The organism is Arthrobacter sp. TJ-217, from assembly GCF_058269255.1.
Genome location: NZ_JBZCNJ010000006.1, coordinates 115,344 through 172,055 on the forward strand (window position 1 = coordinate 115,344; position 56,712 = coordinate 172,055).

Annotated in this window: 48 protein-coding genes and 1 tRNA gene (1 of these 49 cut by a window edge); 35 read left to right on the forward strand and 14 right to left on the reverse strand. The window is 69.2% G+C overall.

What is annotated here, in order from left to right:
* Positions 1-477, forward strand: the 3' end of a protein-coding gene (locus AC4D2R_RS12260) for a proteasome assembly chaperone family protein (protein WP_490940222.1). 519 nt of this gene lie to the left of the window's left edge; 477 of the gene's 996 nt are visible here — the last part of the coding sequence; the start codon falls outside the window, past its left edge; it ends in the stop codon at positions 475-477.
* A 21-nt stretch (positions 478-498) separates the two neighbouring features.
* On the opposite strand, the gene AC4D2R_RS12265 is transcribed toward AC4D2R_RS12260, so the two are convergent.
* Positions 499-1,806: a hypothetical protein gene (locus tag AC4D2R_RS12265; RefSeq protein WP_490940223.1), complete on the reverse strand. Its 1,308-nt coding sequence runs from the start codon at positions 1,804-1,806 to the stop codon at positions 499-501.
* A 131-nt stretch (positions 1,807-1,937) separates the two neighbouring features.
* On the opposite strand from AC4D2R_RS12265, the gene AC4D2R_RS12270 reads away from it, so the two are divergent.
* From AC4D2R_RS12270 to AC4D2R_RS12280, 3 genes are read left to right on the forward strand one after another with little or no spacing between them, the layout of a single operon-like run.
* On the forward strand, positions 1,938-2,441 hold the full coding sequence (locus tag AC4D2R_RS12270) for a hypothetical protein (protein WP_490940224.1): 504 nt from the start codon (positions 1,938-1,940) through the stop codon (positions 2,439-2,441).
* Positions 2,442-2,501: 60 nt separating this feature from the next.
* Positions 2,502-3,848, forward strand: a complete 1,347-nt coding sequence (locus AC4D2R_RS12275; protein ID WP_490940225.1) for an MFS transporter — start codon at positions 2,502-2,504, stop codon at positions 3,846-3,848.
* 4 nt (positions 3,849-3,852) lie between these two features.
* The gene (locus AC4D2R_RS12280) at positions 3,853-4,482 is read left to right on the forward strand and encodes a LysE family transporter (RefSeq protein ID WP_490940226.1); all 630 of its coding nucleotides are present in this window, start codon (positions 3,853-3,855) and stop codon (positions 4,480-4,482) included.
* Between the two features lie 12 nt (positions 4,483-4,494).
* Here AC4D2R_RS12280 and AC4D2R_RS12285 read toward each other — a convergent pair whose 3' ends face one another.
* Positions 4,495-5,832, reverse strand: coding sequence for an MFS transporter (locus AC4D2R_RS12285; protein ID WP_490940227.1), 1,338 nt, complete (start codon positions 5,830-5,832; stop codon positions 4,495-4,497).
* A 144-nt stretch (positions 5,833-5,976) separates the two neighbouring features.
* Here AC4D2R_RS12285 and AC4D2R_RS12290 point away from each other — a divergent pair, with 144 nt between their 5' ends.
* Entirely contained in the window at positions 5,977-7,329 is a 1,353-nt protein-coding gene (locus AC4D2R_RS12290) for a DUF4192 domain-containing protein (protein ID WP_490940228.1), read from the forward strand.
* Between the two features lie 293 nt (positions 7,330-7,622).
* A complete protein-coding gene (locus AC4D2R_RS12295; RefSeq protein ID WP_490903702.1) occupies positions 7,623-8,813 on the forward strand; it encodes an RNA polymerase sigma factor in 1,191 nt (396 codons plus the stop codon).
* A gap of 162 nt (positions 8,814-8,975) precedes the next feature.
* On the opposite strand, the gene AC4D2R_RS12300 is transcribed toward AC4D2R_RS12295, so the two are convergent.
* Both AC4D2R_RS12300 and AC4D2R_RS12305 read right to left on the reverse strand, forming a co-directional pair.
* A complete protein-coding gene (locus AC4D2R_RS12300; protein WP_490903595.1) occupies positions 8,976-9,197 on the reverse strand; it encodes a DUF7455 domain-containing protein in 222 nt (73 codons plus the stop codon).
* Between the two features lie 121 nt (positions 9,198-9,318).
* On the reverse strand, positions 9,319-9,681 hold the full coding sequence (locus AC4D2R_RS12305; protein ID WP_490903594.1) for a DUF1622 domain-containing protein: 363 nt from the start codon (positions 9,679-9,681) through the stop codon (positions 9,319-9,321).
* Positions 9,682-9,858: 177 nt separating this feature from the next.
* Here AC4D2R_RS12305 and AC4D2R_RS12310 point away from each other — a divergent pair, with 177 nt between their 5' ends.
* Positions 9,859-11,967 carry a DNA gyrase/topoisomerase IV subunit B gene (locus tag AC4D2R_RS12310; protein ID WP_490940229.1) on the forward strand — a complete coding sequence of 703 codons (2,109 nt, stop codon included), beginning with the start codon at positions 9,859-9,861 and terminating at the stop codon, positions 11,965-11,967.
* Positions 11,968-11,996: 29 nt separating this feature from the next.
* Here AC4D2R_RS12310 and AC4D2R_RS12315 read toward each other — a convergent pair whose 3' ends face one another.
* Together AC4D2R_RS12315 and AC4D2R_RS12320 are read right to left on the reverse strand one after the other, a co-directional pair.
* Positions 11,997-12,980, reverse strand: a complete 984-nt coding sequence (locus AC4D2R_RS12315) for a M56 family metallopeptidase (RefSeq protein ID WP_490940230.1) — start codon at positions 12,978-12,980, stop codon at positions 11,997-11,999.
* Positions 12,981-12,986: 6 nt separating this feature from the next.
* On the reverse strand, positions 12,987-13,355 hold the full coding sequence (locus AC4D2R_RS12320) for a BlaI/MecI/CopY family transcriptional regulator (protein WP_490940231.1): 369 nt from the start codon (positions 13,353-13,355) through the stop codon (positions 12,987-12,989).
* Between the two features lie 217 nt (positions 13,356-13,572).
* Between AC4D2R_RS12320 and AC4D2R_RS12325 the strand changes: the two genes are divergently transcribed.
* The 4 genes from AC4D2R_RS12325 to AC4D2R_RS12340 all read left to right on the forward strand — a co-directional run bounded on the left by AC4D2R_RS12325 (position 13,573) and on the right by AC4D2R_RS12340 (position 20,867).
* Positions 13,573-15,159: a cytochrome ubiquinol oxidase subunit I gene (locus AC4D2R_RS12325; protein WP_490940232.1), complete on the forward strand. Its 1,587-nt coding sequence runs from the start codon at positions 13,573-13,575 to the stop codon at positions 15,157-15,159.
* Between the two features lie 41 nt (positions 15,160-15,200).
* Positions 15,201-16,223: a cytochrome d ubiquinol oxidase subunit II gene (gene cydB, locus AC4D2R_RS12330; RefSeq protein ID WP_490940233.1), complete on the forward strand. Its 1,023-nt coding sequence runs from the start codon at positions 15,201-15,203 to the stop codon at positions 16,221-16,223.
* An 86-nt stretch (positions 16,224-16,309) separates the two neighbouring features.
* Positions 16,310-19,897, forward strand: coding sequence for a thiol reductant ABC exporter subunit CydC (cydC, locus tag AC4D2R_RS12335; protein ID WP_490940234.1), 3,588 nt, complete (start codon positions 16,310-16,312; stop codon positions 19,895-19,897).
* Positions 19,884-20,867 carry a GNAT family N-acetyltransferase gene (locus AC4D2R_RS12340; RefSeq protein WP_490940235.1) on the forward strand — a complete coding sequence of 328 codons (984 nt, stop codon included), beginning with the start codon at positions 19,884-19,886 and terminating at the stop codon, positions 20,865-20,867. Before cydC ends, AC4D2R_RS12340 begins: the two co-directional genes overlap by 14 nt.
* 138 nt (positions 20,868-21,005) lie before the next feature.
* Here AC4D2R_RS12340 and AC4D2R_RS12345 read toward each other — a convergent pair whose 3' ends face one another.
* Positions 21,006-23,510, reverse strand: a complete 2,505-nt coding sequence (locus AC4D2R_RS12345) for a DNA gyrase/topoisomerase IV subunit A (RefSeq protein ID WP_490940236.1) — start codon at positions 23,508-23,510, stop codon at positions 21,006-21,008.
* Positions 23,511-23,607: 97 nt separating this feature from the next.
* Between AC4D2R_RS12345 and AC4D2R_RS12350 the strand changes: the two genes are divergently transcribed.
* The 4 genes from AC4D2R_RS12350 to AC4D2R_RS12365 are packed head-to-tail and all read left to right on the forward strand — an operon-like array spanning position 23,608 to position 29,050.
* On the forward strand, positions 23,608-26,373 hold the full coding sequence (locus tag AC4D2R_RS12350; RefSeq protein WP_490940237.1) for a bifunctional acetate--CoA ligase family protein/GNAT family N-acetyltransferase: 2,766 nt from the start codon (positions 23,608-23,610) through the stop codon (positions 26,371-26,373).
* Positions 26,374-26,428: 55 nt separating this feature from the next.
* Positions 26,429-27,106, forward strand: a complete 678-nt coding sequence (locus AC4D2R_RS12355; RefSeq protein WP_490903584.1) for a DUF5998 family protein — start codon at positions 26,429-26,431, stop codon at positions 27,104-27,106.
* Positions 27,107-27,111: 5 nt separating this feature from the next.
* The gene (locus AC4D2R_RS12360) at positions 27,112-28,332 is read left to right on the forward strand and encodes an alkaline phosphatase family protein (protein ID WP_490940238.1); all 1,221 of its coding nucleotides are present in this window, start codon (positions 27,112-27,114) and stop codon (positions 28,330-28,332) included.
* Complete coding sequence (locus tag AC4D2R_RS12365; protein ID WP_490940239.1) at positions 28,325-29,050, forward strand: thymidine kinase; 726 nt, start codon at positions 28,325-28,327, stop codon at positions 29,048-29,050. Before AC4D2R_RS12360 ends, AC4D2R_RS12365 begins: the two co-directional genes overlap by 8 nt.
* Positions 29,051-29,251: 201 nt before the next feature.
* Here the strand turns inward: AC4D2R_RS12365 and sepH are convergent, their stop codons facing one another.
* Positions 29,252-30,514 (reverse strand): septation protein SepH, encoded by a 1,263-nt coding sequence (gene sepH / locus AC4D2R_RS12370; protein WP_490940240.1) that lies wholly within the window; start codon positions 30,512-30,514, stop codon positions 29,252-29,254.
* 237 nt (positions 30,515-30,751) lie between these two features.
* On the opposite strand from sepH, the gene AC4D2R_RS12375 reads away from it, so the two are divergent.
* Positions 30,752-31,045: a DUF4193 domain-containing protein gene (locus AC4D2R_RS12375; protein ID WP_490940241.1), complete on the forward strand. Its 294-nt coding sequence runs from the start codon at positions 30,752-30,754 to the stop codon at positions 31,043-31,045.
* Between the two features lie 38 nt (positions 31,046-31,083).
* On the opposite strand, the gene AC4D2R_RS12380 is transcribed toward AC4D2R_RS12375, so the two are convergent.
* A complete protein-coding gene (locus tag AC4D2R_RS12380) occupies positions 31,084-31,548 on the reverse strand; it encodes a DUF3093 domain-containing protein (RefSeq protein ID WP_490940242.1) in 465 nt (154 codons plus the stop codon).
* 176 nt (positions 31,549-31,724) lie between these two features.
* Here AC4D2R_RS12380 and dut point away from each other — a divergent pair, with 176 nt between their 5' ends.
* From dut to AC4D2R_RS12400, 4 genes are all read left to right on the forward strand, one after another.
* Positions 31,725-32,234, forward strand: coding sequence for a dUTP diphosphatase (gene dut / locus AC4D2R_RS12385; RefSeq protein WP_490940243.1), 510 nt, complete (start codon positions 31,725-31,727; stop codon positions 32,232-32,234).
* Between the two features lie 93 nt (positions 32,235-32,327).
* Positions 32,328-33,098 carry a DUF3710 domain-containing protein gene (locus tag AC4D2R_RS12390; RefSeq protein ID WP_490940244.1) on the forward strand — a complete coding sequence of 257 codons (771 nt, stop codon included), beginning with the start codon at positions 32,328-32,330 and terminating at the stop codon, positions 33,096-33,098.
* Complete coding sequence (locus AC4D2R_RS12395) at positions 33,091-33,432, forward strand: single stranded DNA-binding domain-containing protein (RefSeq protein ID WP_490903576.1); 342 nt, start codon at positions 33,091-33,093, stop codon at positions 33,430-33,432. The genes AC4D2R_RS12390 and AC4D2R_RS12395 overlap by 8 nt, the downstream gene beginning before the upstream one ends.
* A 16-nt stretch (positions 33,433-33,448) precedes the next feature.
* A complete protein-coding gene (locus tag AC4D2R_RS12400; RefSeq protein ID WP_490940245.1) occupies positions 33,449-34,171 on the forward strand; it encodes a DUF3159 domain-containing protein in 723 nt (240 codons plus the stop codon).
* A gap of 24 nt (positions 34,172-34,195) precedes the next feature.
* Here the strand turns inward: AC4D2R_RS12400 and AC4D2R_RS12405 are convergent, their stop codons facing one another.
* Together AC4D2R_RS12405 and AC4D2R_RS12410 are read right to left on the reverse strand one after the other, a co-directional pair.
* A complete protein-coding gene (locus AC4D2R_RS12405) occupies positions 34,196-34,876 on the reverse strand; it encodes a potassium channel family protein (protein ID WP_490903574.1) in 681 nt (226 codons plus the stop codon).
* Entirely contained in the window at positions 34,873-35,547 is a 675-nt protein-coding gene (locus tag AC4D2R_RS12410; RefSeq protein WP_490903573.1) for a potassium channel family protein, read from the reverse strand. The genes AC4D2R_RS12405 and AC4D2R_RS12410 overlap by 4 nt, the downstream gene beginning before the upstream one ends.
* A gap of 204 nt (positions 35,548-35,751) precedes the next feature.
* On the opposite strand from AC4D2R_RS12410, the gene AC4D2R_RS12415 reads away from it, so the two are divergent.
* The 3 genes from AC4D2R_RS12415 to dxs all read left to right on the forward strand — a co-directional run bounded on the left by AC4D2R_RS12415 (position 35,752) and on the right by dxs (position 41,216).
* A complete protein-coding gene (locus AC4D2R_RS12415; RefSeq protein ID WP_490903572.1) occupies positions 35,752-37,728 on the forward strand; it encodes an APC family permease in 1,977 nt (658 codons plus the stop codon).
* Positions 37,725-39,047: a class I SAM-dependent RNA methyltransferase gene (locus AC4D2R_RS12420; protein ID WP_490940246.1), complete on the forward strand. Its 1,323-nt coding sequence runs from the start codon at positions 37,725-37,727 to the stop codon at positions 39,045-39,047. The genes AC4D2R_RS12415 and AC4D2R_RS12420 overlap by 4 nt, the downstream gene beginning before the upstream one ends.
* 162 nt (positions 39,048-39,209) lie before the next feature.
* On the forward strand, positions 39,210-41,216 hold the full coding sequence (gene dxs / locus AC4D2R_RS12425) for a 1-deoxy-D-xylulose-5-phosphate synthase (protein ID WP_490940247.1): 2,007 nt from the start codon (positions 39,210-39,212) through the stop codon (positions 41,214-41,216).
* A 94-nt stretch (positions 41,217-41,310) separates the two neighbouring features.
* Here the strand turns inward: dxs and AC4D2R_RS12430 are convergent, their stop codons facing one another.
* Entirely contained in the window at positions 41,311-41,988 is a 678-nt protein-coding gene (locus tag AC4D2R_RS12430; protein WP_490940248.1) for a vitamin K epoxide reductase family protein, read from the reverse strand.
* Between the two features lie 433 nt (positions 41,989-42,421).
* Between AC4D2R_RS12430 and AC4D2R_RS12435 the strand changes: the two genes are divergently transcribed.
* The 12 genes from AC4D2R_RS12435 to AC4D2R_RS12490 all read left to right on the forward strand — a co-directional run bounded on the left by AC4D2R_RS12435 (position 42,422) and on the right by AC4D2R_RS12490 (position 54,679).
* Positions 42,422-45,823: an Rne/Rng family ribonuclease gene (locus AC4D2R_RS12435; RefSeq protein WP_490940249.1), complete on the forward strand. Its 3,402-nt coding sequence runs from the start codon at positions 42,422-42,424 to the stop codon at positions 45,821-45,823.
* A 286-nt stretch (positions 45,824-46,109) separates the two neighbouring features.
* Positions 46,110-46,418, forward strand: coding sequence for a 50S ribosomal protein L21 (gene rplU / locus AC4D2R_RS12440; protein WP_159619839.1), 309 nt, complete (start codon positions 46,110-46,112; stop codon positions 46,416-46,418).
* 58 nt (positions 46,419-46,476) lie between these two features.
* The gene (gene rpmA, locus AC4D2R_RS12445; protein ID WP_026545518.1) at positions 46,477-46,737 is read left to right on the forward strand and encodes a 50S ribosomal protein L27; all 261 of its coding nucleotides are present in this window, start codon (positions 46,477-46,479) and stop codon (positions 46,735-46,737) included.
* A 120-nt stretch (positions 46,738-46,857) separates the two neighbouring features.
* A complete protein-coding gene (obgE, locus tag AC4D2R_RS12450) occupies positions 46,858-48,441 on the forward strand; it encodes a GTPase ObgE (RefSeq protein ID WP_490940250.1) in 1,584 nt (527 codons plus the stop codon).
* Between the two features lie 7 nt (positions 48,442-48,448).
* Positions 48,449-49,579: a glutamate 5-kinase gene (gene proB, locus AC4D2R_RS12455; RefSeq protein WP_490940251.1), complete on the forward strand. Its 1,131-nt coding sequence runs from the start codon at positions 48,449-48,451 to the stop codon at positions 49,577-49,579.
* 97 nt (positions 49,580-49,676) lie between these two features.
* Positions 49,677-51,050, forward strand: a complete 1,374-nt coding sequence (locus AC4D2R_RS12460) for a glutamate-5-semialdehyde dehydrogenase (protein ID WP_490940252.1) — start codon at positions 49,677-49,679, stop codon at positions 51,048-51,050.
* 102 nt (positions 51,051-51,152) lie between these two features.
* Positions 51,153-51,386 (forward strand): hypothetical protein, encoded by a 234-nt coding sequence (locus tag AC4D2R_RS12465; protein WP_490940253.1) that lies wholly within the window; start codon positions 51,153-51,155, stop codon positions 51,384-51,386.
* A 92-nt stretch (positions 51,387-51,478) separates the two neighbouring features.
* Positions 51,479-52,129, forward strand: coding sequence for a nicotinate-nucleotide adenylyltransferase (gene nadD, locus AC4D2R_RS12470; protein ID WP_490940342.1), 651 nt, complete (start codon positions 51,479-51,481; stop codon positions 52,127-52,129).
* Between the two features lie 7 nt (positions 52,130-52,136).
* Complete coding sequence (locus AC4D2R_RS12475; RefSeq protein ID WP_490940254.1) at positions 52,137-53,399, forward strand: hypothetical protein; 1,263 nt, start codon at positions 52,137-52,139, stop codon at positions 53,397-53,399.
* A gap of 18 nt (positions 53,400-53,417) precedes the next feature.
* Positions 53,418-53,834: a ribosome silencing factor gene (gene rsfS / locus AC4D2R_RS12480; RefSeq protein WP_490903562.1), complete on the forward strand. Its 417-nt coding sequence runs from the start codon at positions 53,418-53,420 to the stop codon at positions 53,832-53,834.
* Positions 53,831-54,511 carry a histidine phosphatase family protein gene (locus AC4D2R_RS12485; RefSeq protein ID WP_490940255.1) on the forward strand — a complete coding sequence of 227 codons (681 nt, stop codon included), beginning with the start codon at positions 53,831-53,833 and terminating at the stop codon, positions 54,509-54,511. The genes rsfS and AC4D2R_RS12485 overlap by 4 nt, the downstream gene beginning before the upstream one ends.
* Before the next feature lie 92 nt (positions 54,512-54,603).
* Positions 54,604-54,679, forward strand: a tRNA-Ala gene (locus AC4D2R_RS12490).
* 153 nt (positions 54,680-54,832) lie between these two features.
* Here the strand turns inward: AC4D2R_RS12490 and AC4D2R_RS12495 are convergent.
* Both AC4D2R_RS12495 and AC4D2R_RS12500 read right to left on the reverse strand, forming a co-directional pair.
* Complete coding sequence (locus AC4D2R_RS12495) at positions 54,833-56,023, reverse strand: glycosyltransferase (RefSeq protein ID WP_490940256.1); 1,191 nt, start codon at positions 56,021-56,023, stop codon at positions 54,833-54,835.
* Between the two features lie 169 nt (positions 56,024-56,192).
* Positions 56,193-56,627, reverse strand: a complete 435-nt coding sequence (locus AC4D2R_RS12500; protein WP_490940257.1) for a hypothetical protein — start codon at positions 56,625-56,627, stop codon at positions 56,193-56,195.
* Positions 56,628-56,712 lie beyond the last annotated feature (85 nt).

Consider the following 56,712-nt stretch of genomic DNA (forward strand, 5'->3'; position numbering starts at 1 on the left):
TCGGTTGGGCACCTGCTCGAACTGCGGCTGATTGAGGCCGGCTTCGCCGTCGTTGGCTACGCCGTGCATGTTCCGCACTACCTCGCCGAGGCCGAATATCCGCCGGCTGCGGTCGCCGGTCTCGAGTACCTCGGCGCGGCAACCGGGCTGATGCTTCCCACCGACCGGCTGCGGGAGTCGGGCCGCGAGGTCGAGCGCCAGGTGGCCCGGCAGGTCGACGGTTCGCCCGAGGTGCAGTCAGTGGTCAGTTCCCTTGAGCAGAGCTACGACGAGCGGGCGGGAAGCGTCGAGCGGCGTTCCCTGCTCGTCAAGGACAACAGCGAGCTCGTCAGCGCCGAGGAAATCGGCGCCGAGGTTGAGGCCTACCTCGCCAGCCCGCAGGCCGAAGAGGAATCAACGTTGCTTCGCGATAATGGGTCCGAGCCCGAGCCCGAGCCCGACACCGACCGCGGCGATGGCGTGCCCCCGTCGCTGTAGCAGCTGCTCCAGCCGGGGATCCTAGCCAATCAGGGTGAGCAGGATCCCCGGGCCGGTGACTGCGCCAAGTGCCGCGGCGGCGAGGATGCAGGACGTCAGGACCTGCTTTCGCCACGCCGCCCTGGCGCTGGCCAGTTCAAGTGGTGCGCGCTGCATCACCTCGTAGGTCAGTGCCATCCGTTCCTGGTCGGTTCCGGCAAGCGGCGTGGTTCCCGAAAGCAGGCTGATACGTTTCGACGTTTCATCGGCAGGCCAGGATTCGGCCCCCGGGTCCGCATGGCCGTGTCCCGCGCCGGAGCCCAGCGGAGGCACCAGCCAGTTCATGCGCACCCCCTGCAGCGTGGTGACGGAGGCGCCAAGCGGATCCGCTTTGACAAATCCGTGCTCGCTCCACGCAACCTTGGCCCGCTCGACCTCGAGGCTGAGGCCCACGTCGGCTCCCTTGTGCCTGATCAGCAGTTCAACGCGCTGCTGGCCCGATCCTCGCCGCGAGGAGGGAAGGTCCGGCGGTGCGAGGCGGATCTCCGCCACGTGGAGCCAGTGAAATGCGGCAACGACCCGCGGTGCTGCCCCTCCGCCCAGCAGCAGGACGCCGTTCCGGTCGGTGAAGACCGTGAAAAGTTCAGGAAGGCCTGCCACGCCGGACCGGACCTGCTTCAGCGCCTCGAGGAATCGGGCATCCCGGCGGCCCTGCAGAACCGTGAACGGAGGCAGCTCGCGTGCGATCGAAAAGAAGGCGAGCGAGCCGCGCGCGTACCGGCTGCCCAGCCCAAGGGCGATGAGCCCCACCGCGAGGACTTCAATCCCAATAACTGCAAGGAGACCTCGCCACGCCCGGAGGGGTGGGCCCTCGAAGAGCGCCTCGATTGCGGTCCAATGCGCGGCAAGGCATGTCAGCACGGCCGCGGGGATCAGGAGCGCCGCGAGGATCAGCGAAAGCCGCCGGTCGCGCAGTTCCGGCTCACGCCGCCAGACGTGCTGCTCGAACGCCTCGCCGGCGGTCCGTGGAGCCGCCGGTGAGTCAACGGTGTAGACCGACGCGGGGGACGCACGGGGGCCGCCCGCCCCGGACGGTGTTCCACCGGGACGGCTTCGCCCGGCGTAGTGGAACGGGCCCGCCTGCCTGCCGCGGGCCGCCTTCCCCGCCCGCAGCAGCAGCACTTTGGTGAGATACATCAGAAAACGACGAAAGCCGGTGAGGGCCGCGAATCCGCCGGCCAGCAGCAGCGCAAAGAGGAGGTAGTCATTGCCCGCCAGCGAAGCGAGCGCGGCTACCAGCACCCCAAGCACGATACTCAGCGCGACGATGCGCGCACGACTGCTGCCCATGATCCCCCAAACATGTCAGCGGACCGGTTTTCGCCTCCGCCGCTCCGAGTGTAGCCTCCGGCTCCGCCATCGTTGCAGGTTTGCAATGCCGCGCCGGGCGGGCAGCTCGGCCGGCCGCGCTACCCTGAGGCATGAAATCGCCAGTGCCTCCCCGCGCGCTTCGTTGGTTCGCGGTTTCCGCCGCGCTCCTCCTGGCGGGATGCGGGCAGCAGGGCGGGGCGGCCCCGCTTGCGTGCACCGAGATCGGCGCCCACGACGGAGTGAGCGTGACGGTCGCCGCGGACACTGCCCACACCGTAACCGCGGTTGAGCTCGAAGCCTGCTGGAACAACCAGTGCCGGCCCGGGGACGTTGAACTTCATCCGGGAACGTACATCTCAAACGAAGGCTGTGACTCCCTCACCTGCTGGGCGGAGTCGAGCCCAGACGGCACAAGCGCCGGCTTCGCCGTCATCGAGGGACTGCCGGAAGGCGAGCTGATTGTGAAGGCAACAGTGAGCCACTCCGACGGCACGCAAAAGCACTGGGAGGCGCAGGTGCGCACGACGGCGGTGCACCCGAACGGCGAGCAGTGCGAGCCGTACGTGCGGCAGGCCGGCGTCCTGCTCGATGCTTCAGGCCTGCGCAGCGCCTGATCGCACCCGCCGCGCCGGCCGGAGTGCGCAGGAGGGGGCTCCTCCACCAATAATGGAGGGGTGAGCGGATACCGGGCATGGCTGGTGTGGGGGACAGGGGTGGTCGCCTACCTCATCGCCGTGACCCAGCGGACGAGTTTCGGCGTCGCCGGGCTCGAAGCGACGGAGCGCTATTCAGCCAGCGCCTCGGCGCTCTCCATCTTCACGGTGGTGCAGCTGCTCGTCTACGCGGCGCTCCAGATTCCCGTGGGAGTGCTGGTGGACCGGGTCGGTCCGCGTTTCCTCATCCTCGCCGGGGCGCTGCTCATGGCCTTGGGGCAGGTGCAGCTCGCTTTTTCGGAGACGATCACCGGCGGAATTGCCGGGAGGCTCCTTGTCGGTGCGGGCGATGCGATGACCTTCATCTCGGTGCTGCGGCTGCTTCCCGCCTGGTTCGAACCCCGCAGGATACCCGTGCTGACACAGTGCACCGGCATCATCGGGCAGCTCGGCCAGGTTGTGTCGGTGGTTCCGTTCGCGGCACTGCTCGGCGCCGCAGGGTGGAGCACCGCGTTCCTCTCGGCCGCCGCGATGTCGGCGCTCGCCGTCGTCCTCGCAGTTGCACTCATCCGCGACGCCCCGCAGCGGCAACCGCGGGCGGCTGCAGGCCTCCGCCAGACCGGGATCTCCCTGGCACGGGCCTGGCGCCAGCCGGGCACCCGCCTCGGGCTGTGGTCCCACTTCACCGTTCAGTTCCCCGGAACGGTGTTCGTGCTGATCTGGGGCTACCCCTACCTGGTGCGGGCCGAAGGGGTGGACCCGGTTGCGGCGTCGGCGCTCATGACGCTGTTCGTCGCCGTGGGCATCGTGTCTGGCCCTCTGCTCGGGCTCTATGTCTCCCGGCACCCCCTGCGGCGTTCCACCATGGTCCTGGCCATCGCGGCAGGGATCGCAGGCGCCTGGCTTGCCGTCCTGCTCATGCCAGGGACGGCGCCGCTGTGGCTGCTCGCCCTGCTCATCGTGGCGCTGGCCCTGGGCGGCCCCGGGTCGATGATCGCCTTCGACTTCGCGCGCACCTTCAACCCGTCGTCGCGGATGGGCACGGCCACCGGCATCGTGAACATCGGCGGTTTCGCCGCCTCGCTGATCGCCATGTACGGGATCGGGCTGATCCTCGACTACCTGTACGCCGCCGGCTTCTCCGGGAACGACCTCTACGCCCTTGGCTCGTTCCGGATTGCGATGGCCTTCCAGCTTGTCATCCTTGGTGCGGGTGCGGCCGCGATACTGATCGTCCGGCGTACGGTGCGCCGCCAGATGGCCGAGCAGGGCGTGGTCGTGCCCCCGCTCCGGGAAGCGCTCGCCCGGGAACGCGCCCGCCGGCGCGCCGAACGGGACCGGCGCAGCGCTGAGGGAAACAAGACGTAGGCCGGTGATCGAGGCATTCCTCGCGGGCGCAGCCGCAGGCTATGGGATCGCCGTTCCGGTCGGGGCGGTGGGCGTGTACCTGGTGTCCCTCGGGGCGCGCCGCGGCTGGAAAGTGGCCGCGGGCGGGGGACTGGGCGCGGCGGCGGTCGACGGCGTCTACGCGGCGGCGGCGCTCCTGGCCGGCGCGGCCGCGGCGTCGGTCATCGAACCCGTTCAGGTACCCCTGCGGGTTATCTCGGCCCTGGTGCTCGCGGCGGTCGGACTGATCCTGCTGCGCCCGGCGTTCCGGCCCGACCAGGCGGCGCGGGCAAAGCCCGCAGGAGGGGAACGCTCAGTGAGCGCCGCCCGTGCGTTCCTCGCCGTTGCGGGGCTCACCCTGACGAACCCGACGACGGTCATCTACTTCACCGCCCTGATCGCGGGACGGGCCTTCAGCGCCGTCGAATCGGTTCCCGAGCGGGGCCTGTTCCTTGCCGGGGTCGTTGGCGCATCGGCCAGCTGGCAGCTTCTCCTCGCCGGCGCCGGGGCGTCATTCCGCCGCGTCCTGCTTGGCAGGAGGGGGCGGCGCCTCACGGCACTGGTCGGGGGATCGATCGTGATGCTCCTGGCAGTGAAGACCGCTGCCGGGGCCTGACCTCCACGGTTCTCAGGCGTCGGGGAGCTCAGCCCCGGCCGGCCCGCGGCCGCGCATGGCACGGCCGGCCCGAAGCCCGGTCCACAGGAGGACAACCACAACGAGCCCCGTCACGACGAGGCCCAGCCCGGAGTAACCGAGAACTGTCAGGACCGGCCCGGCGAGCGCCCCGCCCAGCGCCCCCGCCACGTTCATCGACAGGTCGGAGACGCCCTGGAGGGCCGAGCGGCTTTCCACCTCGACGGATTCGGCGACCAGCGCCGACCCGGCCACGACCGAGGCGGACCAGCCCAGGCCCAGGAGGATGAGGCTGACGGTGACGGCCGCGGCGGAATCGGCACCGGCCCATGCCAGCAGCAGTGCGCCGAGCAGCAGCACCTGACCCGTGAGGATGCCGGCCGTCCTTCCCGCGCGGTCGGCCAACCAGCCGAACACGGGGGAGAGGGCGTACATGCCGGCAACGTGAAGGCTGATGGTCAGGCCGACGACGGCGAGCGTGGCGCCATGGTCGCGGAGGTGCACCGGGGTCATCGACATCAGCGCCACCATTGCGGCGTGGCTCAGTGCCACACTGACCACCGCGTAGCGTGCCAGGGGGTTGCTGCGCAGGATGGAAATCCCGCCCTGCCGGGACACCTGGTCGTGAACGGGGCCACGGAGGCGGAGCGCGGTCAGCAGGGGATCCGGGCGAAGGCCCACCCGGTATACGACAGTCGCCGCCACCTGGGCGGCAGCGGAGAACGCGAAGGCTCCAGACAGCGGAGGCAGTCCAAGGTAGGCCCCCAGCGCTTCACCGGGCTCGAACAGGTTCGGGCCGAGGACCGCCCCGATCGTGGTGAACCAGACGACGAGGGACAGGTCCCGGCCGCGGGTCCCCGTCGAGGCGAGATCGGTTGCTGCGAACCGCGCCTGGAGGTTCGTCGCCGAGCCGGCGCCGAGCAGCATCAGCGCGAGGAGCAACAGCGGGAAGCTCGACAGCCCCGCTGCGACGATGGCCAGCACAGCGCCGGTACCTGCGATCAGCGCCCCCGAGGACAGGGAGATCCCGCGTCCCCGAGCCTGGGCGAGGCGTGCCAGCGGGACAGCCAGCAGGGCGGCTCCGAGGGTGCTCATTGTCGCGGCCATCCCCGACCAGGCGGTTGAACCGGAAATCTCGGAGGCAAGCAGGGCACCGAGCGACAGGGTGGCACCCATGCCGATCCCACCAAGGATCTGTGCGGCGGCAAGGATGCGCACCACCCGGCGCTGCAAGGGATCACCGCCCGCCGTTGCCAGGGCCGCGTCGATTCCTTCGGCGGGGCGCCGCGACGGCGGCTGGTGGCGCCGCGACGTCGGCTGGTTCCCGCTCATGTCGTCCTCATGTACTACTAATACACGCAGAGCGTCGAAACCGGCCCCCGTGTCCGGCTGCCGCATCCCGAACGCCGTTCAAAGGTTCTCCACATAGCCGTCCGGCGCCGCCCCGGCGGGAGGTCAACGGGGAATGCTCAAGGGATGGCAACCGACTCTCCGCCCCTGCGCATCACGTCTCCGGCCGACATCCTCGCCTATATTCCCCACGCACTGGGCTTCGGGCCCGTCGAGAGCCTGGTCATGGTGACCCTCTCCGGGCGGACCATTGGCGCGACGCTCCGTGTGGACCTGCCGCCTCCCGGCGACGATCCCCGGGCATTCGCTGCGGGAGTCTGCTCCTACCTGTGCTCCGACGAGGGAGCCGACGCGACGCTGATGGTCCTTTACACCGACGAGGGCTGGGACGCTCCGGCCACCCCTCCGCGCCAGGCCATGGCCGGAGCCCTCGGGCAGGCACTTGCAGCGGCGCGGATGCCGCTCAAAGACGCATGGCTGGTCTCGGCGACCCACTGGCGGGAGTATTTCTGCGTGGACCCGGACTGCTGCCCGTGGCCCGGCCGCCCCGTGACCTCGATCGAGGAGAGCGCGCTCAGCGTGGAACTGATCTTCGGGGGCAGCAGTGTCTCCGCCACCGCCGAGCTCGCCGTCGACCGGGCGCTTGCCTCGGCGCCCCTAGACCCGGCCCTGCGCGAAACAGTCGGGCACCGCGTCAGCGCCTACGCACGCGCCTGCACCGGGCGCTGGCAGACCGAACCCCAGTTCCTTGCCACCCTTAAAGCATGGGACGACCACATCACCCGGCCCGACTCCGTCGAGCCGGACATGCTGGATCCCGACACCGCGGCATTCCTCCTGGCGAGCCTTACCTCAAAGGCGGTCCGGGACTCGGTGCTCGTCCTCGCCGGCCTCGGGTTTGACACCGCCGTCCGGGGTGCCCGCGCCTGCGCGCTGCTGCAGGATTCCTCGCCGGGAGGAACCCGGCTGGATCCTGTGGTGCCTCCGCAGCCGGCACGCGGGCCGGCAGGGCCCCGGGCGCTGGAACCGGAGCAGCCGGCGCTGCCTCCGCAGCCGGCACCCGGGCCGGGTGCGGCGTCCGGCGGCTACGATCCGGTGCCCCTCGACCCGCACGGGTCCGAGGAGGCGGCCCGTGCCTTCGCCGAACTGCTCGCGGGACGCTACGAGGGCAGGCCACGCTGGGAGCGCGTCGACGCCGCCTCGGCCCTGCTGCTCCAGCTCGGACGGCTCTCCACGGGGGAGGGGGGTGCCGCGGCCTACTCGATGCTGGCGTGGTTCGAGTACGCCCGCGGGCGGTGTTCGCGGGCATGCGCCTATCTTGATCACGCCGAGGCAACCGAGCCGGGCTACCGGCTCGCCCGGCTCCTGCGGGAGCTCATCCTCCATGGCGGCGTGCCGCTGTGGGCGCGGCGCCGCCACTCCGCGTGGGGGCCGGGGCCGGATGCGGCCTGCGGACGTCACCCCGGGCCGCGCCCCTAGGCGGGGGCAATTCACGTGCACCGCCAAAGCGTGAGACAATCTAAACGAGACCCGGTGGGGTCCGTGCATCAAATGGAGCCGTGTTGGCTCCGATGTCTGTGGCGTGAAGCGCAGGTACCGGGAACAGCGCAGTCCGAGGAACGAGTCCTTTCTAAGGACTCCAGTCCCCGGTTTCCGTCTGAAATCGAGCACGGACTTGACAGGGTCATAGTGGTGTTGTCCCCTTGACGGCACCGCACACCGCGTCTGAAAGGTTCTCTGTGTCGGTCAAGAAGACAGCAGCGCCAGTTTCACTGGAAGCTGGCCCCACCACAACAAAGCGCAGGGCGGCCGCTCCCAAGAAGGCCGCCCCCAAGGCTGCCGCAGCCAAAACGCCGGTGAAGGCTTCACCCGACGCCACCAGCCCTGTCGACGCAGTCGATGAGATTCCTGAGATCCCCGACGCACCGGCGGACCTGGACATCGAGGAAGTAAAGACCGAGGCCGCCGAGGCGGAAACGGGCACCACCACCGGATTCGTCTATTCCGACGCTGACGACGACGACGCCCCCGCCCAGCAGGTCGTCTCGGCCGGAGCCACCGCCGACCCCGTCAAGGACTACCTCAAGCAGATCGGCAAGGTTGCACTGCTCAACGCCGAGCAGGAAGTCGACCTCGCCCTGCGCATCGAGGCCGGGCTGTTCGCCGAAGAGAAGATCGCCGCCGACCCGGACATGGATCCGAAGCTGCGCCGCGAACTCGAATGGGTCATCCACGACGGAAAGCGTGCCAAGAACCACCTCCTCGAGGCGAACCTGCGCCTCGTCGTCTCCCTGGCCAAGCGCTACACGGGACGGGGCATGCTCTTCCTTGACCTGATCCAGGAAGGGAACCTGGGCCTGATCCGCGCGGTCGAGAAATTCGACTACACCAAGGGCTTCAAGTTCTCCACGTACGCCACCTGGTGGATCCGGCAGGCGATCACCCGCGCCATGGCCGACCAGGCGCGCACCATCCGCATCCCGGTCCACATGGTCGAGGTCATCAACAAGCTCGCACGCGTGCAGCGCCAGATGCTCCAGGACCTGGGCCGGGAGCCCACCCCGGAAGAGCTGGCCCTCGAGCTCGACATGACCCCCGAAAAGGTCGTCGAGGTCCAGAAGTACGGCCGGGAACCGATCTCACTTCACACGCCCCTGGGCGAGGACGGCGACTCCGAGTTCGGCGACCTCATCGAGGACTCCGAGGCCGTGGTTCCCGCCGACGCCGTCAGCTTCACCCTGCTTCAGGAGCAGCTCCACTCGGTGCTCGACACGCTCTCCGAGCGCGAGGCAGGCGTCGTCGCCATGCGCTTCGGCCTCACCGACGGCCAGCCGAAGACTTTAGACGAAATCGGCAAGGTCTACGGAGTCACGCGCGAGCGGATCCGGCAGATCGAATCGAAGACGATGTCCAAGCTGCGCCACCCGTCGCGGTCGCAGGTGCTGCGCGACTACCTCGACTGACAGACATCGGCGCAGCCGCCCGGTCACAGGGCAGCCGCCCGGTCACAGGGCAGCCGATAGACACAAGGAAGGCCCCCTCCGCGGAGGGGGCCTTCCTTGTGTCTCTCAATGCCCGTCTACACCCGGGCCGCCCCGAACGGAGGGGGCCGGTGGAATCCGGACTCAGGCTTCGCTGACGACGGGCTTCTCGTTGAGCCGCTCAGTCTCGTCGAGCCACTCAGAGGTGAGCGGCTTCAGGTTGGCTTCGACGCTGCGGGCGTGATGGCCGCAGAACAGAAGCTCTCCACCGGAGGACGAAAGGACCGCGCGCACGTAGGCCTGGGCTCCGCAGCGGTCGCAGCGGTGCTGGGCAGTTAACTCTCGGGTTGCTACTGCAGTGGTCATGAATGCCTCCTCATGTGGATCGTGTATTCATATAACCATTATTCGTTGCCGATCCTTCGCAGGGTTGGTGGTCTTTCGCTCCCGGCGTACCCGGGCACTTTCTTGACTTTGTGGCCGCAAGCTACTGATTGGCCGCCGTCTCGGGCTCGTTTCGCTTCTGCCAGGGCCAGCGCCCTGTGATCTCGAGCTCAAGCGAGAAGCTGAGGAAGGTGCGGATCAGTACCACGAGAGCAAGGACGCCCACGGATTCGAAGGTGGGTGTCACGGCAACCGTGCGGATGATGTCGGCGGCCACAAGCAGCTCGAGCCCGAGTAGGATCGACCGGCCGAGGCGGCGGCGGTAGGTCTCGTAGGTATCGGCGCGGCGGCGCAGCAGGGCCCCGGCCGCGAGCACGGTGGAGACAGTAGCTCCGATCACAATGGCGATCACGCCCGCAGCGTCGACGGCTTTGCCGACGGTTTCCATGGTTTCAAGGAAGTCCATTGTTCTCCTCACAGCGCTGGCATTGTGGCTCGACCCTACAGTCCGGGCGGCACCGCCGGGCCAGCCTGCGCCGAGTGGTCGGTGGCGGGTAATAAGCTGGTCAGTGGTGTCCGGCGGCCGCTTTCGGCGGCCGGGCCCGCTCATAGTGCCGCAACCCGCCGAGGAGATCGCCCAAACGTGACCCCACTAAGTTCCGACTACACCGCCCGCCACCTCTCCGTCCTCGAGGGCCTTGAGGCGGTCCGCAAGCGGCCCGGTATGTACATCGGCTCGACGGACTCGCGCGGGCTCATGCACTGCCTGTGGGAGATCATCGACAACTCTGTCGACGAGGCACTCGCGGGCTTCGGCCAGAGCATCACGGTGATCCTCCACGCCGACGGCTCCGTCGAGATCCACGACGACGGCCGCGGCATCCCTGTCGACGCCGAACCGAAGACCGGGCTCAGCGGCGTCGAGGTCGTCTTCACGAAGCTTCACGCAGGCGGGAAGTTCGGCGGGGGTTCCTACACCGCCTCGGGCGGCCTCCACGGCGTCGGCGCCAGCGTGGTCAACGCGCTCTCGGCCCGGCTCGATGCCTACGTCGACCGCGGCGGCAAGACGTACAAGATGTCCTTCCGCCGCGGCGAGCCCGGCCGGTTCACCGATGGGAAGTCGGTCTCGCCGACGGCGACGTTCGAGCCGTTCCTCGACAGCTCGCGCCTTGAGGTCGTGGGGACAACCAAGCGCGGCGTGACCGGCACCCGCATCCGGTACTGGGCGGACCGGCAGATCTTCACCCCCGACGCCAAGTTCTCCTACGAGGAGCTCGAGGCGCGGGCCCGCCAGACATCCTTCCTGGTGCCCGGGCTGCGGATCACCCTGCGCGACGAACGGCGGCTGCCCGGCACGCCCGGCGAGGCCGGACCGGTCGAAGAGGTCTTCCAGCACGACGGCGGCATTTCCGAGTTCGCCGAGTTCCTCGCCGTCGACGCCGCAGTGACCGACGTGTGGCGGATCCAGGGCTCCGGGCGGTTCAAGGAGTCGGTGCCGGTGCTCGATGACCGGGGCCACAGCCACATGGCTGAAGTGGAACGCGACTGCGACGTCGACATCGCCCTGCGCTGGGGCATCGGGTACGAGACGACGATGCGCAGCTACGTGAACATCATTGCCACACCCAAGGGCGGCACCCACCAGAGCGGGTTCGAGCAGGCGCTGCTGAAGACCTTCCGCAAGGTCATCGAAGCGAACGCGCGCAAGCTCAAGGCCGGCAACGACAAGATCGAGAAGGACGACGTCTTCGCCGGCCTCACCGCCGTACTCACCGTGCGGCTCGCCGAACCGCAGTTCGAGGGGCAGACGAAGGAGATCCTCGGCACCTCGGCGGTGAAGGCGATCGTGGCAAAGGTGGTGGAGAAGGAGATTACGGCACGGCTCAACTCAACGGCCCGCGGCGACAAGACCCAGTCCGCGCAGCTGCTCGAGAAGGTCGTGGCCGAGATGAAGTCGCGTATCTCGGCGCGCGTGCATAAGGAGACCCAGCGGCGCAAGAACGCCCTTGAGACCTCCTCGATGCCCAGCAAGCTGGCCGACTGCCGGATCGATGATCCCGAACGCTCCGAACTGTTCATCGTCGAGGGCGACAGCGCCCTGGGAACCGCGAAACTCGCGCGGTCCTCGGACTACCAGGCGCTGCTGCCCATCCGCGGCAAGATCCTCAATGTCCAGAAGGCCTCGGTGGGCGACATGCTCTCCAACACCGAGTGCGCGGCACTCATCCAGGTGGTGGGCGCCGGGTCGGGCCGCAGTTTCCAGCTCGACGCACGGCGTTACGGGAAGGTCATCCTCATGACCGACGCCGACGTCGACGGCGCACATATCCGCACCCTGCTGCTGACGCTGTTCTTCAGGTACATGCGGCCGCTGGTCGAGGCGGGACGGGTCTATGCGGCTGTGCCGCCGCTGCACCGCGTCGAGGTGATCAATCCCGGCTCGAAGCCGAACGAAATGGTTTACACCTACTCGGAGCAGGAGCTGCACCGGCTCCTTGCCGCCATGGAGAAGTCGGGCAAGCGGTTCAAGGAACCGATCCAGCGGTACAAGGGTCTTGGCGAAATGGATGCCGGCCAGCTGGCGGAGACAACAATGGACCCCCGGCACCGGACGCTGCGCCGCGTGCGCATCCAGGAGGCGGAGTCTGCGGAGCGGGTCTTCGAATTGCTGATGGGAAGCGACGTGGCACCGCGCAAGGACTTCATCGTGGCCGGCGCGGCGACGCTCGACCGCGAGCGCATCGACGCCTGACACAGGCGCCGGCAGGGCCGCCGCCTGCGTCAGCCCAGCAGTTCCGGGGCGATCAGCACAAGCGGCGGCACGACGAGCAGGAGCCCGGCGGAGCCGAGCGCGGCCCCGCGCTGGAGGATCGACAACGGCTTCAGCGGTGTGAGCAGCCGGCGCAGGCGGTGAACGGTCGTGTGGACCGCGTCCTCCGGTGCGCCCTCCCCGGCCGGCGCCAGGGGCTGCAGGTTCTCCACGGCCGGGGCCGACGCATCGGGCAGCGCGCCGGGGGACCCGGAGGCGACAACCGCGATGGCACGCACCAGCGCCGCCTCATCCACCCGGCGGAGCGCCTGGTCGTCCGCGAGCATTTCGATGAGCTCGGTGACGGCCGCCTGTGCCAGCCGGGTTGTCGGCAGCCAGGGCAGCGCCGCCCGCCACGCGGCGAAGGCCCAGAGCAGCAGGTGGTGGCGCTGCTGCAGGTGCGCGTTCTCGTGGATGAGGACGGCGTCGAGTTCCTCCTGGGAGAGCAGCTCGAGGAGCCCGTCCGACAGGACCGTGACCGAGCGCGACCCGCCGGGCAGGCAGTACGCCACTGGGGCCGGATGGTTGATCACGAGGGTGGCTGGGCTGCCGTGTGCCGGTGAACTCAGCAACCCGAGCATGTCCCGGTGGCGCCGGCGCTGCCGCTGGATCCGCACATAGGTGAGCATGAGGGTGAACACGAGGTGTGCTCCGAGCAGGGTTGCCGCGCTCAGCGCGAAGACGTGCACAATCCCGAGGGTTTCAGCCGGACGCCCCTCGGCCAGAATGAGCCACAGCCCGCCCGCGGCGGAGAGCAGGTTGTCCCCAAGCGGTTCGAGTCCCCACACCAGCATCGCGCCGATCATCGAGAGGCCACCGGCGAGGGCGATTGACTGCCAGAGGATCATGGCGGTGAACGGCGACCTGGCCGGCCATGCCGCACGGGAGAGGGCGATGGGCACCGGCCACGCGAGAAGCACCGCGAGGGCGGCCAAGAAGTATGACGCCCAGAACACGGTGTGCTAGCTGCCGAGCAGCTTGCGCAGTGTCTGCGCTTCGGCCTCCGAGACGCTGCCGATGAACCGGGCCAGAACCGCTTCACGGTCGGGAGCCGTGGCGAACACTTCGTGCATCAGCTCGGCGGTGTGGTCGGCACGGCTGGTGACGGCCTTGTACCGGTGCGGCCTGCTGTCGCGTTCGCGCTGAACGAGGCCCTTTTTCTCGAGCCGGGACAGCACGGTCAGGACGGTCGTGACCGCCAGTTCCCGGCCGGTTTCGGCTCCTTCGGGAACGAGGGCAATGGCGTCGCGCAGCTCATTTGCGGTGATGGCTCTGGGGGTTCCCCACAGCAGGTCCATCACTGTCCGTTCGAGGTCTCCAAGTGTTGCCATGATCTTCCTTTGACGAAATCCGATGTCGTGTGTCGGCGGTGCCGATCACCTATGGGGGGAGCCCCGGGACTGCCTATGGGTATAACATACCGCGTTTCGGCCCACGTTTCTACACCTCGTAGAATCGCTCTGAAAATTGTTCTACGCTATGTAGAAGAAGCTTTCTACGAGCTGTAGAAATGATGCCGCGGGAGCGCGGAGAACGTGAAAGGGCCCTATGGAAGCCTTGGAGATTGCCCGGTGGCAGTTTGGAATCACAACCGTCTACCACTTCCTCATGGTCCCGCTGACCATCGGCCTCGGCCTGCTCGTAGCGGTGATGCAGACCCTCTGGTACCGCACCGGGGACGCGGCATACCTGCGGATGACGCGTTTCTGGGGCAAGCTCTTCCTCATCAACTTCATCATGGGCGTGGCCACCGGGCTGGTCCAGGAGTTCCAGTTCGGCCTTGCCTGGAGCGAGTACAGCCGGTTCGTCGGCGACGTCTTCGGCGCACCCCTGGCCATGGAGGCCCTCCTCGCCTTCTTCGTGGAGTCCACCTTCCTCGGCCTCTGGATCTTCGGCTGGGAGCGCCTGCCCAAGCTGCTCCACCTGCTGTCCCTGTGGGCCGCTGTCCTGGCCTCGGTCCTCTCTGCCTACTTCATCCTCGTGGCCAACTCCTGGATGCAGCACCCGGTCGGGTACGCCCTGGTGGACGGCCGCCCCGTCCTGAGCGACGTGTGGGCGGTGCTGACCAACAACACCGCGCTCGTGGCCTTCCCCCACACCGTGTTCGGCGCGCTGGCCGTCGCCGGGGCGTTCCTGCTCGGCATCAGCTGGTACCACCTCTGGAAGCGCCGCAACGACGGCATCGACACCGTCGACGCGGACGGCAGGGTCCAGGCCGGCGCCGGCACCCCCGCGGCCCCGTCCCGGGACGCGGCCGACCACCGCGTCTGGCTGCGCTCGGCACGGCTCGGCGCCGTCGTCGCGATGATCGCCTTCGCCGGAACGGCCGTCTCCGGCGACCTGCAGGGCAAGCTCATGTTCGAGCAGCAGCCCATCAAGATGGCCGCCGCGGAGGCCGCCTGCCACGACGGCACCGGATTCTCCGTGCTCTCCATCGGCAACCTCGGTTCCCAGAGCTGCGACGACATCGTGGCACTCATCGAGGTGCCCGGGGTGCTCTCCTTCCTGGCCAACGGCGACTTCACCACCGAGGTCAAGGGCGTGAACACCCTGGTGCCCGAATACCAGGAGAAGTACGGCACGCACCTGCCCGACAACCCGATCTACGGCGAGCGCGCGGGCACCGAGATCGAGTACCTCCCCGTCCTCGAGGTCACCTACTGGGGGTTCCGCATCATGATCGGCTTCGGCGCGATCGCCGCCATGGCGGCAGCCGCCGCCTTCTGGGTGCTGCGCAAGGGCACGGTCCCGCAGTCGCGGTGGCTCATGCGGCTCGCCGTCTTCGGCATCCTCGCCCCCTTCGGCGCCAATGCCGCCGGCTGGATCTTCACCGAAATGGGCCGCCAGCCCTTCGTCGTCGCACCCAACCCGGACTTCGCCGGCATCGACAGCGTCTTCATGTTCACCGCCGCCGCGGTCTCGCCGGGGGTCACCGTTGCCGAACTCCTCACCTCCCTCGTGGCCCTCACGCTCGTGTACGCGGTGCTGCTGGTAATCGAGGTGCGCCTTCTCTTCACCTACGTCCGGGGCGGGGTGGCCGCGGCCATGCCCGAACTCGCCCACACCCCGGAAAGCCACGACGACGGCGGCGCACACCGCGCCGACGACGGCGACGTCCTCTCCTTCGCGTACTAAGAGCCGTCCTTCGCGGCTGAGACAGAAAAAGGTATCAACGCATGTCCGAGGCACTTCCCACCATCTGGTTCGTCCTCATCGCCGTCCTCTGGGCCGGCTACCTCTTCCTTGAGGGCTTCGACCTGGGCGTGGGCATGCTGATGAAGCTCGTCTACCGCACCGATTCCCAGCGCAGGGTCCTGCTGAACACCGTGGGGCCCGTCTGGGACGGCAACGAAGTCTGGCTGATCACAGCCATCGGCGCCATGTTCGCGGCGTTCCCCCTCTGGTACGCCTCCCTGCTGTCATCGCTTTACCTGCCGTTCCTCGCAGTGCTCCTCGGCCTGATCTTCCGGGCGGTCGCCTTCGAATGGCGAGGCAAGGTCGACAGCCCCGCATGGCGGAACCGCTGGGACTGGGCGATCGCCCTTGGCTCCCTGACCGCCGCCGCCGGCATCGGAGCAGCGCTGGCCCTGACCACCACCGGGCTTCCCATCAATGCGAACGGCGACCGCGAAGGCGGCCCCTTCGCCTGGTTCAGCGGCTACGCACTGCTCGGCTCCGCCGCCGTCGTCCTCTTCTGCCTCGTGCACGCTGCGGCGTTCCTGGCGCTGAAGACCGACGGCGACGTGCGGCACACGGCACTGCGGGTGATGCGGCGGCTGCTGCCCGTTGCGCTGCTGCCGATGCTCGCCTGGGCGGTCGTCGTGCAGGTCCGGGGCGGAACGCTGCTGACCGCCGCCGCACTCGTCCTTGCCGCCTGCTGCGCCGTCACCTCCTTGCGCTCGGCCCGCCGGAACCGCGACGGCCGGGCCTTCGCGGCGCTGGGGTCCGCCATGGTACTGACGATGGGCGCGATCTTCGCCGCGGCCTTTCCCGTGGTGCTTCCCTCGACCCTCGATCCGCTGTTCGACCTGACGGTCGAAACCGCGTCGTCCTCCCCGTACACGCTCACCGTCATGAGCATCGTGGCAGCCTTCGGACTGCCCCTGATCCTGGCCTACCAGGGCTGGACCTACTGGGTGTTCCGCCGCCGGATCTCCGAGCGCAGCATCCCCGCGGCCCACGCCGTGACCCCGCTGTGAGCACCCAGAGGGTGCGGACCGGAACGGAAAGGCCCCGCCGGAAACCTCCCGAAGGTCCGGCCGGTCCGGTCGGGTCGGCGCCAGCGGTGTACCTGCTCGGCGCTCTCGCCGCGGCAAAGGCCGCGGGGCTGGTGCTCGTGGCCCAGGCCCTCGCCTCCGGGCTCGCCGCCCTCGCCGACGGGCGGCTGGAGCCGGGAACGCTCCTGCTCGAGGGCGCCGCCGGCGTCGCGCTGCGCACCGTTGCCGCCTGGGGCCAGGACGTCACCGCCGCGCGGCTCGTTGTCGGCGTGAAGGAGCGGCTGCGCCACGCCGCCCTGGAGCGCATCGTCGGCGACGGCGGCACCGCCGCCCTCCCTGCAGCGGGTACCGGCGGGCACACTGTGCGCGGTGCTCCCGTTGCCGCCGGAACGGGGGCCCTGAGCGTGCTGCTGACCCGCGGCCTCGACGGGCTCGACAAGTACTATACCCAGTACCTTCCCGCACTCGTCACCTGCGGCGTCGTCCCGCTGCTGATCGGAGCGCGGATACTCGCCGCCGACTGGGTCAGCGCCCTCATCATCCTGTTGACCGTTCCCCTGGTCCCGGTGTTCATGATCCTGATCGGGCTCCACACCGAGGACCGCACGCGGGATGCCGCGGCCGCCCTGGCACGCCTGTCGGACCACCTGCTCGAACTGGCCAAGGGCCTGCCGGTGCTTGTGGGCCTGGGGCGGGCCGCGCAGCAGACCCGGGCACTGCGCGACATCGCCGACAGTTCCTCCACGCGCACCATGGCCACGCTGCGCACGGCGTTCCTTTCCTCACTGGCCCTTGAGCTGATCAGCACCATCTCGGTGGCCGTCGTGGCCGTCTTCGCCGGTGTCCGGCTGATCCACGGCGACCTCGGGCTCGAAACCGCCCTGCTCGCGCTGATGCTGGCCCCCGAGTGCTACACGCCGCTGCGCGAGGTCGGGGCCGCCCACCACGCCAGCGAGGACGGCAGGGAGGCCGGCGCGCGCGTCCGCGCCATCCTTGAGGCACCCCGGCCCCGCCGGGGACAGCACGGGGCTCCGGCGCCCGTCGCGGTCCGGGACCTCACGGCCCGCTTCAAGGGTGCCGGCGCGCCACTGTTTTCGGGACTCAGCTTCACCCTCGGGGAGGGAACCAGCACTGCCCTCACCGGCCCCAGCGGGAGCGGCAAGTCCACCCTCATGGCACTCCTCGCCGGCACCACTGCCGCGCCTCCCGGGCTGGAGGTCACGGGCACGGTCTCCGGCGCGGCGCCGGGTTCGGTGGCCTGGGTCCCGCAGCACCCCGAATTCCTCCAGGACACCGTGGAGCAGGAGCTCGCCCTGTACGCCGGGCTGCCCGCCGGCCACCCCGCGCTCGCCGACGGGCTCGCCTCGGTCGGCGGGCAGGGCCTGCTCGGCCGGCGGACCGGCGAACTGAGCTCCGGCGAGGCGCGGAGGGTCGCCGTCGCACGCGCCCTCCTGCGCACCCGGCACCAGCCCGGGGTAGGCCTGCTGCTGCTCGATGAACCGACGGCCCATGTCGACGCGGCGTCAACGGAAGCCATCCGCGCGGTGCTGCGCGGGCTCCGCGGGAGTGTCACGGTGCTGATGATCGCCCACGACGAGGAGACCGCAGCAATCGCCGACGCCGCCGTCGTCCTAGGCGGGCCCGCTGCCGCGGCCGGCGGTTCGGCCTCCAGCGCGTCGCCGGGAGCCGCAGGGACACCCGGCACTGCCGTTGCCGCCTCCGGACAAGCTGGCCCTTCGGACTCCGGCAGGATGGGCGCCGCAGGTCCGGACCCGGCGGCCGACGGGCGTCCGGCCTCCGCCGCAGTGGACAACGAACCCCCGGTGCATCCCGGACCCGCCGCCCGTCTGCGGACCGTCCTGAGCCTGGTCCGGCCGTGGGAGCCGCGTTTCCTCGGTGCCGCAGGCCTTAGCCTCGGCGCGTCCCTTTTCGCAGTGGCACTGACGGCCCTGTCCGGTTGGCTGATCGTGCGGGCGGGCGAGCAACCACCCATCCTGTACCTGCTCACCGCCATCGTGGGGGTCAGGTTCTTCGGCATCGGACGCTCCCTGCTGCGCTACTGCGAGCGCCTCGCCCTGCACCGCGCCGTCTTCGCCCGGGCTGACGAGGTGCGCCTGCGCGTGTGGGAGGGCCTCCTCGGCCGGTCCGAGTCCTGGCGCACTGTCTCGCGCGGGTCCGGCGGCATCGAGTCCCTGGTGGGGGACGTCGACGAACTGCGCGACCTGACTCCCCGTGCGGTCCTTCCGCCGCTGACGGCGCTCCTGACCGGAGCCGCCGCCATCCTGACCACTGCACTGCTGCTTCCTGAGGCGCTGGGGTGGCAGCTTGCGGCCGCTGCAGTGGCGCTCGTTGCGGCACCGGCAGCAGCGGTTCTGGCCGACCGGGCCGCCGGTGCCGCAAACTTGGCGCGGAGGGCAGAGTCGCTGGAGCACACGGCGCGGCTCCTGCGCGCCGCCCCCGACCTTGCGGTGAACGCTGCCGCGGGCAGGGCGCTGGACCGCTGGAAGGCGCTCGATCACGGTGCCGCCCGGGGCCTGCGCCGCGTGGCCTGGGCCGCCGGCACCGGCCAGGGCCTCGTCGTGCTCGCCTGCTCTGCCGGCGCCCTCGGGGTGCTGTCGGTGTCCGGCGGAGTGCCGGCCGATACCGCAGCCGTCGTGGCCCTGATGCAGTTGGCGCTGATCGAACCCTTCGGGGCGGGGGCCGCTGCCGTGCAGCACTGGGGGCCGCTGCGGGCGGTCGCCGCACGGATCCATCCCATCCTTGCGCCGCGCCCCGCCCGGCAGGACGGGCCCGCGCCCTCCCAAACCCGGACGGTGGGCGCCGGGCAGAACGCCCCCCGCCGCGGCCGCTCCGGAAGCCCGCGGCATCCCGAGGGGAAGATTCGATCGGGAGAAGCCCACTCCGCGCGGGAGGGGCAGCCTGGTCCCGGCGGCCGCACCGGCACCGGACCCATCCGTTCCCTCGCACTGCAGGACGCGGCGGTCGGCTACGGACCGGACCGTCCGGTCGTGTCGGGGGTCTCGCTCTCCCTGACGCCGGGCCGCTGGACCGCCCTCACGGGCCCTTCGGGCAGCGGCAAGTCGACCCTGATCGGAGCCATGCTCGGGTTCCTGCCGCTGGCCTCCGGAAGCCTCCTGGTGAACGGCAGGACGGTGGCCGGAGGGGATCCGGTGCTGCGCAGGATCGCGTGGTGCCCCCAGGAGAGCCATCTCTTCAACTCAACCATCCGGGCCAACCTGCAGCTCGCACGGAACGACGGCTCACCGATCCCCGAAGCCGAACTCGTGCGGGTGCTGCACGCCGTGGGCCTCGGGTCCTTCCTTGACCAGCTCGAGGACGGCCTCGACGCGCGGGTGGGAGCGGGCGGCAGCCGGCTCAGCGGTGGACAGCGGCAGCGGCTCGCCGTCGCCCGGGCACTGCTGACCGACGCCGACGTCCTGCTGCTCGATGAGCCCACCGCGCACCTCGATTCGGCCGGCGCCCGCGCGCTCCTGCACGACCTGCGGCTGGGACTGACCGATAAGGCAGTGCTGCTCGTGACCCACGACGTCCGTGAGGCCGCCCTGTGCGAGGAGGAGGTGCGGATCGGAGGCGAGACCGGCGGGGATGTTCACTCCCACGGGGGTGACCTACGCTGGGCGTATGAGCGCGTCTGAGACTTCCGCCCTGCCCGACTCCCTCTCCTGGCGTCCCATCACGGCGGAGGACATCGACCAGTGGCATGGTCTGATCCTCCGGATGGCGGCCGAGGACAAGCCCGACTGGATCGAAGAGCGCGTCGACCTGGAGCAGGCCCTGGCGTCCTCGAAGAACGATCCGCGCAAAGACACAATCCTCGGCGTCGACCCTGAGGGCACCGTCCGCGCGTTCGGAAGGGTGCTCATGAACCCCGGCTCCGTCAAGACCCACAGCGCCGGCGGGGTGGATCCCGCGTGGCGGCGGCGCGGCATTGGACGCGCCGTTTTCGCCTGGCAGCAGCGCCGCGCGCAGGAGCGCCTCGCCGGCGCAGGCGTGGCGGGCGGGGTCCTGCGGACCTACGTGGAGGAGAGCAACCCCTCGCACGTGGCGCTGCTTAAACTCACGGGGAGCACCGTCGTCAGGTACTTCACCGAGATGACCCGCCCCCTCACCGAACCGATCCCGGAGCTTCCCTTTCCTGCGGAGCTGGACCTCGTGACCTTCAACGAGGCCATTTCGGAGGAGGTGAGGCTCGCGCACAACGACGCCTTCGGGGACCACTGGGGCAGCGAACCGCGCGACGAGGAGGCATGGGGCTTCGTCACCGCCCACCCCGAGTTCCGGGCCGACTGGAGCCTGGCCCTCGTGGAGCAGCAGACCGGGGCGGTGGCCGCCTACCAGATGGCCAGTTATGACCCCGGCTCGGTTGAACTGCTCGGCCGCGCCGAGGGCTACACGGACCTGCTGGGGGTGCGCCGCGCCTGGCGGGGCCGCGGCCTTGCCCCGGCGCTGCTGGCGGAGGCAATGAAGCGTTTCCGTGACGGAGGCATGGACAGCGCCGGCCTGGGCGTTGACACGGAGAACCCCTCGGGCGCCCTCGGCCTGTATGAGCGGATGGGCTACGTTCCCACGCAGCGCTCGCTGGTGTTCGACCTCACGGTGACCTGACCCGCGCCGGACGACCGCGAGCCCCGCGCCGGTGTCCGGCGCACCTCGGAATGACTGGCGCACCCGGAAACGACGAACGCACCCGGAAATCCGGGTGCGTTCGTCACTTTGCGGTGCGAAGGGCGTGATCGGCTGCGGCTAGGCCGAGGGCACGCCGTCCTCCGCCGGCCAGGCCAGGCCGGGGCCGACGGCCTCGATCTGCTGGGTGAGCGCGATGCCCGAGCCGTCGCGGCGGCCGTGCTCGGTCGGCAGGGCGCGTGCAACGCCGTTGGCCGTTGCCGCCTTCGCCGGACCGTGGCCCGCCCAGGCAAGCGCAAGCGCGTCCTCGCCGCGCAGGAACCGGTGCGCCCGCACCCCGGCGGTGGCACGGCCCTTGGCCGGGTACTCGGTGAACTCGGTGACCTTCACGGAACCGTGCGAGGTGCCGGGCAGCGCGTCGCTGGAGGTCGCGAGGGTCACGACGACGGCGGCGGGGTCGTCGGCGCCCACCGCTCCGAAGAACACTACGGTGTCGCCCACTGCAAGCTTGATGCCGCTCATCCCTCCGGCGGTGCGCCCCTGCGGGCGGACAGCCGAACCGGCGAAGCGCAGCAGCTGCGCCTGGCGGGTGATGAAGACCAGCTGGTCGTCGTCCCCGGCGGGGGCGATGCCGACCACGGAGTCCTTCGGCTTGAGCGAGATGACCTCCCAGTCGTCCCGGTTGAGCGGATAGTCGGGGGAGACCCGCTTGACCACGCCCTGGGCGGTGCCAAGGGCCAGCACGGTGTTGAGCGGGGCAAGGCCGACCAGGGTCTCGCCGCGTTCGAGCGTGATGAACTCGCGGGCAGGCACCCCGCCGGCCAGGTTGGGAACCCCGGCCGTGGGCGGCAGGGACGGCATGTCCATCACCTGCAGCCGGATCATCCGGCCGGCGGAGGTCACCGCGGCGATCTCGGCGCGGGCGGTTGTGGCGATGATCGACCGGAAGGCGTCATGCCGGATCCGTTGTCCCTCCCCGAGCGGTTCGCGGTCCCCGGTGCGGGCGAGCTGGCCCGATGTCGAAAGGACCACCCAGCACGGGTCGTCGGCGATCTCAAGGGGAAGGACCGCCTTGGCGCCCCGGCCGGCGGCCTCGGGCAGCGCCGAGCCCTTCAGCGGGGCCGCGGCCTCCGATTCGAGGAGCACCGTGCGCCGGGGAGTGGCGAACTCGGCGGAAATCACTGCGAGCTCATCGGAAACCAGTGCCCGCAGCAGTTCCTCGGAGCCGAGGATGCGCTCCAGCTCCTCGATCTCCCGCCGGAGCTGGTCCTGCTCCTTCTCAAGCTCGATGCGCGAGTACTTGGTCAGCTGGCGCAGGCGCAGCTCGAGGATGTAGTTCGCCTGGATCTCGGAGAGGTCGTAGATCGACATGAGCCGCTCCCGGGCAGCGGCCGCCTCGTCGGAGGAGCGGATGATCTGGATGACCTCGTCGATGTCGACAATGGCGATCAGCAGTCCCTCCACGAGGTGGAGGCGGTCCTTCTTGCGCCCGAGCCGGTAGGCGGTGCGGCGGCGCACAACGAGGATGCGGTGGTTGATGTAGACGTGGAGGAGCTCGAGCAGGCCCAGGGTGCGCGGCTGGCCGTCGACAAGGGCCACGTTGTTGATCCCGAAGGAATCCTCCATGGGCGTGTGCCGGTAGAGCTGGGCGAGGACGGCGTTGGGGTTGAACCCGTTCTTCAGCTCGATCACGAGGCGCAGGCCGTGCATCCGGTCGGTGAGGTCGACGATGTCGGAGATGCCCTGGAGCTTCTTGGCGTTGACGGCGTCCTTGATGCGCTCGATGACCTTCTCGGGGCCCACCGTGTAGGGCAGCTCGGTGACGACGAGCCCGGTGCGGCGCGCGGAGAGCTGTTCAACCTCAACCTTGGCGCGGGTCTTGAAGGAGCCGCGGCCGGTCTCGTAGGCGTCGCGGACCCCGGTGAGGCCCACGATCTTGCCGCCGCTGGGCAGGTCGGGTCCGGGAATGAAGCGCATGATGTCATCGAGCCCGGCGTCGGGGTTCGCGATGAGGTGGCGCGCGGCGGCGATCACCTCGCCGAGGTTGTGCGGGGCCATGTTGGTGGCCATGCCGACGGCGATGCCGCTCGCCCCGTTGACCAGGAGGTTCGGGAACGCCGCGGGGAGCACCTCGGGCTGCATCAGCTGGTTGTCATAGTTGGGGACGAAGTCGACGACGTCTTCGTCGAGGTGGTCGGTCAGGCTCAGCGCCGGGGCGGCGAGCCGCGCCTCGGTGTACCGGGGGGCTGCGGGGCCGTCGTCGAGCGATCCGAAGTTTCCGTGTCCGTCGATCAGCGGCAGGCGCAGCGAGAAGTCCTGGGCCATGCGGACCATCGCGTCGTAGATGGCCGCGTCGCCGTGCGGGTGCAGCTTGCCCATCACTTCGCCGACAACGCGGGCCGACTTTACATGCCCGCGGTCGGGGCGCAGCCCCATGTCGGTCATCATGTACAGGATGCGCCGCTGCACCGGCTTCAGGCCGTCGCGCGCATCGGGGAGCGCACGCGAGTAGATCACCGAATAGGCGTACTCGAGGAACGAGTCCTGCATTTCGGATTCAACATCGATGTCGATGATGTTCTCGGTGAAGTCTGCGGGCGGGGCTGAATTTTGGCGCTTGGCCATGGCGGTGGTGGTTCCTCAACTTGGATCTGGGGCTGTTTCTCGCATGGGCAGGTCCGCTCTACTGACGGTTGCGGAGGATGCCCACTACGCTGAGTCTATGGTGGCAGACGGACATTACCCCGAATATTGGGAGGCTGATGTCGTCCTGCGGGACGGCGGAACGGGGCACCTGCGCCCGATTGCCCCCTCCGACGCCGACGCCGTCCAGGCATTCCACGGGCGCCAGTCCGAGAACTCGATCTACCTGCGGTTCTTCACCTACAAGGCAAAGCTCAGCGAAAAGGAGCTCAAGCGCTTCACCGAGGTCGACCACCACGACCGCGTGGCGTTCGTGATCACCCGCGGAGCCGACATCATCGGGATCGGCCGCTACGACCGGCTCGACGACCCGACCGAGGCCGAGGTCGCGTTCAACGTGTCGGACTCCTACCAGGGCCGCGGCGTCGGCTCGATCCTCCTTGAGCACCTCGCCACGGCCGCCCGCGAAAACGGGATCCGGCGCTTCTCCGCCGAGGTCCTTCCCGAAAACCGGAAGATGATCAGCGTCTTCGCCGACGCCGGCTACGAGGTGAAGCGCCACTTCGACGACGGCGTGGTCATGCTCAATTTCGACATCGACCCCACCCGCAAGTCCCAGGCCGTCATGGAGGCGCGCGAACACCGGGCCGAGGCGCGCAGCGTCGCGAAACTGATGACGCCGTCCTCCGTTGCGGTGATCGGCGCCAGCAGGAAATGGGGGACCGTCGGGTACTCCCTGCTCGAACACCTCGTTGAGGGCCGGTTCACCGGGACGGTCTACGCGGTGAACCCGGAGGCCTTCGAGCTTCAGGGCATGGTGTCGCACGCCTCCCTGGCGGAGATTCCCGGACCGGTGGACCTGGCGATCATCGCCGTCCCGTACGACCAGGTGGACAAGGTGGTGGGGGAGTGCGCCGCAGCCGGCGTCCGGGGCCTGCTCGTCGCGACGGGCGGCTACGCGGAGGACACCGAACAGGGCCTCGCCCGCCAGCGCGGGCTCGTCCACACTGCCCGGGCCCACGGCATGCGGGTTGTGGGGCCGGCCTCGCTGGGGCTCGTCAACACGGACCCTGCGGTACGCCTCAACGCGTCGATGGCGCCCGCGCTGCCCCGGCGCGGCAGCCTCGCCCTGTTCAGCCAGTCCGCCGGCCTCGGGGTGCTCCTCTACTCGGCGGCCAGCCGGCGCGGGCTCGGTGTTTCGTCGATCATCTCCGCCGGCAACCGGGCCGACGTGTCCGGCAACGATGCGATGCAGTACTGGGAAGACGACGCCGCGACCAGCGCCGTCGGCCTCTATCTCGAATCGATCGGCAACCCGCGCAAGTTCTCCCGGATCGCGCGCCGCCTCGCCCAGACCAAACCGGTGATCGTCGCGAAGTCCGGGACCACCGGAATGCAGCTTCCCCCAGGGCATGCCGTGCGCGTCACCCAGGCCCCGGCCGGGGCGCTCGACGCGATGCTCCGCCAGTCCGGGGTGATCCAGGTCGAGACAACCGAACAGCTCATGGACGTCGCGCAGATCGTCGCCTCGCAGCCGCTGCCGGCCGGCCCCGGGGTCGCGGTGTTCAGCAACTCCTCGGCACTCGGCAAGGTCGTCGCCGACGCGGTTGCCGCCCACGCCATGACCGTTGCAGCCGTCGTCGCGGACCTCGACCTCGACGCCGGGCAGTCGGTTGCCCTTCCCGCCCTCGAGGCGGCCCTCACAGCGGCCCTGGCCGACGAGTCGGTCCACTCGCTCATCCTCGCCACCCTCCCGGCGCGCGGGCTCACGGCCGAGGCAGTAGCGGCGCGGCTTCAGGCCCGCGGGGAGGCCTCCGGCAAGCCGGTTGTTGCATCGTTCACCGGAATCCTCGACCCGGCACTGCAGCTCGACGGGCTCGTTGCCGCCCAGCCGCAGGCAGGGGCGGAGGCCACCTCCAACGGCCGGCGCCAGGGCGACGGGCCCGGAACCGCCGACGACGCCCGCGCCGGCACCGACCTGCAGCGCGGCGTGCCGTGCTTCGCCAGCCCGGGTGCTGCCGTGTCGGCCCTCGGCGCGGTGGTCGGCTACACCGCCTGGCGCTCCCGCGACCACGGCGAGTTCACCGATGTGCCCGGCACCGCCGCCGACGCCGCCGACGCCCAGCTCGAGGCCATCCTCACCCGGGTCACCGGCGTCGGCCTCACCCGGCTCACCGGCCCGGAGAGCGCTGCCCTGCTGGCCACCTACGGCATCGACCTGCTGCCCTCGGAAAGCTTCGCCTCCGCCGACGACGCCGTCGCCGCGGCCGAGCGCCTCGGGTGGCCGGTGGCGCTCAAGACGATGGACGAGCACCTCCGGCACCGCCTCGACCTGGGTGGAGTGCGGCTGAGCATCGACAACGCGGAGTCGCTGCGCCGGAACATCCTGCAGATGGAGAAGGCGCTTGCCCCCTTCGGCAGCTTCGGCATGGAAGTTCAGTCAATGGCACCCTCGGGGCAGGCGTGCACCCTGCGGGCGATCGAGGACCCGCTGCTGGGCCCGGTGCTCTCCTTCGGCCTGGCCGGCGACGCGGTGAACGTCCTCGACGACTGGGGGCACGGCGTGCCGCCGCTGAGCACAGTCAACGTGGCGGACCTCGTGCGCTCGCCGAAGGCCTCGATCAAGCTCTTCGGCTACCAGGGTCTCCCTCCCGCGGACGTTGCGGCCATTGAGGACCTCGTGGCCCGGGTGGCGCTGCTCAAGGACCGGCACCCGGAGATCGCCCTTCTCGAATTCAACCCGGTTCTTGTCTCAACCGCGGGGCTGTCAATCCTCAGCGCCCGCATCGAAGTGGGCAATCCCCGCCAGCGCACCGACAGCGCCCGGCGTGCGATGCGCGACTAGGCCGGACAGGACCGCGGGTTAGGCAGAGCGCGGGCGGGTAGGGGAAACTGGACTAATGACCCTCTCGCTTTCCCCGCAGCGCCGTGACCTTGACGCCTCACTTGAGCGCGCGGGCTTCTACCCGCGCCTCGTGGCGGACGTCGTCCACGACGCCCTCGACGGCCGCGAACCCCTCTCGCACGTTGTCCACCTCGAAACCCACTTCGAACGCACCGAGGTCCACCGCCACATCACCGTACTCGTGCTGACCGAGGACATGCTCGTCATCACCCACGTCGATGACCAGCAGCTCGACGACGCCGGGGAGCAGGTCACAGCGCAGATCTCCACCGAATCGGTGCCGGTCAGCCAGATCCGCTCGGTGGTCCTGAGCTACCTTTACGCGCAGCCCCAGGACTACAAGCCGTCGGACCAGGCGCGCGAGATGACCCTGGCCATCGCATGGTCGGGCGGCCAGCGCCTCGACATGGGACCGGCAGCGTGCGGGGACCCCCAGTGCGACGCCGACCACGGGTACACCGGCACGATCGCCCAGGAGGACATCGTGCTGCGCGTCAGCGCCGAAGCCGACGGCGTCCAGGCCGTCCAGAACGCCAAGTCGTTCGCCCGCGCACTCCGCAAGGTGAACACCGCAAGCTCGGTTGCCCCAGGTGTCGTCCTCACCTCTGAACGCACGGGCCGGCGCCAGCCGGGCTTCGGCGGGCGTTTCACCCGGGCCCACCACGACCGGTAGGGCCGATGACGACCCTTTCGGTGCACCGCGAACCCCTTCCGGCGGCCCCGGCCTACGGGAGCGGAACAGTGGCCGAGGTGATGACAAGCGCGGCCGCGGCGCTGGGCCTCGAACAGTTCTCCAATGCCCTCAGCCTTCCTGCCGCCCGGCGGGTCTGCGTCGTCATGGTCGACGGGCTCGGGCTTTCGCTGCTGAAGAAGCGCGGCGGTCACGCCCCGTTCCTGCGCGGACGGCTCGAGGGCTCCCGTAAACTCAGTGCCGCGTTCCCTTCGACGACGGCCGCCTCCCTGGCCAGCCTCGGCACCGGACTGCCGCCGGGGAAGCACGGCATGGTCGGTTATGACGTGCTCGACCCCGCCCAGGACAAAGTGGTGAACATGCTTGGTGGCTGGGACGCCGGCGTTGACCCGTTCACGTGGCAGCCGCACCCCACGGTGTTCGAACGGGCCGCCTCGGAGATTCCGGTGGTCACTGTCAGCCAGCCGCGGTTCGCCGATTCCCCGATGACCCGGGCCGCCCTGCGCGGCGGAACGTTCAAGGCCGCGGGCACCGTCCAGGCGCGCGTGCGGGCGGCCGCCGAGCTGCTGGCGGGGTCGCCGACGATGCTCATGTACTTCTACCTGAACGACCTCGACAAGGCCGGGCACCGCCACGGCAGCGACTCCGCGGACTGGGTGGACCGTCTCGAAGACCTCGATTCCGCGATGCGCAGCCTCGCCCGGTCGGTTCCCCCGGACACCCTCCTGCTGCTGACGGCCGACCACGGCATGGTCGATGTAGCGCCCGAGGCCCGGTTCGACTATTCGGCCGATCCCGGCCTCGTTGACGGTGTCGCACACACAGCGGGGGAGCCCCGCATGGTGCATCTGTACTGCGAGCCGGGGCTTTCCGCGGCCGGGCGCGCGCAGCTGCGCCAGCGCTGGCAGGACGCCTACGGGCGCCACGCGTGGGTGCTGACCCGCACCGAGGCGGTCGAGGTCGGCCTGTTCGGCCCGGTCGATGAGCCGGTGCTGCCGCGGATCGGCGACCTGCTCATCGCCGCACGGGAACCCATTGCCCTGTACGACACCCGGCGGGTTTCCGAGGCCGCCCTCGAGGTCGTCGGCCAGCACGGGTCGATGACGCGCGCCGAACGCGAGGTTCCCCTCCTGACCCTTAACCGACCCGCCGGCAAGCCCAAGGGTGCCGGCACCAAGAACACCGCCGGGAGGCAAAAGCGTGGCTGAACTGGTTTTCTTCAGTGGAACCATGGATTGCGGCAAGTCGACCCTTGCCCTGCAGATGGATCATAACCACCGGGCGCGCGGGCGCAACGGAGTGCTGTTCAGTTCCCACGACCGGGCCGGCGAGTCGATGATTTCGAGCCGGCTGGGCTTGAGCACCGCGGCCGTCGAAGTGCTTCCGGCAACAGATTTCTGGGTGGAAATCACCGGGCGCCTCACCCGTGGCGCCCGGGTGGACTACCTGATCTGTGATGAGGCGCAGTTCTACACCGGCCAGCAGATCGAGCAGCTGGCCCGCGTGGCCGATGAGCTGGCGATCGACGTGTTCGCCTTCGGCATCACCTCGGATTTCCGCACCCGCCTGTTTGCCGGGTCGCAGCGGCTGATCGAGCTGGCCGACCGCATCCAGACCCTCCAGGTCGAGGCCCTGTGCTGGTGCGGAAAGCGCGCCACCCACAATGCGCGCACCGTTGACGGTGTCATGGTTGTCGAGGGGGACCAGGTTGTCGTTGGCGACCTGGAGCAGAATGCGCTTACGGGCGCCGGTGCCGCAGGTTCCGCGGCCGCAGCGGCCGGGGCCGGTCCGGTCACGGGTTATGAGACACTGTGCCGCGGACATCACATGCGGCGGCAGACCGCCCGCACATCGAACACCCTGGTGGGCAATGAAATGCCGCTGCCCTTCGACGCACCGCCCGTTGGCGAACCGGTCCGGATCTAGACGGACCTGGACAGGCCTCCCCAGGTCCAGGCACATCCCGGCTGACTCAGCCTGACTCAGCCGGGAAGACGGCGCCCGACAGGGTCTCCGCCCCAGGGCGGGCGGGGATCCCTAGGGCGGGCGGGGATCGGCGGGCTCTCGATTCCGCAGCCAGCGAGCCGAGCGGCGCCGTGCACCGGCGGGTGGTGGCCGCGCCGGACGCTAGTCGCCCTTGGTGCCGAAGACGATCTGGTCCCAGCTCGGAACGCTCGAGCGCTTCGGCTTGATCCTGCGGTCCGCTGCCTCCTCGGCCTTCCCGCGGCCACCCTCGGGCTTTTCGTCCCCGCCCTCGGCGCGCCGGCTGTCGGAGCCCTGCGCCTCCCGGGGCTCTTCGGACGTCCCGGCCTGCCCCGCAGGGGCCTCTCCGGTCGGGCGTGCGGGCCGGGCGAAGATGCTGATCTCGCGCGTGTCGGTGCTCACGCCGTCGTAGAGCCGCGGCGTGCCGTCGGAGTGGTGGCTCAGCTGCTCGTCGTCCTCGTGCTCGGGCAGCGGGGGAGCCAGGCTGAGGCCCGGGGCCGGGGATTCGGCCGGCTGCGCCGGTTCGTCACCGTCGTCGACCCCGTCGCGCGGATGCGCCGCCGGGATGCTGCCGCGGGTCAGGAGTTCGGCGAGGGTGTCATCGCCTTCCTCGTCGACGCCAATCCGCTGGCCGCGCCGCGAGCGCAGGACATCGAGCAGGCCGTCGGCGTCGTCGGCGGGGATGGGGGCCGCCTCCTCTTCCTTTTCGGCCTCGAAGTCAAAGACCCGGTCGGCCACGGCGCTGAGGCGCCGGGCGGGAAGGGGGCCGTCGAGCGGTTCGAGCTCGCTGAGCAGCTGCGCCCAGCGGTTGGCATTCACGACGGTCTTGCGCGACGGGTTGAAGGTCCACTGGGCCGGGGGCTCCTCGCCGACGTTCACGGCCGCGCCCTCGGGAAGCGTGAAGCGGGCAACGACGTTCCAGGCACCGTCGGTGCGCCGCCAGGAGTCCCATTCGACGCTCTCGGGGTCGACCCCGTACGCCTCAAGGCGGAAGGCGACCATTTCGCCGAGCTGGGCCGGGTTCTCCCCGAACGCGGAGCGGTATCCGTCGTGGGAGGGAAGGGCCGAGGCAACCTCGACCTTCTGCGCGAGGTAGGCCATGTAGTCGCGCTCGGCGCGTACCGGCCCCTCGTAGCGCAGGATCGAGGAGAGTTCGATGCCGGTTTCGTCGGCGATCCCCTGGGCGGTGGCGCCGCTGCGGATCCGGGCCTGGATTTCCCGCGGCGTCAGGTGCGCGCCCTGCCCCGTGGGGCCGGCGGGCGCGGCGGGAGCCACCCTCGTCGACTGCCGGGTACCAGCCACGCGGAGTGCTTCATTGATCGGCAGACGGAAGGTTGACCCTCCATCGCCGCTTAGCAGCAGATGTTCGCCATCCTCATGGACACCCACCAGGCGTAGCTCCTGCATTAAATATCCTCCAGCCGACGGTCATTACTACCTAAAACTGTGCCATTGAATGCCGGGCATTCCTACTACACCCGCTGGTGTGGCGCGGATCTTCTGATCCTGGAGCGGGATTAGCCGCGCCAAGAGCCCCGATGATGGTGCAGATGTGGGTATTGTTTCCCCAGCACCGGACCGCCGCTTACCTGCGGCCGCGCCGGGTGCGTCAGGACTCTTCGAGGAACCGGGGGAAAGAGGATTATGGCCACCGACTACGATGCGCCGCGACAGGCCGAGGACGACGTCAGCGCGGACTCCCTTCCGGAGCTGAAGGCACCGGCCCCGAAGACGGTGCTCATTGACGAGGATGAAACCGAGATGGCCGACTCGTTCGAGCTGCCGGGGGCCGATCTTTCAAGCGAGGAGCTCGCGGTCCAGATCCTTCAGGCGCAGGCCGACGAATTCACCTGCTCCTCGTGCTTCCTCGTGCGGCACCGCTCGCAGATCGCCCGCGAAAAGAACGGTCAGCTGTACTGCAGCGACTGCGAAGGCTGACGCCGGACCGCCGGGGATCGACCGTCGGGGACGGACCCCTAGGACGTCAGCGCCTTGACGAGCTTCTCCGGGTGCTTCGAGGAGGTCAGCCAGTACGGCGTGCGGTCCTCGGGATCCACGACCTCGATCCGCACCACCGGGGAAATCCATCCGCGGATGCACAGGTAGGCGAGGCCGTTGAGCCCGGGGCCGCGCTGGTGGGTGGCCTCGTCGCCGGTGAACATCTGGACGGCGCCGAGATACTTGCGCTCAATGCTTGCCCTGCCGACGGTAAGCGTCGTCGGGGTGACGAGGATGCGGGGGGTCGAAAGCACCAGCAGGGTGCCGAGCACCACCGCGATGATTGCTGCGGCGGCGAATCCGACGGTGAGGTCGATGGGGGCGAAGGTCACGATCGACGCGCCCGCGACCCCCGCTGCGATCAGCCAGATCCACAGCGAGGGCCACAGCTTCTCCTCGTACAGTGCGACGTCCTGGACTGACCCTTCGGCGGTTGGTGGCATGGAACTACCTTTGCACTTTTTCGAGGTTCTTTCATCCCGGCTCCCACGCCGACCGAGCCGCTCAGGCGCTAAAGTGGAAGGCTGTACGCTGAAGCGGCCAACCCACCACACCGGGCTGGCCCGCGCGCGGGCCGCGGGGGCCGGATGCCGCTGCCGGAAAATTCATTCGACGCACCATGTTGGAGACGCACGTGCTTGAGACGCAGCAGGACCTGGCAGTGGAGATCGTGATGCTCGACGCCGGTTTGGAACCGCCCGCCTACGCGAAGCCCGGTGATGCGGGAGCCGACCTCCGCAGCCGCATCGACTTTTCGCTCGCCCCCGGGGAGCGCAGGCTCATCCCCACGGGCGTGTCCATCGCCCTGCCCGAAGGCTTCGCGGGCTTCGTCCATCCGCGCTCGGGGCTCGCGGCCAAGCACGGGCTGACCATCGTCAACGCGCCGGGCACCATCGACGCCGGCTACCGCGGCGAGATCCTCGTGTGCCTGCTGAACACCGACGCTGACCAGACGGTCCACCTCGCCCGCGGCGACCGCATCGCGCAACTCGTTGTGCAGCGCGTGGAACGGGCCGTCTTCGTGCCTGTTACCGCTCTGTCCGAGTCGGTGCGCGGCGCCGGAGGGTTCGGCTCAACGGGCGGCTACTCCGTCGTCCCGCCCGCTGCCCCGCAGGCCCCCGGTGAGTGATGTGCGCCCCGGCGCGGCCTCAGCCGAGCCCCCCAAAGCCCGGAAGCACACGATGCTTTCCTATTCCACACCTCCACAGAAAGGGACCCAGCAATGGTTTTTGGGCGCCTGAAGAAGAAAAAGCAGGATGCCGAAGCATCCACCCCCGACGCCGGGACGGACGGCACCGCGGCCCCTGACGAAGCGCCCGCCGGCGACGCCGCTGAGCCCGCTTCCGCAGCCGCAGGCTCGACGACGGACACCGACCGGAGCATCACGGGGCCGTTCGACTCCTCGGAGAAGGACTCCGCCCACGGGTACATCGACCTCGGCGCGCTGCGCATCGGCGCCGCCGAGGGGCTCCAGCTGCGCCTCGAGGTCGAAGAGCGCACCAAACGCGTCATCGCCGTAACCCTCGACCTCGGCGGCTCAACGCTGCAGCTCCAGGCGTTCGCCGCGCCCCGCTCCGAAGGAGTGTGGGACGAGATCCGCCAGCAGATCGGCGTATCCGTCGGGTCGCAGGGCGGAACCATCGAGGAGCGGCAGGGCAACTTCGGCACCGAACTCATCGCTAAACTGCCGGCCCAGACCCCCGACGGCCGCAGCGGCGTCCGGATTGCGCGCTTCGTCGGAGTCGACGGTCCGCGCTGGTTCCTCCGCGGCGTCTTCGGTGGCCCCGCCGCCATCGACGCCGACGCCGCGGCGCCCGTCGAACGGCTGTTCCGCAGCGTCGTCGTGGTGCGCGGGGACCACCCGCTTCCGCCGCGGGAGCTGCTCCAGCTGCGCCTGCCCAAGGAAGCCTCGCCGACGCCGCCGGCTCCGGAACCGGCCCGTCCCGGAATCGATCCGCTCCAGCGGGGCCCCGAAATCACCGAGATTGGCTAGCTCAGCCCGGCCCGGACCGCATCGGGCCACCCGGCAGGAGCCGGGTGCAGGTCCCGGCATCGGCCGCGGGCGGGTGCGCGGGCGGGGGCTGATCGACGGCGTCACCATCCAGCCCCGCTCGGCGGCACCGCGGTTCACCGCGATCGTGCGGATCGAAGGCGATCCGCGGCTGGAGGGAGCACGCGTGCGCCTGGTGTGGATGGGCCAGCGGCGCGTCCCGGGAATCGAGCCGGGCGCCGAAATCGCCTTTGAGGGCATGGCCAGCGCCGTGGAGGGCCTGCCAACCGTGTACAACCCCCGCTATGAAATCATCGGACGCCCTGAGGCTCCGTAGTGAAGAGGCACTGTAAATGAACGAGGACCAGCACACCGAAGGCCCCTCAAGCGCGGGCGGCGCCGGCGGGCAGCCGACGCCGGAGGCCCTGGCATCCCAGTACGCCGCGCGGTCAGGGGTACGCCGCAACGCGCAGGGCCACATCGACGTCCTCTCCTCAATCGGCGGAGTGCAGGGACTCGCCGAGAGCATCGTCCCCGGGCTCGTCTTCACGGTGCTGTTCACGATCACCCAGGACCTGCGGCTGTCCCTCATTGCCTCCCTGGCCGCCGCGGCCGTGTTCTCCGCGATCCGCCTGATCTCCCGCAAGCCGCTCACCCAGGCCCTGTCCGGGCTCGTCGGCATCGCCTTCTGCGCCTTCGTCGCCCTGCGCACCGGCAACGCCGAGGACTTCTTCCTTCCCGGCTTCTACATCAACGGCATCTACATCGTGGCAATGGTGGTATCGATCGCGGTGCGCTGGCCCGTCGCCGGCCTCCTCTTCGGCTTCATCCGCGGTGAGGGCATCGAGTGGCGCAAGGAGCCGGCTCGGGTGCGCGCCTACGCCATTGCGACCTGGATCATCGTGTCGGTGCTGGCACTGCGGCTCGCCGTCCAGCTGCCGCTCTACCTTGCCGGAAACATCCCGGCCCTTGGCTCGACGCGCGTGGCGATGGGCCTGCCGCTTTACGCCCTCGGGCTGTGGCTGGCCTGGCTCATTTCGCGCCCCGCACCGGTTCCGCCCGCCGACCGGAGCTGACGCCGGCCGCCGGGTTTTGCCTTCCTACTGATCGGCGTCCGGCCTGCTGCGGGCGGAGAGGGCCCGCCGCAGCTCGTCTTCGACGGCGATGGTGGCGAGGAAGAACAGTTCGTCACCGGCCTCGACCACGTCGTCGCTGCTCGGGGTGATCGGTGACTCGTCGCGCAGGATCGCCACAACGGCGCAGTCATACGGCAGGCCAAGCGACCCGAGCCGGTGACCGATCATGGGGGAGTCCTGGGGAACGGTGAACTCAACGATCGACGCGACGCCTGTCTGAAGGGTCAGCAGGCGCACCAGGTCACCGATCTCGACCGCTTCCTCGACCAGGGCGGTCATCAGCCGCGGCGTATTGACGGCGACGTCGACACCCCACGAATCATCGAACATCCAGTCGTTCTTCGGGTTGTTGACCCGCCCCACCGTGCGGCTGACGCCGAACTCGCTCTTCGCCAGGAGCGACACGACAAGGTTCACCTTGTCGTCCCCGGTTGCCGAAACGACGACGTCGGCCTCGTCGAGCTGTGCGTCCTTGAGCGTTGTGAGTTCGCACGCATCACCGATAAGCCACTTTGCGCCCTTGAGCCCGCTCCGCGCGATCGCTTCGGGCTTCTCATCGATCAGCAGAATCTCGTGCTTGTTCGAGAGCAGCTCGCGGGCAATCGACGACCCGACACTCCCGGCACCGGCTATGACAACCTTCATTCGGCTTCCTCCTCGGGTGGCTTGGCGAGAATCCGGCCTATTTCGTCGGTCGCCGTCGTTTTCATCATGGCGTGCAGGATGTCACCCTGCTGGTAGCTCGTCTCGGCGGTGGGCAGGACGCCCTCCCCGAAGCGGGTCAGGTACGCGATCCGGACCCCTGCCGCCGCTTCGATGTCCTGCAGCGAGTGGCCCATCCAGGCGTCATTGAGCACAAGCTCGCCGAGGATCAGCCGCCCCGACGTTTCGCGGAAGTCACCGCCGATGCTCTGTTCGGGAAGGATCCGCCGCAGCACCTGGTCGGCGCTCCAGCGCACGGCGGCGACGGTGGGGATGCCCAGCCGCTGGTAGATCTCGGCCCGGCCGGGATCGTAGATCCGGGCCACCACGTGGGGGACGTGGAAGGTTTCCCGCGCCACGCGGGTGGCGAGGATGTTCGAGTTGTCGCCGCTTGAGACGGCGGCGAAGGCGTAGGCGTTCTCGATGTCCGCATGCTTGAGGGTGTCCCGGTCGAAGCCCACCCCCGTGACCTTGCGGCCGCCGAATGAACCACGCAGCCTGCGGAAGGCGCGGTCGTCCTGGTCGATGATCGCGACGCTGTGGCCCGATTCATCGAGGGTGTGCGCGAGGCTGACACCCACCCTGCCGCACCCCATAATCACGAAATGAGCCACCGAAAGGCACCCCTGTCTCCTGCGTCGCCCGGCGCCAGGCCGGTTGTTTTCCCGGCTTGATCCCGGCGTATCGCCGGGCCGTGCCCGGCTGCTGACGGCCTTCGGCGGCTTGAGGGGAAAAGCTCGTCCCCGCCGCGCCGACGACCGCCGTACACCCCAAGCCTAATGGCTGTGGTGCCGCGCAAACGCGCTAGTCTTTGGGCTGTGCTGACTTTTTTGGGAGCCACCAAGCGCGTCCTGGTGGGCAGGCCTTTCCGCAGTGACAGGCTGAGGCAGCAGACCCTGCCCAAAAGGTGGGCGATGCCCGTCTTTTCGGCGAATGCGCTCTCCTCCGTGGCGTACGCGCCCGACGAAATCATCCTGACCCTCGCCCTGGCCGGGGTCGCGGCGGTGACCCTCGCCCCCTGGGTGGGCCTTGCGGTGATCGTTGTGCTGCTCGTGGTGATCGCCTCCTACCGGCAGGCCCTCCACGCGTACCCCTCCGGCGGCGGCGACTACGAGATCACCCGCCGGAACCTCGGCGGCAGGGCCGGTGCGGTTGTGGCCTCGGCGCTCCTTGTCGATTACGTCCTCACCGTGGCGGTCTCCGTCTCGGCGGCCGCCCAGTACCTTGCCGACCTTGCGCCGGGGCTCGCGCAGATGCGCGTGGCCGTCGCTGTGTGCGGCGTGGTGGCGCTGGTGCTGCTGAGCCTCAGGGGATTTACCAACGGCGCCCGCGCCATGGCGGTCCCGACCTACCTCTTCGCCGCCGTCATCCTCGGCATGTGTGCCGCCGGGCTCTTCCAAAAGGCCGCCGGAACCCTCCAGGCGGCTCCCACGGCCGGGTTCGAGATCCTGCCCGACGCCGCATACGACGCCGGCCTCGTGGGGCTCGGCGGCGCGCTGCTGATCCTCCGCTCCTTTTCAGCCGGGGCCGCCGCGCTCACCGGCGTCGAGGCGCCGAGCGCCAACCTGGCCCGCTTCGAGCCGCCCAAGGCCCGCAACGCCGCAACGACGCTGCTGGTGCTTGGCGTGGTGGCGGCGGCAATGACCGCCGGCATCATCTACCTCGCGAACGCCGCAAGGGTCCACGTGGTGCAGAACCCGGCCGCGCACCTGCGCATCGACGGCCAGCCCGTTCCCGAAAACTACGTGCAGAGCCCGGTCCTCAGCCAGCTCGCCGAGGTGGTCTTCAGGGATGCCTCCTTCCCGTTCTACCTCGTGGTGGGCACCACGGTGCTTGTGCTGCTGCTCGCCGGGCAGGCCGCCTTCAACGGCTTCCCCGCCCTGGCCTCAGTGCTCGCCGCCGACGGCCACCTTCCCGCCCAGCTGAAGACCCGGGGGGACCGGCTGACGTTCAGCAACGGAATCCTCGCCCTTGGCCTTGGCGCGGTGGTGCTGATCCTGATCTTCAAGGCCGATGTAACGCAGCTCGTCCAGCTCTACATCGTCGGCGTCTTCGTCTCGTTCACCCTCAGCCAGCTGGCCCTGATCAAGCACTGGTCGCGGGAGCTGCGCAGCACCGTCGGCAAACAGCGGCGCCTGCGCATGCACCGCTCGCGGGCAATCAACATCCTTGGCTTCGTGCTGACGGCCGCCGTCCTCGTCGTCATCCTGATCTCCCGGTTCGAGTACGGGGCCTGGATCGCGGTGCTGGCCATGGTGGTGCTGTTCGCCATCATGAGCAGCATCAAGGCCCACTACGACCACGTGGCCACCGAGCTGGCGATCGACGACGCCGAGTCCCTGCGGGCACTGCCGGCGAGGGTCCACGCCGTCGTCCTCGTCTCCCACGTGCGGAAGCCGGTGCTGAGGGCACTGGCCTTCGCCCGCGCGTCCCGGCCGTCACGGCTCGACGCGATCACCGTCGACATCGACCCGGATCAGACCCGGCGCATCCTGCAGGACTGGGAGCGCTACGACCTCCCCGTCCCCATCACGGTGCTGGCGGCGCCCTACCGTGACGTCATCCCTCCCATCCTCGAATACATCAGGACGATCCGCAGCGAATCCCCGCGGGACCTGATCGTCGTGTACATCCCGGAATACGTTGTGGGCAAGTGGTGGGAGCAGCTGGTGCACAACCAGACGGCCCTGCGCATCAAGGCGCGGCTCCACTTCGTTCCGGGCGTCATGGTTGCCAGCGTCCCCTGGCAGCTTTCGTCCTCCGCAGACGCCAACGCACCCCAGGAAGTGAAATGAACGCGCAGAGCCAAGAAGCTGACCTGCTCGAGGTGACCGTCGAGCGCGCCGCCCACGGCGGCCACACCGTTGCACGGCACGAGGGGCGCGTGGTCTTCGTCCGCCACGCGCTCCCCGGCGAGAGGGTCAGGGTCCGCCTGACCGAGCAGGAACCAGGCGCCAGTTACTGGCGGGCGGACACCGTCGAGGTGCTCGCTCCGTCCGAGCACCGGGTTCAGCACCCGTGGGCCCCCGCCGATGCCCTCGCCGCGGCACGGCATGGACACCGACCGGTGGGCGGCGCGGAATTCGGGCACATCGCGCTCGCTGAACAGCGGCGGCTGAAGGGGGCGATCTTCTCCGAGCAGCTCGCCCGCATCGCACGGATGGACCGCGAGGTGCAGGCCGAAGCCGCCCCCGGCGAGGCAGCCGACGGCCTGGGCTGGCGCACCCGCGCCGCCTTCGCCGTGACCGCCGGAGGCCGCCTCGCCATGCACGTCCACCGCTCCGAGGAACTGGTGACCGTCACCGAAATGCCTCTTGCGGTCGCAGCCGTCAACGAGCTGCGGCTGTGGGACATCGACTTCTCCGGAATGGAACGGGTCGACGTCGCCGCCGGTTCCGGCGGCGGGGAACCCCTCGTGCTCCTCGTCCCACGGGCCGGGTCACCGGCACGCCGGCCCGCGGCCATCGCCGCGCAGATCACCGGTGCGTCGGTGGCCGTCCTCGACAATGAAACAGGGACGATCACCCGCCTCAAGGGCCGGACCTGGCTTTCCGAAAGGGTGGGCCGGCACGAGTACCGGGTCACCGGGCCGGGGTTCTGGCAGATCCACCGGCAGGCACCCTCCGTGCTCGTCGACGCCGTCATGGAGGGGCTCCAGGTGGGCGAGGGCGAGCACGTGGCCGACCTCTACGCCGGAGCAGGCCTGTTCACCGTTCCGCTGGCGGCCGCAGCGGGCAGCACCGGATCGGTGCTCTCGGTGGAGGGCTCACCGGGAACCAGCCGTGACGCCCGGCGGAACCTGCACGGCCAGGACCAGGTCAGCATTGTGCAGGGCCCCGTCGACAAGGTGCTGCACGGGCACAGCGGGTCCCTCGATGTCGTCCTGCTCGACCCGCCGCGTGCCGGTGCCGGCAAGCGGGTTGTCGGGCAGATCATCGCGGCGGCCCCCCGCACCGTGGGTTACGTCTCCTGCGACCCGGCCTCCTTCGCCCGGGACCTCGGGCTGTTCACCGCCCAGGGCTGGACGCTTCAGTCGCTGCGGGTGTTCGACCTGTATCCGCACACCCACCACATGGAATCCTTCGCCGTCCTCGCCCCGCCCGCCGCTGCCTGATCCGGCCGTGCGCCGCCCGGCGGACGCGCCTCCACCGCCGGGCGGAAGCCTGTCCAGCCCGGGCTCCGGCCCGGCCCGGGCACGTCCGCGCGGGGCGGAACGTTAGAGTTAAGCACTGACTGGCGATGTCGTCGCCGCACCGCACTAACTGAGGAGGCGCCGATGGGACTCTTGGGAACGATCCGCAGCCCGCAGGACCTGAGCAGGCTTTCCGGGAACCAGCTCAAGTCCCTCGCCCAGGAAATCCGCAACTTCCTGGTCACCAACGTCTCCCGCACCGGCGGCCACCTCGGCCCCAACCTCGGCGTCGTCGAACTGACGCTGGGCGTCCACCGCGTGTTCGACTCACCGCGCGACAGCATCATCTTCGACACCGGACACCAGGCCTACGTCCACAAGCTCGTCACGGGCCGGCAGAACTTCGACACGCTGCGCCAGCAGGGGGGCCTCTCGGGGTATCCCTCCCGCGCCGAGTCGGTCCACGACATCGTTGAAAGCTCCCACGCGTCGTCGTCGCTGTCCTGGGCCGACGGCATCTCCCGGGCGCGCGTCCTGAACGGCGAAGGCGACCGGTACACCGTCGTCCTCGTTGGTGACGGCGCACTGACCGGCGGCATGGCCTGGGAAGCGATCAACAACATCGCCGCCGACAAGCGCCGGCGCGTGGTGATCGTCGTCAATGACAACGGCCGCTCCTACGCTCCGACCATCGGCGGCGTCGCCGACTACCTCGCCTCGCTGCGTCCGGCCCTCGATTCGGTGCGCACGCACCGGGCCTACGAGCGGACCCTCGACTGGTTCAAGCGCCAGCTGCAGAACGGCGGCACCGCCGGGCAGTTCGCCTACAAGAGCCTTCACGCGACGAAAAAGGGCGTCAAGGACTGGTGGGTGCCCCAGGGCCTCTTCGAGGACCTCGGCATGAAGTACGTCGGCCCTGTCGACGGCCACGACCTCGGCGCCGTCGAACAGGCGCTGCACCTGGCACGCAACTACGAGGGCCCCGTGATCGTCCACGCGATCACGGAGAAGGGCCACGGGTACGCGCCGGCCCGCGCCCATGAGGCCGACCAGTTCCACGCCGTCGGGATCATCGACCCGGGAACGGGGGAGCCCGTCGAATCCGGTGCCCTGCAGTCCTGGACTTCGGTCTTCGCCAATGAAATCGCGGACATCGCCGACGAGCGTCCCGACATCGTGGGCATCACCGGCGCCATGCTCATCCCGGTCGGGCTGCACCGGTTTGCCGCGCGGCACCCGGACCGGGTGTTCGACGTCGGCATCGCCGAACAGCACGCCCTCACCAGCGCCGCGGGCATGGCGTTCGGCGGGCTGCACCCGGTCGTCGCCCTTTACGCCACCTTCCTCAACCGGGCCTTTGACCAGCTGCTCATGGACGTCGCCCTGCACAAGGCGGGGGTGACGATCGTGCTCGACCGCTCCGGAGTCACCGGGCCCGACGGCGCGAGCCATCACGGCATGTGGGACCTGGCAATGCTCCAGGCGGTCCCCGGGCTCCACCTTGCGGCACCGCGGGATGCTTCGCGCCTGCGCGAGGAACTGCGCGAGGCCGTTGCGATCTCCGACGCCCCAAGCGTAGTGCGCTACTCCAAGGGAACGGTCGGCCCCGAGGTCGATGCCGTCGAGCGCCTCGAGGACGGCGTCGACGTGCTCGCCCGGCGCCCTGCCGGATCACGCAACAACGACGTGCTCATTGTCAGCGTTGGCGCAATGAGCGAACTGGCTCTCGACGTCTCGGCCCGCCTCGGAGCCCAGGGCATCAGCTCGACGGTCATCGATCCGCGCTGGGTCCTGCCCGTTCCCCGCTCCGTCATCTCACTCGCCGCAAAGCACCGCATCGTCATCGTCATCGAAGACGGGGTCCGTGCCGGCGGAGTCGGCTCCCGGATCCGCCAGGAGATGCGTGCGGCCGGCGTCGACACCGCGCTGAACGAGGTAGGGCTTCCCGTCGAGTTCCTCGACCACGGCTCGCGCGGCGAGGTGCTCGCCCGGGTCGGCCTCACCGCGCAGCAGGTGGCGCACGACGTCGTCGGCCAGGTCCTTGGTACGAAGGTCCCGGTGGCACGCCCCCTGGCCGGCCACCAGACCTCGACGGCCCACGAGTCATCGACCGGGCAGGAGTCCTCGACCGGGCAGCTGCCGCAGCTCTGAGCTACGGCGTCCACTCATCGAGGACGCACAACCAACGCGTCGGGGCCCGCTTCGTCGGTCCGTTGTGCGTTCTGGATGCGGGGGGAGGGTGCTTTCACCCCACCAGGGCGCCGGCGAAGCGCAGGAACACCGACGCCGCTGCCGCCAGAAGCAGCACCGCGATGATCACCCAGGTCCACTCGGAGAGGAAGCCGGCGGCGCCCCGTCCCACCGGAAGGACCCCGGAGGAGGCATTGCGGGCGGTGACCCGGACGGTGAGCACGATCATCACCGCCCACACCACCATGCAGTAGATGCACAGCAGTGAGATCTCAAAGAGCGCCTGGTACCACAGCCACGCCGTGAAGAGCGCTCCGGCGGTCACCCCGCCCTGGAACCACAGCCAGTACCAGCGGTTAAGGCGCGCCCCGGCGAGCAGCGCCATGCCGGTGGTGGCCACCACGGCGAACGCGACGATCCCAAGCAGCGGATTCGGGAAACCGAAAACCTGCGCCTGCCAGGTCCGGAACACTGCGCCGCAGGAGACGAACGGGTTGAGGTCGCAGCTCGTGACGTACCCGGGGTCGGCGTAGACGGCGAGCCGCTCCAAGGTGAGCTGAGCGGAGGCAAGCCAGCCGAGGATCCCGGCGATGATCAGCACCGCGGCGAACCGGCGGTCGGAAGGTGGTCCGCTCCCGCGCCGGGGCTCCGGGCCCAGCCCGTCATGTGAAGTGCCCTGCCCGGGGGACGGGGAACCTCCCTCCCCGGAGGGGTGCTGCATTTGGTGCGCCATGCGTGTTCCCTGATCCTCAAACCGGCGGGCCGCTGGGGTCTTCCACCCGCGGCCGGTCCCGCGAGTCTAGCCGCCCGACCGGCGGTTTTTCACGCCGGTATGAGACAATTGCGGTGGCTGGTGCGGGAACCACATTCCCGTTCCGGTCCAGTGACAGGCTTCCACTCTGCAGGCGATGCTTCCGGCACACCGGCCCACCAATCCCGGTGGGGGTGATCGGAATCCGCCGCGCAGACGCACCGTGAAGACCACGGATGAGTTGGAAAAGCGCCGCTGGTCTTTGAGTGATGCCGCACCCCATTGCCGGTGCGACCTCAAACGACACAATGACGACTTCCGGTCGCCGCAAGGGCGTAAGGCCCGCGGACGGCCGACATACTGCCCCCTTGGGCGCTGGAATGTGGCCGGTGCCGCAGGGGCTGGAGCTTAATACATGGATCAGTCAGAACAGCAGTTGAACGAACAGGCAACAGCGGCGGACAGCACGGAGCAGGTGGCCTCGGCCGCGGCCCCGCCCGCCAAGAAGGCGCCACGGGTGCGGCGCGCGGCATCGTCGCCGGCCGGCGCGCCAGCCGCCGCGGCGCAGCCAGCCGCCGCAGCAGCCACAACCACCGCAGCTGCCACCACCGCCGCGGGTGCCGACACCTCAGGTGCCGAGCCGGAACCGGCTGCCGAGCAGCCACGCCGCCGCCCGACCCGCGCACGCAAGACAGCCGAAGCACCCGCGGAGACCCGGGCCGGCCATCCTTCCGAAGCCCCCGCCGTGCCTGCACCCGGGGACTCCGTGTCCGAGGCCACCGAAACCGCCGCTCCCGTGAAGGCCAAGGCCACGCGGACCCGCCGCAGGGCCGCAACCGCCGAAGCCGGCCCCGCCGCGTCTACGCCGCCGGCAACGGAAGCCGTGACCGAGCCCGTGGCCGAAGCAGTCGCTGAGGCAACGGCCCCGGCCGCGCCTTCCGAGGACGCAGACGCCGAAGCAGCGGCCACCGAGAAGCCGGCCCGCGCGCGCCGGAGCCCCCGAACCACGCGTGCGACCCGCGCCAAGGCGGCGGAGCCCGCTGAGGAGGCCGCCGGCCCGTCCAGCGCACCCGAAGACGGCAAGGCGCTCGACGGCGCCGAGGAGGCCACCGACGCCGCTGCCGGGGCCGCGGAAGAGCCCCCGGCAGAGGCCGAAGAATCCAGCAGCGTACCCGCCTTCGCCGATCCGTTCGCGATTCCCGAGTCACCGCTCGCCCTCCTCTTCCACGCCCCCGACCTGAGCGCGGCGGTTCCAGCGGTGAGGGTCACCGCCGCATCCCCGGAGGACGCAGAGGATGACGACGACGACGCCGAAGACGGCGGCCGCCGTCGACGCCGCAGCCGCCGCAGCCGCGGACGCAGCCGCGCCGACAACGGCCAGGACGACGCAGGCGACGACTCCTCCGAGTCCCTCGACAGCGAGGACGGCACGCCGCGGGCACCGGCAGAGGGAGCCGACGGAGTGACCTCCCGGCGCCGCCGGCGGCGCCGCCGCGGCGATCAGGACCTCGAACTGACCGGCGGAGAGGGCGATGATCCGCCCAACACCATCACCCGGGTCCGCGCCCCGCGCCAGAGCAGCGAGGCGCCGTCCGACAAGGTCACCAGCGTCAAGGGCTCAACCCGCCTCGAAGCGAAGAAGCAGCGGCGCCGCGAATCCCGCGACACCGGCCGCCGCCGCCAGGTCATCACGGAAGCCGAATTCCTGGCCCGGCGCGAATCGGTCGACCGGCAGATGGTCGTCCGCCAGCGCGACGACAGGATCCAGATCGGGGTCCTCGAGGACGGCATCCTCGCCGAGCACTTCGTGTCCAACACGCAGCAGGATTCGCTGATCGGCAACGTGTACCTCGGCAAGGTCCAGAACGTGCTGCCGAGCATGGAAGCAGCATTCATCGACATCGGACGCGGCCGCAACGCCGTGCTCTATGCCGGCGAGGTCAACTGGGACGCCGCAGGACTCGACGGCCAGCCCCGGCGGATCGAGCTCGCGCTCAAGTCCGGCGATTCGGTGCTCGTGCAGGTCACCAAGGACCCCGTCGGCCACAAGGGTGCACGGCTCACCAGCCAGATCTCCCTCCCCGGCCGCTACCTTGTGTATGTGCCGGGCGGATCGATGACCGGCATCTCCCGCAAGCTGCCCGACGTCGAGCGGAACCGGCTCAAGCGCATCCTCAAGGACCGGCTTCCCGAGAACGCCGGCGTGATCGTGCGCACCGCCGCCGAGGGCGCAAGCGAAGAGGAACTGACCCACGACATCAACCGGCTGCGGGCCCAGTGGGAGGAGATCGAGCGGAAGTCCTCCTCCACAAAGACCCTTGCCCCCGAACTGCTCTACGGCGAGCCCGACCTCACCATCAAGGTGGTCCGGGACGTCTTCAACGAGGACTTCTCCAAGCTCGTGGTGTCGGGCGAGGAAGCCTGGGACACGATCGAGGCATACGTAATGTACGTTGCCCCCGACCTTGTGGGCCGCCTCGAGAAGTGGACCTCGAGCGATGACATCTTCACAGCAAGCAGGATCGACGAGCAGATCCAGAAGGCCCTTGACCGGAAGGTATACCTGCCCTCCGGCGGTTCGCTCGTCATCGACCGCACCGAGGCGATGACCGTCGTGGACGTCAACACCGGAAAGTTCACCGGCAGCGGCGGAAACCTCGAAGAGACGGTGACCAAGAACAACCTCGAAGCCGCCGAAGAGGTGGTGCGCCAGCTCCGGCTGCGCGACATCGGCGGAATCATCGTGATTGACTTCATCGACATGGTCCTCGAAGCGAACCGGGACCTCGTCCTGCGCCGCCTCGTCGAGTGCCTCGGGCGCGACCGCACCAAGCACCAGGTCGCCGAGGTGACTTCGCTCGGCCTCGTCCAGATGACCCGCAAGCGCATGGGCACCGGGCTGCTCGAAGTATTCGGGGAGACCTGCGAGCACTGCGCCGGGCGCGGCGTCGTCACCCAGGACGAGCCCGTCGAACACCGCCGTCACGCTGTCTCAACGGAGAACCACCAGCAGCACCTCCGCCAGGAGAAGATGTCCCGCAGCGAGCGCAAGCGAAGCCGCGGACGCGGATCCGAGCAGGCCGAGGAGCAGCAGGCGCAGCCGGTGGCTGAGGCCCGGGTCGACAGCCCGGAGCGGGCAGCGAAGGCCGAAGCGGCACGCGCCGCCCTGGCCAGCATCGCCGCCGCAACCCACGCCGCCCACGAAGGCCACGAAGACGAGGCCGCACCGGAGAACACTGTCGAGGTGTCCGGCGCCGTCCTGACCATCAACGGTGAAACGGTCACCCTGCCCCGCGCGGAGGTATCGGTCACGGCCGACGCCGAACGGCCGAAACTCACCCTGGACAGCCTCGCGGAGGCGTTCGACCGGAAGCCGGGCGACGCACCCGAAGCCGGCACGCGGCGTACGCGCAGCAGCCGGAGGGCCTCCGCGGCGCGCGTCGAGGTGACCGGCACCACTGAGGCGCAAACCGCCGACGCCGGGCCCGCCGACGAAGGCGCCGCCCGCAGCGCGGAAACCGACGTCACCGGAACCGACGCCGGAACCGATGCGGGAACCGGTCAGCGGACGACCAGGCCTGCGGCCAGCGAGCAGCCGGCCCAGCAGCCCCGCCGTAAGGCGAGGCGCCGGGCGGGCAGCGCCCAGGGAACGGCCTTAAGCGCCGCAATCGAAACCGTTGCGGACTCCCCGCAGGGGGAGGGGCGGCAGAACGGCCAGCAGCACGTGGCACGTGCCGGCGGGCCCGTCCAGCGTCCCGCGGCCGATGAAGCCGAGCCGATGATCCTTGGGGTAGGCATCCCGGCCTCGGAGCTCTAGACCCGCACGCAGCCCCCGGGGCCGGAACCCGAACGGGTCCGGCGCCGGGGCGGCAGGGCACCGGCTGACGCGCTCCGGCGCGCCGCAGGCTGGCCTAATTTGCGGGAAGGTGCCCCGCTGGCGTAACCTTGATCTTCGGTGCGATCGCCTTTCAACCGGTGTTTCCGGGGTGTAGATCCACAGCGCAGACACGGTGTTTGATGCGCGTCCTCGAAGGATGCCAGCCCAGTGCGCAATCAGTTTTTGAAATTAGTTGTCAAGAATGTCGAGAGAAGTGAGTTCCCAAGTGGTGTACGCGATTGTCCGCGCAGGCGGCCGCCAAGAAAAGGTTTCCGTTGGAGACCTCGTTACCCTTGACCGCGTCACCGGTCAGGCAGGAAGCACCTTTGCGCTGCCTGCCCTCCTTCTGGTAGACGGCGACAAGGTTACCTCAGCAGCGAAGGACCTCGAGAAGGTTACTGTCACTGCCGAGATCGTCGAGAATCTTCGCGGCCCGAAGATTGTCATTCAGAAGTTCAAGAACAAGACCGGCTACAAGAAGCGCCAGGGTCACCGTTCAGAGCTGACCCGAGTCAAAATCACAGGCATCGCGTAACCTTCTTCAGGTTGCTCGGTCGGTCAAACAGTATCTTCAGCGAAGGCAGGCATAACTCATGGCACATAAGAAGGGCGCGAGCTCCACTCGCAACGGCCGCGACTCAAACGCGCAGTACCTCGGCGTAAAGCGCTTCGGCGGCCAGGTCGTCAAGGCTGGCGAAATCATCGTCCGCCAGCGCGGAACCCACTTCCACCCCGGTGCCAATGTTGGCCGCGGCGGGGATGACACGCTGTTCGCCCTCGAGGCAGGTGCCGTTGAATTCGGTACGCGCCGCGGGCGCCGCGTCGTGAACATCGTTGGAGCAGCTGCGGAGTAATTCCCGCTTCCAACGCACGATGCTCCAAGCATTGAGGTGGGGTGAGCCGAAACGGCTCGCCCCGCCTTCTTTTAAGCCGATTAGACCCGGCACAGTGAAGCATTTTAGAAGGAGATCAACGTGGCCAGCTTCGTTGACCGAGTAGTCCTGCACGTTTCCGGCGGCACAGGCGGCCACGGCTGCGTGTCCGTCAAGCGCGAGAAGTTCAAGCCCCTCGGCGGGCCCGACGGCGGCAACGGCGGCGACGGCGGAGACGTGATCCTGCGGGTCGACCCGCAGACCACCACCCTGCTCGACTACCACCACGCCCCGCACCGGCACGCCACAAACGGCGGCAACGGCATGGGCGACTGGCGCGGTGGCAAAAACGGTGAGACGCTCATCCTCCCCGTCCCCGACGGCACCGTCGTGAAGTCCAAGGACGGCACCGTCCTGGCCGACCTCGTCGGAGAAGGCGCAGAGTTCGTTGCTGCCGCCGGCGGGCAGGGCGGCCTGGGGAACTCCTCGCTGTCCTCCCAGAAGCGCAAGGCCCCGGGGTTCGCCCTGCTGGGCATTCCCGGTGATGAGCGCGATGTCGTCCTCGAGCTGAAGTCGATTGCCGACATCGCCCTGGTCGGTTTCCCGTCCGCCGGCAAGTCGAGCCTGATCGCCGCGATGTCAGCCGCCCGGCCCAAGATCGCCGACTACCCGTTCACCACGCTCGTGCCGAACCTGGGCGTGGTCCAGGCCGGCGCAACCCGGTTCACCATCGCCGACGTCCCCGGGCTCATCGAGGGCGCCAGCGAAGGCAAGGGGCTCGGGCACCACTTCCTGCGCCACGTTGAGCGCTGCGCGGCCCTGGTCCACGTCCTCGACACGGCCGCGCTTGAAACGGACCGCGATCCGCTCAACGACCTCGCCGTCATCGAACGCGAACTCGACAAGTACGCCGTCGACATGAGCTTCGCCGGGTCCGACGGCGAAGTCGTTCCCCTGAACGAGCGCCCGCGCCTCGTGGTGCTGAACAAGGTCGACGTGCCCGACGGCCGCGACATGGCCGCCTTCGTGCGCCCCGAACTCGAGTCGCGCGGCTACCGCGTGTTCGAGGTCTCCGCGGCGAGCCACGAGGGGCTGCGCCAGCTCGGGTTCGCGATGGCCGAGATCGTCCAGGCTGCCCGCGACGCCGTCAAGGCCGCACCGCCGAAGGTCGCGCCCCCCGTGCTGCGCCCCCGCGCCGTCAACTCCGCCGGATTCCGCATCCGCAACGAGGAAAAGGACGCCCTGCCGCTGTTCCGGGTGCTCGGGGAGAAGCCCGAGCGCTGGGTCAAGCAGACCGACTTCACCAACGACGAAGCGGTCGGCTACCTCGCCGACCGGCTCGCGAAGCTCGGCGTCGAGGAGCAGCTGTTCAAGGCCGGCGCCAAGCCCGGCGACACGGTCGTCATCGGTGAGGGCGACGGCGTCGTGTTCGACTGGGAGCCCACAATGATGGGCGGCGCCGAGCTGCTGGCGGGCCCGCGCGGCACCGACCTGCGCCTTGCCGAATACGTCCGCCCCACCCGCGAGCAGAAGCGCGAGGAGTACCAGGAGCGCAAGGAGGCCAAGGCCGCCGCCCGCGCCGACCTCGAAGCCGACCGCAAGGCCGGGATCTGGACCGAATCCGTCAACAAGAAGAAGCAAAGCCCGGCTGTACGGCAGCCGGACGACGCCGGAGACCAAGCGTAGGGGAGCCATGGCCGCTGAACACCCGCTCACTGAGCGTGCCGGGCTCAGGGATGCCGGCAGGATCGTGGTCAAGGTTGGATCCTCCTCCCTGACCTCGGTCACCGGCGGGATTTCCACCGCGGCCCTGGTGAGCCTTTCCAACATCCTCGCCGCGCGCAGGATCGCCGGCACCGAGGTGATCCTGGTGTCCTCGGGCGCCATCGCCGCGGGCCTGGCGCCGCTGGGACTCTCGCGGCGTCCGGCCCAGCTCTCGGCGCAGCAGGCGGCGGCGAGCGTTGGGCAGGGCCTGCTCATGGCCCGCTACACCCAGGCCTTCGGCGCCCACGGGGTCACCGTGAGCCAGGTGCTGCTCACCGCCGACGACCTCATCCGCCGGTCCCACTACGCCAACGCGCACCGGGCCATGGAGCGGCTGCTCAATTTCGGCGTCGTGCCCATCGTCAATGAAAACGACACTGTGGCGAGCCACGAGATCCGCTTCGGCGACAACGACCGGCTCGCCGCGCTCGTGGCGCACCTGGTCAAGGCCGACGCCCTGATCCTGCTCTCGGACGTCGACGCGCTCTACGACGGTCCGCCCAAGGAAGGCGCCCGCCGGATTTCCCGGGTGGATTCCCCCGCCGATCTTGAGGGCGTAACGATCGGCCGGATCGGCAAGGCCGGAATCGGCACCGGCGGGATGGTCACGAAGGTCGAGGCCGCAACGATCGCCGCCGAATCGGGAATCCCCGCCCTCGTCACCTCCGCCGCCAACGCCGCGCAGGCACTCGAGGGGGCCGACGTCGGAACCTGGTTCAGCGCCAACGGCAGGCGCCAGCCGATCCGTCGCCTGTGGCTGGCCCACCTCGCCCGCATCCAGGGCACCCTCGTCCTCGACGACGGCGCGGCCAAGGCGGTGGGGGAGAACCACCGCTCGCTGCTTCCCGCCGGCATCGTCTCAGTGCGCGGGGACTTCGAGCCCGGCGATCCCGTCGAGATGGTCACCACGGCAGGCGGCGTTGTGGCACGGGGCCTCGTCAACTACAGCTCAACTGAACTGCCGGCAATGCTCGGCCGATCCACGCGCGACCTCGCGAAGGAAATGGGGCACGAGTACGAGCGCTCGGTGGTCCACGTCAACGACCTCGTCGTCATCTAGGGGCGGGACCAGCGCGCGACACGCCGGGCCGGCCGCCGGGCCTTCCGCATGCCGGACTCCACAGGAGCGACGGCGCACCCCTCGCTAGACTTGGGACATGACTGACACGAACACCGCGCCCGGCGTCATGGCCCGCAGCACCATAGCGGACGCTTCCCCGCAGGAGGCAATCTCCACGGAGCCGCCCGCCGGTAACCGGAATGATGCTGCGGCGGGGGTCGCAGCGGCCGTTCACGACATCACCGACCGCTCCCGGGAAGCATCCCGGACGCTGGCCTCGGCAACGCGCGCCCGCAAGGACGCGGCGCTGCGCAGGATCGCCGCAGCCCTCGTGGAGCGCCAGGACGCGGTCCTCGCCGCGAACGCCCGCGACGTCGCGGCCGGCGAGGCGAAAGGCACCTCCGCCTACCTGCTTGACCGGCTCACCCTGACCCCAGCACGCGTCGCCGGACTCGCCAGCGCCCTTGAGGAACTCGCCGTCCTCCCCGACCCGGTGGGAGCCGCCGTCCGCGGGCAGACCCTTCCCAACGGCGTGCGCATGCGCCAGGTGCGGGTGCCCCTCGGCGTCGTCGCGGCGATCTACGAGGCGCGGCCCAATGTCACGGTCGACATCGCAGGCCTCGCCCTGAAGAGCGGCAATGCCGTGATCCTTCGCGGCGGCAGCGCCGCGGAACACACCAACGCCGCACTCATCGGGATCATCCGTGACGCGCTGCAGGAGCTGGGCCTTCCCGCCGACGCCGTGCTTAGCGTCGACGCGTACGGCCGCGAAGGCGCCGCGACCCTCATGGCAGCACGGGGGCGCATCGACGTTCTCATTCCCCGCGGCGGGCGGGAGCTGATCCAGACCGTGGTGCGGGAAGCCGCGGTGCCCGTCATCGAAACGGGCGAAGGCAACGTCCACATCTTCCTCGACGCAACAGCCGATCCCGAAATGGCGGTACGCATCCTGCTGAACGCCAAGACCCAGCGCCCCAGCGTGTGCAACACGGTCGAGACCCTGCTGATCCACCGCGATGCCGTCGCGGCGCCCGAGGTGCTTCGGCGCCTCAGCGAGGCGGGTGTGCGGCTGCACGCGGACGAGCGGACCCGCGCCGCCCTCCCGGAAGGGGTCTCCGCCGCAGCGGCAACCGACGACGACTGGGCCACCGAATACATGGCACTCGACCTCGCTGTGGCAACGGTCGATTCGGTCGATGAGGCAATGGATCACATCCGGCGCTGGAGCACCGGCCACAGCGAAGCGATTATTACGAACAGTCTGGCCAGCTCGGAACGCTTCATCGCCGGGGTCGATTCGGCTGCGGTGCTGGTCAACGCGTCGACGCGTTTCGTTGACGGCGGTGAACTGGGCCTCGGCGCCGAGGTGGGCATCTCCACCCAGAAGATGCACGCCCGCGGGCCCATGGGGCTGACCGAACTGACCACCACGAAGTGGATCATCCAGGGGGAGGGGCAGGTACGCGAGTGAGGCGTGTGCACCCGGCCGTTCAGCCAACGCGTAACATGGTAGGGAACCTCCGCGCCGGCCTGGGTGCCCCGGCGGGCCGACAATAGATTCAAGGGGAAAAATATGCTCACTCATTACGCCGACGCCGTGGTTCTCGCAGGTGAGGTCGCGGAGCACGCCGAATTGCCGATGCCGGCTCTCACCTACGCCCTGATCGTCATGGGAGCCCTCCTGGCCCTCATGATCGTCACCGTCTCCTTTTCCAACCTCGGCAACCGCCACGAAGCGACGGAAGAGCACCTCGACCCCCACAAGCAGCACCCCAACAAGCACGACCACGGCCAAGCCCGGCGCTAGATACCTTGGGTGATTCGACGGACAGAGGAAAGCGGCCGCCCGTGGGCGAGCCCAGAAGGCACCGGGACGGGCGTCCCTGGCGGCTGGGTGTCATGGGCGGAACATTCGACCCCATCCACCACGGCCACCTCGTTGCCGCGAGCGAGGTAGCTGCGGTCTTCGACCTTGACGAGGTTGTGTTCGTCCCCACCGGCCAGCCGTGGCAGAAGGCCGACTGCGATGTCAGCCCCGCCGAGGACCGGTACCTGATGACCGTTGTCGCGACGGCATCGAACCCCGACTTCACGGTCAGCCGCGTCGACATCGACCGGCCGGGGCCCACGTTCACGATCGACACCCTGCGGGACCTGCGGGCGCAGCGTCCCGAGGCGGAGCTGTTCTTCATCACCGGGGCCGACGCGATGGCCCAGATCCTCTCCTGGAAGGACGTCGAGGAGCTGTGGTCCCTGGCGCACTTCATTGGGGTGACCCGCCCGGGCCATGAACTGGACGGGGGTGGGCGCGACGTGAGCCTCCTCGAGGTTCCGGCCATGGCCATCTCCTCGACGGACTGCCGTCGGCGGGTCGCACAGGGCGAGCCCGTCTGGTACCTGGTTCCGGACGGGGTGGTGCAGTACATCGGCAAGCACGGCCTCTACCGCAGCATGGGTGAGGCTCCCGTCGGCACGCCGACCAACAGTGCCCCCCTGGGGGCGACGCACCGTGGCGGCACAACCGGTGCGGTCCAGCAGACAAGCGGATGAGAAGGCAATGAGCAAGGCTAACGACGACGACCCCACCATCCGCGCCAACGCCGAGGCCGCGGATGCTCCGGGGGCCTCATCCGACGCCGGCGACACCTCCGGCGGAGCAGCAACCGGCACGGCGGGGGAGGTCCGGCGAAGCAGGCGGGCAGCCCAGACGCCCGTCGACGCGCCCGCCTCCGCCGCGCCGCGGGAGCGGGTTTCGCTGGCGCGGGCACGCGACCGGGAAGCCCTCCGTACCTACCGGGCGCTTGCCGAACAGTCCGGCACGCCCGACGCCGTCGTCCGCGAGGCAATGCCCACACGACGGCAGCTGCGCCTGCAGCAGCAAGCCGCACAGACCGGGACGGAGCCCGCCGATCCGGCATCCCCCGCACCCGCCCCGGTGTCCGGCCCGCCTGCCCCCGCTGCTGGTGCGGGAAGCACGTCTGAGCCCGGCGGGCCAACGGTGAAGGGGGGCCCCTCCGGTTCGACTGCCGTAAAGCCGGCGGAGGTCTGGGACGGTGTTGAGCGCCGAAGGGAAGTGAACGGAGTACGGCCAGGCGGACGGAGGGACCGGCGCCGCCGGCTCGACACCGCGGACCCCCAGACCGGTGCCTCCGCCGAGGCCCGGGCCGGCGCGCTTCCCGCCGGAGACCTCAGTGTGGAACAGGCCCTTGCGGCCCGTGAAGCGATTATCGGCCAGGCCCGGAATCAGGTTGCGATGATGGAGGCCGCGAACAACGACGACCCCTTCGCCGTCGACCTTGAGCTCCTCGCCCAGCAGAAGGCCCTCGCCGAGCGTGCCGCAGTGCTCAACAGCAGGGCGCAGAAGATCCAGCAGCTTTCGGAAGAGAACCAGCAACGCCGTCCGCAGGTCAATGACCCGACGACGGCGCACAACCTCTCGATCGTCGCCCCGGCCGAGTACGTCCGCGTGCCGGGCGTCAACCGCCCGGTACTCAAGGCTCCAACCACGTCCCACATCCCCGTGGTCACCGGCGCGCCTGCGCCGCAGCCCGGAAACGCGGACCTGCCCGGCGGCAGCCCCCGGTCCGACAGACGCTCCCGCGTGCTCGCACGCGCGGAGTCGATGGCGTCGGGGCAGCCAGCCGACGGCGGCACGCCGGTCCATGCCAGGGCCGCGCACGGACTCGACCCGCTCGACGCAATGACTGCCGGGTTGGCGCGGGTCAAGCGCACGAAATATACGCAGTATTCAATTCTCGGGTTGGGTGTCTTGGCACTACTAACCGGAATCATGATGATTGTCGGCAGCTTCGGCGGCTGACCACACACAAGGAGATCAGTGAGCGCTACCGAATCGTCCATCGGGATTGCCCGTACCGCGGCACACGCCGCGGTGGACAAAATTGCCCAGGACATTATCGCAATCGACGTCAGCGAACGGCTGGCGATCACCGACGTTTTCCTCATCGCTTCGGCGCCGAGTGAACGCCAGGTCAATGCGATTGTCGACGGCATTGAAGAAGAGCTTTCGAAGCAGGGCCTTAAGCCGGTCCGGCGTGAGGGACGCAGCGAGGGGCGCTGGGTGCTGCTCGACTACGCAGAGGTCGTCATCCACGTGCAGCACGAGGAGGACCGCGTGTTCTATGCCCTCGAGCGCCTCTGGAACGACTGCCCCTCCGTCGACCTTCAGCTTGAGGGATCGCTGCAGAGCTCTCCTCAAAGCACCACACCTGCCGCCAGCCCCGAGGCGGAGTGAATCGACACGCCCATGACGACCCTGCCGCGCGCAGGGTCGTTTTTTGGCGGCATGGGCGCACCGCATGGAACCACGGCGGGCGGTTCCAGGGCCAGGAAGACATAGCACTCGACGCCGTAGGGAGGCGCCAGGCCGCCCGCGCGGCGGTTCTGCTGGCGCGCCTGGACCCCGCACGCATTGTGTCATCCGACCTCAGCCGGGCAGCCGATACCGCGTACGCCCTCGCCGACCTCACCGGTCTCGACGTGGCGCTGGACAAACGCCTGAGGGAAACCGCCGCCGGGGCATGGCAGGGGCTGACCTTCGACCAGATTGACCAACGCTTCCCCGAGGAAAACGCCGCCTGGCGCGGTGGCGACCCCACGGTGAGGGCCGGGGGAGCGGAGAACCGCGAAGACGTGGGGCAGCGCATGCTTGAGGCGACCACGGAGGCAGTGGGTGCCCTGGAACCCGGGCAGCTCATCGTGGTCGTCAGCCACGGTGGTGCCATCCGGGCCGGAATCGCGGCAATGATGGGTCTTCCGTCGTCGACCTGGGGTGCCCTGTCGGGAGTCTCAAACTGCCATTGGTCCGTTGTCGACGAACAGGTGCGCCGGCCAGACGCGCTGTATTCGTGGCAGCTGCGGGAGCACAATGTGGGTCTCGGGTCCCTTCCCGCCGAGCCTTTGGAGGGCTGAGATCGGCGTTTTGTCGCCGATTTTGCAGGGACGGGAAAATTTACTAAACTGAACAAGTTGCTCCGGCCGGTAAGGCGGAAGCGGCAAGGATTGGGGCTGTGGCGCAGCTGGTAGCGCACCTGCATGGCATGCAGGGGGTCAGGGGTTCGAGTCCCCTCAGCTCCACCAATTCACCGCCAGGATCAGGGAAATCTCCCAGGTCCTGGCGGTTTTTCGTTGACGGAAGCGGGCTCGCGGAAACTAGGTGACCATCCACTGGCCGACAAGGCCGAGGAACCGGTGCTGGCAATGGTGGGCTTCTTTATGGCTGGTAAACGAGGTCTACACCAGATCCTCGAGCACACCGACAGCAACGGCCAGGCCGTTCTCTTTGCGGATGTTGCCGCCCACCTCCCGTGCGTGGCCGCGCAGCGACTCCGTGAAGCTCAGCGCCTCCCCGAGCCTGGCCGCGGTCAGGTGGCGGAACGGAATCGGTTCCGGTGCAAGCCCCCGACGGTGGAGAAGGCGCCCCCAGAACGGCTGGTCGGCGATAAAGGGAACCACAACCGAAGGGACGCCCGCACGCGCGACGGCGTGCACGGTTCCCGCTCCGCCGTGGTGGAGCGCCGCCACGGCCCGCGGCAGAACGTGTTCATGGACCACCGATTGACGCACGAGCACATCCTCACCGCAGTGGGTATCAGGCACCTCAAGTCCTCCCCAGCCGGTGGTGACCACCACCCTCAATCCCTGCCCGCGGGCGGCGTTGATGACCACCCTCGCCCGCTGCTCGGGGTCACCGGCCTTCATCGAACCGAACCCGGCGTACACATAAGCGCCTCCGGCGGTGAATGCCTCGAGCTCGGGGTCCGGCTCCCCGGGCGGCACCACCTTGTCCCAGTACCCGGTCAGATGCGCGTCTGCCGGCCAGTCGCGCGGCCTGGTGAGCAGCTGCGGACTGATCGGCAGAACCGAGGCCCGGCCCCGGGCGGGCGGTGGGGGAGCGGCAGGCAGGGCCCTGCACGCCGTCCTGATCTCCCGCCGGAACATCCCCGCGGCGAGGGACACCGCCTTGTAGGTGAGCGGATTGAAGGGCCCCAGGTCCGCCGTAACGATACCGGGTGCCGGAAACTCCCGGGTTGGGGTGAGCGAGGGGACCGATTCGACGACGACCGATGGGATCCCGAGGGACCCGGCAACGTGCGGTGCAGTGAGGATCTTCGGGTGGTAGACGACCAGATCGGGCGTGAAGGCAAGTGTCTTCTCAACGGCGTTCGTGAGCATGCGCTGCACCGCCGGACGCAACACGGTCCGGAACGCGCGTGCCGCGGCCACCGGGGCAACGCCCTGGTCGCTGATGAGCTGTGCGAAATCGACGTTGAGGCTCACGACGTCGAGATCCGTCGTCGCAGCACCGGAATGATCCGGTACGCCGAGGCGAACATCGTGCCCCCTTGCGGCGGCCGCGTGCGCCAATGCCACGAAGGGCTCCACGTCTCCGCGCGAGCCTGCGGTGAGCATCATGATTTTCATCGGTACCCGCCCCCTGCGACGTTCGTTTTTCGACTTGAACCGCACAAGGGTATCGTGCGGAAAAGCGACAGTGACCGCGGCGGACATGAGCAGGGGACGGACCACCCGGTCCGTCCCCTGCCTTCTTACTGACGCCTATCCGGCCAGTGCGGCCTGATCAAGGTGCCTCTTATTTGTGGTGATGACCGCCATTGTCGCATTCAATCTTGACCTTATTGCTCTTGTCCCAGCCGTCCTTCTTGCTGTAGCTGTACGCCCGGTAGTCGTTGCCGCACTTGGCCTTCTTGCTGTTGAACTTGAAATCGCCGTGGTGCGTGCGTACGTAACGCTCGTCGATTACCTTGTCCTTGCCCTTGTGATTGGTCTGGACGATTTTCACGTACACCTTCTTGGCATCGTAATCTTCGCCAATGACCTTCAGCTTGCCGTCGCGGTTGACCTTCAACGTGAGTTCTTCACCGTCGTCGTCGTGGTGGTGGTCATAACCGGCTGCGACCTGGACGGGGGCAGCAACCGCGGGAGCTGAAAGGCCCATGCCCGCAAGCAGGCCGAACAGCGTCCCGGCAACAAGGATGAACAACCGCCAGCTGAGGGATTTCTTCATGATCGCTTTCCTCTTTCGTGAATGCCGGACAAATGTGGATCAGGCATACGCCTTTGTGACATGCGGGCTACGTCGGGATGTCCGG

What these genes read in the sequence shown, in the direction of transcription:
- AC4D2R_RS12265 (WP_490940223.1), bottom strand. Translation starts at nt 1,806, where the DNA reads ATGGGCAGCAGTCGTGCGCGCATCGTCGCGCTGAGTATCGTGCTTGGG.
- AC4D2R_RS12270 (WP_490940224.1), top strand. Translation starts at nt 1,938, where the DNA reads ATGAAATCGCCAGTGCCTCCCCGCGCGCTTCGTTGGTTCGCGGTTTCC.
- AC4D2R_RS12285 (WP_490940227.1), bottom strand. Translation starts at nt 5,832, where the DNA reads ATGAGCGGGAACCAGCCGACGTCGCGGCGCCACCAGCCGCCGTCGCGG.
- AC4D2R_RS12290 (WP_490940228.1), top strand. Translation starts at nt 5,977, where the DNA reads ATGGCAACCGACTCTCCGCCCCTGCGCATCACGTCTCCGGCCGACATC.
- AC4D2R_RS12300 (WP_490903595.1), bottom strand. Translation starts at nt 9,197, where the DNA reads ATGACCACTGCAGTAGCAACCCGAGAGTTAACTGCCCAGCACCGCTGC.
- AC4D2R_RS12305 (WP_490903594.1), bottom strand. Translation starts at nt 9,681, where the DNA reads ATGGACTTCCTTGAAACCATGGAAACCGTCGGCAAAGCCGTCGACGCT.
- AC4D2R_RS12320 (WP_490940231.1), bottom strand. Translation starts at nt 13,355, where the DNA reads ATGGCAACACTTGGAGACCTCGAACGGACAGTGATGGACCTGCTGTGG.
- AC4D2R_RS12325 (WP_490940232.1), top strand. Translation starts at nt 13,573, where the DNA reads ATGGAAGCCTTGGAGATTGCCCGGTGGCAGTTTGGAATCACAACCGTC.
- cydB (WP_490940233.1), top strand. Translation starts at nt 15,201, where the DNA reads ATGTCCGAGGCACTTCCCACCATCTGGTTCGTCCTCATCGCCGTCCTC.
- AC4D2R_RS12340 (WP_490940235.1), top strand. Translation starts at nt 19,884, where the DNA reads ATGAGCGCGTCTGAGACTTCCGCCCTGCCCGACTCCCTCTCCTGGCGT.
- AC4D2R_RS12345 (WP_490940236.1), bottom strand. Translation starts at nt 23,510, where the DNA reads ATGGCCAAGCGCCAAAATTCAGCCCCGCCCGCAGACTTCACCGAGAAC.
- AC4D2R_RS12350 (WP_490940237.1), top strand. Translation starts at nt 23,608, where the DNA reads ATGGTGGCAGACGGACATTACCCCGAATATTGGGAGGCTGATGTCGTC.
- AC4D2R_RS12355 (WP_490903584.1), top strand. Translation starts at nt 26,429, where the DNA reads ATGACCCTCTCGCTTTCCCCGCAGCGCCGTGACCTTGACGCCTCACTT.
- AC4D2R_RS12360 (WP_490940238.1), top strand. Translation starts at nt 27,112, where the DNA reads ATGACGACCCTTTCGGTGCACCGCGAACCCCTTCCGGCGGCCCCGGCC.
- sepH (WP_490940240.1), bottom strand. Translation starts at nt 30,514, where the DNA reads ATGCAGGAGCTACGCCTGGTGGGTGTCCATGAGGATGGCGAACATCTG.
- AC4D2R_RS12375 (WP_490940241.1), top strand. Translation starts at nt 30,752, where the DNA reads ATGGCCACCGACTACGATGCGCCGCGACAGGCCGAGGACGACGTCAGC.
- AC4D2R_RS12380 (WP_490940242.1), bottom strand. Translation starts at nt 31,548, where the DNA reads ATGCCACCAACCGCCGAAGGGTCAGTCCAGGACGTCGCACTGTACGAG.
- dut (WP_490940243.1), top strand. Translation starts at nt 31,725, where the DNA reads ATGTTGGAGACGCACGTGCTTGAGACGCAGCAGGACCTGGCAGTGGAG.
- AC4D2R_RS12390 (WP_490940244.1), top strand. Translation starts at nt 32,328, where the DNA reads ATGGTTTTTGGGCGCCTGAAGAAGAAAAAGCAGGATGCCGAAGCATCC.
- AC4D2R_RS12400 (WP_490940245.1), top strand. Translation starts at nt 33,449, where the DNA reads ATGAACGAGGACCAGCACACCGAAGGCCCCTCAAGCGCGGGCGGCGCC.
- AC4D2R_RS12405 (WP_490903574.1), bottom strand. Translation starts at nt 34,876, where the DNA reads ATGAAGGTTGTCATAGCCGGTGCCGGGAGTGTCGGGTCGTCGATTGCC.
- AC4D2R_RS12420 (WP_490940246.1), top strand. Translation starts at nt 37,725, where the DNA reads ATGAACGCGCAGAGCCAAGAAGCTGACCTGCTCGAGGTGACCGTCGAG.
- dxs (WP_490940247.1), top strand. Translation starts at nt 39,210, where the DNA reads ATGGGACTCTTGGGAACGATCCGCAGCCCGCAGGACCTGAGCAGGCTT.
- AC4D2R_RS12430 (WP_490940248.1), bottom strand. Translation starts at nt 41,988, where the DNA reads ATGGCGCACCAAATGCAGCACCCCTCCGGGGAGGGAGGTTCCCCGTCC.
- AC4D2R_RS12435 (WP_490940249.1), top strand. Translation starts at nt 42,422, where the DNA reads ATGGATCAGTCAGAACAGCAGTTGAACGAACAGGCAACAGCGGCGGAC.
- rpmA (WP_026545518.1), top strand. Translation starts at nt 46,477, where the DNA reads ATGGCACATAAGAAGGGCGCGAGCTCCACTCGCAACGGCCGCGACTCA.
- proB (WP_490940251.1), top strand. Translation starts at nt 48,449, where the DNA reads ATGGCCGCTGAACACCCGCTCACTGAGCGTGCCGGGCTCAGGGATGCC.
- AC4D2R_RS12460 (WP_490940252.1), top strand. Translation starts at nt 49,677, where the DNA reads ATGACTGACACGAACACCGCGCCCGGCGTCATGGCCCGCAGCACCATA.
- AC4D2R_RS12465 (WP_490940253.1), top strand. Translation starts at nt 51,153, where the DNA reads ATGCTCACTCATTACGCCGACGCCGTGGTTCTCGCAGGTGAGGTCGCG.
- nadD (WP_490940342.1), top strand. Translation starts at nt 51,479, where the DNA reads ATGGGCGGAACATTCGACCCCATCCACCACGGCCACCTCGTTGCCGCG.
- AC4D2R_RS12475 (WP_490940254.1), top strand. Translation starts at nt 52,137, where the DNA reads ATGAGCAAGGCTAACGACGACGACCCCACCATCCGCGCCAACGCCGAG.
- AC4D2R_RS12495 (WP_490940256.1), bottom strand. Translation starts at nt 56,023, where the DNA reads ATGAAAATCATGATGCTCACCGCAGGCTCGCGCGGAGACGTGGAGCCC.
- AC4D2R_RS12500 (WP_490940257.1), bottom strand. Translation starts at nt 56,627, where the DNA reads ATGAAGAAATCCCTCAGCTGGCGGTTGTTCATCCTTGTTGCCGGGACG.